We start from the raw sequence: 57,671 nt of genomic DNA on the forward strand, positions 1-57,671 counted from the left end.
AGCGGCGGACAAGATAGGCGACGGCATTTTGAAACTCGGCTTTTGTGGCAGCCGGGCAATAAAGCAGCATATCGCCGGACAAGTACTGGACAACGCGGCGCATATGGTCTGCCATTCCCTCCAACATTTCAAAGCAGACTTCTTTTTCTACCCCTTTTTCAGACCGCAGCAACATGGCATAAGCAATGTCGAATAAATTATGGCTTGCAATGCCTAAATGAGCGGCCTGGGCATGATCTTTTTCGCATCCGTACGTCACCATGCGCTTATAATTGGCATCAACATCCGCCTTGGAAGAATAAGGCGCCTGTGGCCAGAGGCGAAGAGCAGACTCGAATTGCTCCATTGCCAAATTTGCCCCTTTGACAATGCGGATCTTAATGGGAGCCCCCCCACGCGCCAAGCGCTGCATCGCCCAAATTGTCAATTCTTGCTGAATGAGGTAAGAATCAGGTAAATAGCTTTGTAGAACAATGCCTGCTTCATATTGATAAAATTCGGATTCGTCCAATACTTTGCGGAATAAAGCGACTGTCAAATTCAAATCGCGGTACTCCTCCATATCCAAATTTACAAACTTCGGAACGGCCTTTTCATCCGGACGGATATAGAGATGCCTCTTGGCCGCTCGATAAAGTTGCCGCAAACGGTCAGCTAGAATATCCAGCGTCTCTTCCCATGCCAATAAATTGATCTGGCTGTAAATGGTTGAAATCTTTACGGAGATATACTCGACTTCAGGCTTAGCCAAATCATCCAAATAGATTTGCAAGCGATGCTGCGCTTCTTCTTCTCCTAAGATCGCCTCTCCCAAGTGGTTGAGATTGATCCGGACTCCTTCTTGCCGGCGCTTCTGCATATGCTTGGCCAGCTGGTCTTCCTCGCCAGGTAGAATAACGCTGGTCGTTTCTTTGCGGATGAGCTGAATAGTCAGCGGGACAATCAAGCGCGAAAGCGAACGGCCTACCACTGTAAAAATTTTTAAGGCTAGCCGCTTATCAGTCGTCAAGTACTTGGGCACCCCATATTTTTTGATTACATAAGTCAGCTGATCCGCCACCCGATAGGGATTCTGGCTTCTGAAGCATTGATCCGTAATAGCCGTTGTGAACACTTTCCCAATGGGATCATTCATCATGCGCGCGAGCTGCTCTTGCTGGCGTCTTTCTGAAGCGGTTTGGATACGTTGAGCCTCCTCTAACATCAGGCCTGCCAAGGCAATCGCAGCCTCTTTTCTTTCTTCCAAAGAAAGTGTACGGCTTTTAACGGATTGAATTTGAGATTTAGCCTTTTGAAGGAGGGGAGACTCTTCCATATTTTAACCTTGCGTTAAAGAGTTTAAAATAAGCGCTCTGTTATAACAGACTATTCTCTTTTAAAAAAGCTTTTCCTAAATGGAATAAAGTCGGCTAATCGCCAATAAGAAAAGACTGGTGACTCTTATCCAAGAGAGGATGTATTAAAACGCCAATGATCGAGATTCGAGATAAGAATAAATTCGCCAGCAGTCTCTTATGACTATTTTTTTGAAATAAGCTATAATAGAAGTGACCATCGAAGAGATTACAAGCCCTTTCATATTGATAATCAGTCTTTTATTTATCTATTCATCGCAAAAGCAGTTGTTTTCTTTTTGAACTTTGCCCAACCAGCTATGAATTGGCAGCTATTTGCCAAGGGTTTAATTAAAAAATTTTATTGATAAGATTTAGTATTCTCTCTAGGGTGAAGGAAAGGCTCGCATCATTTGACCTAAGCCCTCTTATGCGTTTTCGAAACAGGGAAGCTTTTGCGAAATAGAGTCCGCCTTCCTTTTCTTTGCCATCTCCTTCTGTATGAACGAGCTGTTTATTACTATTAATATTTTTATAAGGATCCCATTCAATAGAAGGACTTATTCAAATTTTAACTTTAACCAGGAGATTATATGGCTTACCCCAAAATGACTGGAACTCAATACTCCAATTTAGATACGCCTGAAATGCATGCCATCATGGAATGCTTGAGCATTTGCAAGGCTTGCGCGAAGAAGTGCATTGAAGAAGGCCATCAGCGCATCGCCTGCCTGTGCAATGACTGCGCTGAACTGTGCGATTTGGCCGTTAAATTTAAAAGCTGCAATTCGGAATGGACCCAGCAGGTTCTGGATCTTTGCGGCAATATTTGCCGGCAATGCGCCAATGAATGCGGGCGCATGCAATCCCGCTATTGCCAAGAATGCGCGGAAGCCTGTAGACGCAGCGCGGAAGCTTGCTCGCTCCACCCTTCCTATCGCTAATTCCCATCGGCTCCTTTTGGAAAAAGCGGATTTCAAGCCTTCTTTTTCCGATTGGGGCAAGGAATTCTTTCAAAAAGGATGGATGACCATTGCTCATGCCTAGAGTCGAGGTTTTTCCCCTAGTAACCTGTGTTTAGAGTTTAATTCTTCTGCCGCTTTCAATTTCACTGGATTACTTAAGAAGAAATTGCTAAAAACCTGAGTTTGGAGTTTTTTCCCCATACTATTTTCATCAGGCATGCTTAAAAACATCTTCTTATCCTTACTCGCTTTTTTATCTTTGCTTCCCTCGCCTTTCCTCCTATTGGCCGACGTCAAATTAGGCATAGATAATCTTTTTACGCCCGCTTATTGCTCTCTTCTCAAAGGAAAGCGCATTGGGCTGATCACCAACCATACCGCCATCAACGCTGAGCGCCAATCCACGATTGAATTATTTAAGAGTCAACAACACAAGTACGGGTATACACTGGCCGCCTTATTCGCTCCCGAGCATGGCTTAACAGGCGTCCACTATGCCGATGAAAAGGTCAAGCACTCCCAGGATCCGTCTGGCATTCCCATTTATAGCCTTCATGGAAGCACGCGTCGTCCAACAACGGCCATGCTCAAAGAACTGGACTTACTGGTCTATGATATTCAAGACATCGGCTCTCGCTCTTATACCTATATTTCCACGCTATTTTATGCCATGGAAGAAGCGGCTAAGCAGCACATTCCCGTCCTTGTTCTAGACCGTCCCAATCCGCTGGGCGGCCTGGTCGTCGACGGTCCTCTTCTGGAAGAGAAATGGCGCTCTTTTGTTGGCTATATCAATGTTCCCTATTGCCATGGCTTGACCATTGGCGAGCTTGCCCTGTATTTCAATGGAGAGTATCAAATCGGCTGCTCTTTAACCGTTGTCCCCATGCAGGGATGGAAACGTCACATGACTTTTGCCGATACCAACCTCACCTGGATTCCCACCAGCCCGCATGTCCCGGAAGCCCAAACGGTTTTTTATTACCCAACAACAGGATTGCTAGGAGAGCTGCAAATCGTCAATATTGGAATCGGCTATACACTTCCTTTTAAAATCGTGGGCGCTCCCTGGATCGACGCTGCGCTTTTCTCTCAAAAGCTCAACGAGCAACGCTTTCCCGGGGTCCACTTTCAGCCCTTTCATTACCGCCCCTTTTTTGGCCGCTTCGCCCATCAAGACTGCCAAGGCGTCTTGATTGTCATCACAGATTTCAAAAGCTATCTACCCGTTACAACTCAATACCTCTTAATCGGCATGTTAAAAAGTCTTTATCCAGAGGAATTCAAGAAAGCCCTGGAAACAGCCCCCCAGCGCCAAGCTATGTTCAATAAAGTGAACGGAACAGATGAAGTCTATCGCATTATTAAAGAAGAACCGTATGTAACGTGGAAATTGCGGGCCCTGCATCAAAAAGAACGAGACGCTTATCTTGTTAAGCGGCGATCCTATCTCTTACCCCTCTATGATTAAATCTGGCACTTGAGGCAATTGTTTGCTAAAAAATAACGGTCTTACCTTGACATAAATAGAGTTCACTTCTAAAATACCTTGTGAAAGTTACGTTAATTCAAGAATTCAAAACAGGAGATTCAATCATGGCTACTAAGATTAAGCCCCTTGGGGATCGAGTTGTGGTTCAACGTGCAAAGGCTCAAACTTCTAAAGGCGGCATTTTGCTTCCTGATTCGGCACAAGAAAAGCCAAGAGAGGGAACAATCATTGCGGCCGGTCCTGGTAAAATGAATGAGAATGGACAAGTCGAGCCTATTTCCGTTAAAGTCGGCGACCGCGTTCTTTTTGGCGCCTATGCAGGAACAGAAGTTAAAGATAGCGAAGAAGATTATTTGATTTTATCTGAAAGCGATATTCTTGGAATTTTATCTTAACCCTTATCAAGGATTGACCTATGGCAAAGATGCTACAATTTAATGAAGAGGCTTTAAAGTCAATTTTAAAAGGGGTAAGAACCCTCGCGAAAGCCGTTAAAGTCACATTAGGTCCTAAAGGACGCAATGTCGTGATCAATAAAGGGTTTGGATCCCCTCTTTCGACAAAAGACGGGGTGACAGTGGCCAAAGAAGTCGCTCTTAAAGATAAGTTTGAAAATATGGGCGCCCAACTCGTCAATCAAGTGGCTGCCAAGACATCCGATGCTGCAGGCGATGGAACGACAACAGCGATTGTGTTGGCCGAAGCTATCTATACGGCAGGAGTCAAAAATGTGACGGCCGGCGCCAATCCAATGGGCATTAAGCGTGGAATCGAGCATGCAGTCGAAACGATGACAAAGGCATTGGATCAATTGGCCACTCCCGTCAATACAGCTCAAGAAGTCCAGCAAATTGCCACCATCTCAGCCAATAACGATGCAGAAATTGGCAAAATCATCGGCGAAGCCATGGAAAGAGTGGGCAAAGATGGCATTATTTCCGTTGCGGAGGCCAAAGGCATTGAGACGCATGTCGACTATGTCGAGGGCATGCAATTTGATAAAGGCTATGTGTCTCCTTATTTTATCACCAACGCCGAGCACATGACGGTCGAGCTGTCCAACGCCTTCATTTTAATTACGGACAAAAAGCTCTCTGCAGCGAAAGACCTCATTCCCGTTCTAGAAAAAATTATGGCTAAGGGTCCACGTCCTTTACTTATCATTGCCGAAGATATCGATGGCGAAGCATTGGCGACTTTAGTCGTCAATAAGCTCAAAGCCGGAATGGCTGTTTGCGCTGTTAAAGCGCCTGGATTCGGCGACCGACGCAAAGCTATGCTCCAAGATATTGCCATTTTGACCGGCGGCAAAGTCGTGTCGGAAGAAGTAGGCCTGCACTTAGACGAAGTCGGTCCTGAAGTATTGGGCCGCGCCAAAACAATTAAAGTTTCTAAGGAAGAGACGACCATTATTGACGGAGCGGGACAGTCCGAGGAAGTTAAGGAACGCATTGCTCAAATTAAAGCCGAGCTCAACAACCCATCGACTTCCAAATATGATAGGGAAAAATTGGAAGAGCGCTTAGCCAAAATGGTAGGCGGCGTTGCCGTTGTCAACGTCGGCGCAGCAACAGAGACGGAGCTTAAAGAAAAGAAAGCCCGTGTAGAAGATGCTTTGCATGCAACGCGCGCAGCTGTTGCTCAAGGGATCGTTCCGGGAGGCGGAGTCGCCCTTCTCCGAGCGGTAAAAAGCTTGGAGAATCTCAAATTATCGGGCGACGAGGCAATTGGCGTCTCCATTATTCAGCAAGCGGCTTTTGCTCCAGCAACAGCCATTGCCAATAACTGCGGCAAACAGGGCAACCTCATCGCTGAAAAGATCTACGAAGCGCGTGGAGCTTATGGCTATGATGGCTTAACTGATGAATTTAAAGACTTGCTCCAGGCAGGTGTAATCGATCCTGTTCTTGTTACCAAAAGTGCTTTAGTCAACGCAGCGTCTATCGCAGGACTGCTCTTGACAACAGCCGCTATGATCACCGATAAACCCAAGCCTAAATCCCAGCAAGCCGGCATGCCTGCTATGGATGGCATGGGCGGAATGGGTATGGGCGGCATGGGAGGCATGGGCGGTATGGGAATGGGCGGCATGATGTAGCCGTTTGCCAATTCGCGACCTGTAAGGCTGTCAACCAGCTTTACAGGTCTTCCTATTCATTGATGGGGAGTTTTACTCCCCTATCAATGGCAACCACTTAAACGCTTGGTTTAAAATAATGCCCAATTACGACTACTATTGTTCTAGCTGCGGCTGCGAACAGGAAATTTTGCAAAAAATCACAGATCCCGTCTTGACTATCTGTCCCTCCTGCAATCAGCAGACATGGAAAAGAAAAGTCGGCGGCGGCGCTGGGCTTCACTTTAAAGGCTCGGGATTTTACCTAACAGATTACCAAAATTCCTCCAGCAGCGAGAAACCACACAAGCACGACAACTGCTGTCCATGCGGCAAGCCGTCTTCTTGTTCAAATTAGTTTTACGGTTAGTGGGATTCGATCGCCAATACAGCCGATCCCACCAGCCGTCCCTCTCTCAAATCTGCTAAAGCCTGATTAGCCTGCTCCAAGTCATAAACAGTAATGGTCGTTTCAATCGGTTTTTCAAAGAGAAGCGTAAAAAACTCCTCGCCATCTTGGCGCGTCAAATTGGTGACCGAGCGCAGCACGCGCTCTCCATAGAGAAGCGAATAGGGAAAAGAGGGAATATCGCTCATATAAATGCCAGCGCATACAACGCTTCCTCCTTTGCGAACGGCCTGCAAAGCCAGAGGCACCAAATACCCCGCGGATGCAAAGATAAGTGCGGCATCCAACGGCTCCGGAGGAGGCTGCTCCGAGGCGCCTGCCCACACAGCTCCCAATTGCCGGGCAAAGGCCTGGGCTTTCTCATCCCCTTTTCTCGTAAACGCATAGACCTCTTTTCCTTGATGGCGGGCCACTTGGAGTAACAGATGAGCGGCAGCCCCAAATCCATAAAAGCCAAGCTTCCGTGCCTCTCCGGCGAGCCGCAGCGAGCGATAGCCGATCAAGCCGGCGCACAAAAGAGGAGCGGCATGTAAAGAGGAATAATGCTCGGGTATGGGAAAAACATAGTCTTCGTCCGCTAAACAATACTCGGCAAAGCCTCCATTGAGTTGGTAGCCGCGATAGAGAGCGTGGTCGCATAAATTCTCTTGACCGGCCAAGCAATAAGGACAGTGCTGGCAGCTGCGCGCTAGCCAGGGCGCTCCGACGCGCACGCCGTTCTCAAAACGGCGGGCTTGGGCTCCCTGCTTGACAATTGTCCCCACCACTTGGTGGCCTAAAATAAGCGGCAGATGGGGATGGGCCAGCTCCCCTTCCCATACATGCAAGTCGGTGCGGCAGACTCCGCACGCCTCTACTCGGATGAGTACTTCCTTATCCACCGGCTCCGGAATAGGGACATTTTCCAGCCGAAGCGCTTCTTTTGACTGATGAAGGATCATGGCACGCATGAGCTTAGTCCTTTTTCCGGATAATAGACGTTAAGTATAATTCATACAAGCCCGGAAAAAGAAACTAATTGCTGTAAATGATGTAGCAGCCATATCCCGTTTGTAGACCCAACATACTGGGCTGCAGCTGGCTGATAAAGCGGTTCCATTGCGTAAGGGGCCTTTCGGACACATAGACTGTATCGCCCGGCATCAAGAGCAGCTGATCATTGGGAATATGCCGAATGCAGTTCCAGGACAGAACGTAAATCTTAGGATGAGTCAAGTTCCCGCGAATGACCTGAATGCACCGCTCATCTCCCGTAAAGGGAATGCCATTGGCGGAGACGATCGCCTCTTTTAAGGAAATAAACCCATAAGGCAGGGCAACCAATTCCGCTCTGCCCACCTCTCCCATCATAGCCACGGTCGCATCGCCTCGATCCGCAATGAAGATCCTATCGCCGCCTTGCATGACGATATTTTGGGTCATGTCCCCTTGGTTCAATAATTTGTACAGGTCGACGGGAAGAAGGCGGTCCTCTCGCAAAACGTAGCTTTTAAATAAATTGGCTTTCGGCGTCAGCTGCGCTTTGGCCAATACTTCATAGAGGCGCATTTTACCATCGACGTCGATCACATGCTCTTTAGCTGCCCCGACGATCTCTACCCGTCTTTCACGGCGCTTTTTATAGCTGATAAACACTTGCATGTCCGACATTTGCGCGCGGCACATTCCTTGTATTTTTTCTTTTGCCTCTTGCAGAGTCAAACCGGCCACTTCTACCTGGTCAAGCTCCGGTAAACGAATGCAGCCTTCGCAAACGCAAAACCCCATTTGCTGATTGATGGCCTCCAATGCATTGACGCGGTCTTGCCTTTTGGGATGGAAGAATGCAACGGTCAAGACATCGCCGTCTATAATCTGCTCTTCGCAAACCTCCATGATCCCCTCTTCTAATCCCTCGTCTTTTTCTTCCATTTGCAAAATGGCTAGCTTGCCTTGCTGAATTCGGCAGGAGTCCTCTATAAATTCTTCTATTCCATAAAAGCAGCCGTCCGGAAGGGAAGGCGTGCAGCTGGATAGATAGGCTAAACCTGCTAAGCAGAAGCCTATGGGAAAAATCCCGCTCCTTTGAAAGGCTAACTTGCCTTGTTTGTAGAGACGCACAAAGACATTCAGGACAAGATCAATAAAGACAAAAACGGGCATGACGGCTACCTTTTTATGAACAAAGGATAGCCGTTTTAATCGATTTGCCTTTTAATGAGAAGAGCTTTGAGGGACGCTTGATGCAGAATCAGCTAAAAGGGAAAGCCCCCTTTGCAATTATTTCATTTAAAGGCTTGCGAGTCGAAGGCACCTCTCTTTTCCTCAGCTCTTCTGGAAGGCTGTCTGTATTTCCCGGCTTTCCAATGGCAATCATGGCCTCAACAGTGAAAGTATCGGGAATAGACAGGCTTTTTTTCAAAGCCTCATAGTCAAATCCTTCCATGGCATGCGCAATGATATTTCTCGCATGCGCTTCCAAGGCCAGGCTCATCCAAGCAGAGCCCGCATCAAAGTGAGAGGTTCGGGCCGGCTTATTGTTATGCTCAAACAAATTGTGCGAGACAACGGCAATGAGCGTATCTGCCTTGTTACACCAACTCTTATTGAATTCGATGAGAACATTAAATAGGATGTCCCATTCTTTTTCTCCCCTTCTACCGTATACAAAGCGCCAAGGCTGATTATTATAAGAAGAAGGCGCCCAGCGAGCGGCTTCGAACAAAGCCATCAATTCTTCTTCTGTTAAACGCTCTTCGCCAAAAGCACGATAGGATACCCGCGATAGAATAAGGGGAAGAATGGGGTAAGGACTTTCCCTATTTAAAAATGTGGTCATATTCATCCTCTCTTAAATTAAAACTTATCAATACTAGCTTCTTTATTTTCTCTTAACATTTTCTTTGAAAATTTTTAATTAATTTATTAGAATTTCATAACCATTAAATAACTAACGATTCAATTAGCATGATTTTCTCTTTATTACATCCTGGCCAAAATATTGGTCAATTTATTGTTCCTAATCAAAGAAGACTTCTTTCGCAAGAGGAAATTAGCCGGCACGAACATGAAGCCGCACAAATGGTTGCCGATTTTGAAGGAGAGCGAATTGAAGATGTACGCGTGGATGCAGGCGCGTTAGAAGCCTTTTATTTTTCAGGTCTCGATTCTCATACGCATCAAAAAGTGGACAGAGCGGGCGAAACGGTTATCCTCTTTGTCGGCCAAGGGGCCTATCATTATTGGTATAGTTATTTAGTGGATAAATATACGAAAAGAGGCATCAACGTCGTCTCTTTTAATTATCCAGGCGTTGCCCACAGTGAAGGCGAAGCGGCAAAAGAGAAAATGGTAAAAGCCGGTGAAGCGCTTGTCGATTATTTGGAACGCCATTTAGGTGTTCCTCGCCAAAAAATTGCCGTTCATGGGCATTCCTTGGGTGGAGGCCCCTCCGCTTTAACGGCAGTGAGCCGGCCTGGCATCCATGTCGTCAACAAGCGTTCATTTGCGAAACTATCTTTGGCGGCTGAAAACTTCGTACGAGGCGCTTTGCCTGCCAATAATTTAGCAAGATCGGTTTTTAATACACTGGGCCGCAATGCCACAAGGCTCGCTTTAACATCGACTAATTGGGAATTTGATACAGAAGCGGCTTGGCCTCGCATTCAAGGAAGAAAATGCGTGGTCTGCCATTTAAACGATCCTGTGATCCCAAAGGAAGCCAGCCTTTATCAAGCTATCCAAGGCAGAGATAACCAAACGCAATGCCTTGTGCTGGATGATGAATGCCAAGATCCGCATAGCCGCCAGCTATCGGATCAAGAAATCGATGCCGTCGTTCAAGCCATCGGCTTTCGCAATCTCTTATTAGCGCCCCCTGCAGTCAACAGGATTCGCGATTGGAAAGTCCTTTTTTGCGAGTGGATCGGGGGAATTAAAGCTCGCCTCATCTCTCTTGTTCAGTTTATTGCTAACCGTTTATTTAATTCCAACCGCCCGCTCGTTTCTCAAGGATAAGATAAATTTTACACGCTATAAAGGCAGATCGATGATTTTCATCTGTCAATCATCCCTATTTATTTAAAGAGATAAAATAAAAAAATTATTAACATTTTATTTAAAAACAGGAAATTATAAATGAATAAAGCAGTATCTTTTTCCGAAAGTACGCCTTTCGCCCAACTGGTTGAAGAGGCAAATTCAGGAATATTCTTTTTTCATAACCATCATCATATCGGCTCTTATCAAATCCTTGCCCAGTCCATGACGGGTTTTAAACAAGCAGGCGTTGCCCACTTATATTTAGAGATAGCTAAAGAGGCATTTTCAGAGATCCTTCAAATGCATTCTAAGCGGCAAGAGCCGATTTTCATGGATAAAATCATTCAGCATTTCAAAGATGAGACGGCTCAAACAGGCCTCAGGCAATTGATCGAAGCGGCCCATCAAGCAGGCATAAGAGTATTAGCCGTTGACAGCGATAAAAATATTTATACTGGCGAAAATTTAGCGGGAGACTCAAAAGAAAGCCAGAGAATTATAATGAAACGTCTTCAAAATAATACTGATATTGTTAAGAATATTTTAGCCAATAGAAGGCTATTAACCTCTCATGAAAAATTTATCGGCTTATTTGGAGGCAATCACATTGACATCTGTAAAGGCAAGCTCTCGGATGTGACCAAAGTCCTAGTCCATTCTCATCCTTTAACAGACAGTCAGTATCAACACTGCCTTCCCGATCATTTGTCCTCCGCCGATGAGCGAACAAACCTGCACTTAAAAAAATTTGATATAATCAGCTTGGTGAAGGAAGATCTGGAAAAAGATGAGCTCGATTTAAGCAGTCCTCTTAATGAAGAAAATAAAAACTTAAATTATCTCAATCGCTTATTGTCCTCTCTTTCCCTCCCCTCCGCTCATGCTTATAAAAGAAAAAAAAGCGGCAAAATTGATGGAGTCATTTTTGTTTCCGAGGAAAACTATCCAACCGTTTGGCAAAAAATGGTAGAGGAAATGGATCCTTTCCCTAAAAGATTCGAGCACGACGCTGCATCCTGCCGCATCATTATTTCTGATATCGGGCAGGAGGAATTTTTCCGAAAAGTCGTGTTGAGCTTAGTGCAGATTGCAAAGGTACAGATTGCAAAGCAAAATACGCTCCAGTAAAATGCCCCCCCCCTCTAATTAGCCCTTCCGATGCCTGCTTATCTTGCGTCTTTATGCCACGGATAGGCAGGCATGAACTTTTTTCCTTTGGTATTATTTTCCATTCTCGCTTGCCTATGCCATTTAATTGCTTTTGCTTGAAAACAGCATTCAATATTTATAAAAAATTATTTAAGGTATAATAAAAGATATGATGGGTAATTGTTTAGAAATAGACGCGGGCAAAAAATAGAGGGTCTTTTCGTTCATAAATTTAATGAAGATTTAAACAGATCTCTCTAGGATGTGTCGTCCATTAGCCCATATCCGAATTCGAATATAGGACTATTGGCGGCATGCCTTGAATAACTTAATTAAAGAGGAGGATTATATATGGGAATTGGAAGAATGGCCTTGCTATGGATACTAGGCGTTCCCCTGGGAGTCATTATTCTGCTCAAAATCCTGGGCCTTATATAAGCAATGATCCAAGCGCTTTTAGACTTCGAGTTCGAATTTTAATGCACCTAGCTAATCAGGCTAGGTGCTCTTTTTAACATACTCTCTTCCTTAATCAAATGGAGGCGGTCCTGTCATTTGCGGGAGCACTGTATCCATTTCCTTTCATATCTTATAAATCTTTATCGATTAAAAAATAAAGCCGCTATAGCAGATTAAATCTTAATTAATAAATTATAATTTAAAAATCTTAATAAAAAATAAATATTTAATTGTTATTATTTCTTATTTAAATTTAAATAGGATTGCTTTATGGCGATTGGCTTTTATCAACTTCCTTCTAATACGCAGTGGCCTGCTCTGAATATGCGTTTTTTATTCAAGGAAGGAGCAGCTAATATTCGATTCGCTTGTTCATCCGATCCGATTCGTCCAATTGCCGAGCAGCGGTTTGCCCATCAAGAGACGCAGCAGGCCGTAGCTCTTAATTTAAGCCGACGCATTACTCATTTAGCTGTGGGAATTCTTCTGTGTTTGCCTATTATCAATACGATTGCCTATCTCGCTCTTCAATATCTACAAACGAGAAAAGGACATGCTGAACTGCCTCAACAGACAGAGAATTCAGTAAATATTTTACCGAATTCTCAACTGCCGCCAATGGAGACGGAACATTCGCAAGAAACTCCTTTACCTGTTCAAGAGGAAGCAGTCCCCCCTTCTATCTCTGATCAAGCCGTTTATTTTCCTCCAGAGAGACTTTTTAAAATATCTTCTTCTCTTGATGAAAGAGATAATATTTTACCGAATTCCCAACTGCCGCCAATGGAGACGGAACATTCGCAAGAAGCTCCTTTACTTGTTCAGGAGGAAGCAGTCCCCCCTTCTATCTCTGATCAAGCCGTTTATTTTCCTCAAGAGATGCTTTTTGAAATATTTTCCTATCTCGATGAGACAGATCTTGAAGCGGCTAAACTCGTTTGCCAAGACTGGCAAGCGGTCGCTACCGATCCGCTGCTTGTCCCTCCGCTTAAAAAACAGATTCAGGCAGAAGTCCAGAAGGTGCGCTTGCACCTTTCCAATTGTATGATGTCCTCAGAAGGAAGAGTGGGAGGCTATTGGATGCAGCTATGGGTCGATGAACAAGGCAGCATACATGCTTTAGATGGGCATGACGCCAACACAGTTTGGTTAAATGCCGAGATAGAAAAAAAGCGGCCGATTCACGATATATGTGCTCCAGGACCACAAAATGGACTCTATCCACTAGAATTTTTAGTCCAGGCTTGCAACTGGGAGCCAAATAAAAATTCGGCTTTTCGCATTTGCGAATTCTCAAAGCAAAATGATTTTCCGGCTAAGATAAAAAATATTCAGCAATTGATTTTAGATGAGTTTAACCAGCTGGCAAAGGGAGCGCAGCAAATCGCTAAGGATAAGCAAATAAAAGCCGTCTTTAAAATCCAAGGCTGGGTTAAAGTGATCATTGATTCCGCGTATTCTCGTTCTCAACTCATCTTGGCAAGTAAAGAGTCCTTGCCCAACCAAAACTTGGATCCGTAAGATTGCTTAATACCAGCGCGATAATGGATGAAGGCTCTTGTTGAATTGCTTCGCTCTTTTGCGATCGCCAATTAACCAGCGTATTCCTATTCGAATTCCTTTCTCATAGGGAAAGGGGTTTAAATTCAGCAGTCTTAAGCATTAATAGAGGGGCGCGGGGTAGGAGGAGGAACAAACCGCGAATCGCGGCGGCGCAAAATGGAGATGACGAGAATGGCAATAAGAGACAAGCAACTAATCATTGCCAAAGTTTTCACATTAATTTGATTGGAAGAAGTCTCAATGTTGCGAAAGATATCATAACATTTAGAGAAAAAGGAGAGGGCGACTTCTTTGATGCGGCGAATTTGATCCGAATAGGCATGCTGTAATAAAGGGCTAGCGAATTGATTAAGTGCTAAAGAACGAGCAACATTGGAGTAATTAATCGGAATAAGCATTGTAACCACCTAAGATCATAAAAACCATAGCAAGCAAATTGATTTAATTCAATTCATTATATTTTATTGAATATAATCTTAAAATAGGCAAACAAAAGGCTTCTAAGTTAAGGGGATCCTCTTATTCTTCCCTTAAGTGCAAACCTTTTAGAGAAAAGCAAAAGCCCAACCAACCGTCTTTTTCTATTTCTTCTTTCAGCTCCCATCCCCAACGGGCGGCCAGCTCTAAATACGTTTGATGTTCTTCTATTCGAATTCCAGAGGTCAGACAAATTCCTTGCGCAGCATGAAGGCTAGGAAGAGACGCCCATGCGTCTTGCTGTTCGGATAAAATCATATTCATGACGATCAATAAGTCTTGATGAGAAGGGATAGAGAAGCCCTCGGGCAAGCTGAAATGGCATTGATTTTCTAAATGATTGAGAAGGGCATTTTGCTTGGAATGCTCAATTGCAGCTGGATCAATATCGATGCCATGGACGGCAGGAGCTCCCATCGCTGCAGCTGCTAAAGACAGGATTCCGCTGCCGCAGCCTATATCGATTACCGGCTGATCTTTAAGCAAGCGCGCCATGAGCTCCAATACCAGACGGGTAGTCGGATGGGACAAATCTCCAAAACCCGGCCCAGGCTGCAAGCGAATGGACTTTGCTTGTCTAGAATAATGCTCGAAGGAGACATGGACAAAACCATCGCGAAAGTCTTGTCCATGGGCGGCCCATTGGGCATCCCAATCGATGGCAGGAAGAGCCAAACTTTGAATAGTTTGAATCCAAGAATAAGGGGGCAGGCTTTGCCCGGAAGATAAATAAAGATAGAGATCGACATGCCCTTCCTCATCCGATCCATAAGCCATTTCAATACCCGCTTGTTCAAAAGCTTCCCAAGCCTCTTCTAATGACAGGGAATTGTCAATGCGCACGCAATATAAATCTTTCATCCATTTTCCTTCCAAAAAGCGGGTATCAAAAGGGCCAGCACAGCATAAAACTCTAAGCGGCCTAAAATCATCATAAAAATCGACCAATAAGTGGCAAAAGGCGACAGAAACGCCAATGTGCTTAGCGGCCCCGCAGCTCGGAATGCGATTCCCGTATTATTGATCATGCAAGCAGTCAACCCCAGGGCCGTTTCGGGATCAATTCCATCGACAATATAGCAAAACGTGCCAATGACTGAAAAGGCAATTGCCAAGGCAAAGAAGCATAGGACGGAAATGGCTGCTCCATTGTCGATCTCACGCTGCCCTAAACGGACGATGCGGATGGTCTTCGGCCTGAAAATGGCTTCGATCTTGGCTTTAATAATTTCATAAAGCATATAGAAACGGACAATTTTAATTCCACCGGAAGTTGAACCGGCCATCCCTCCTAAATACATGACAATCAGAGTTATAGTCAAAATGGAATAAGGCCAATTATCGTAATCGGTGGTAAAGAATCCAGAAGACGTTTGGGCTGAGACAAGTTGAAAAAAGCCGATTCTCAAAGCTTCGCAAAAAGAATAAGTCCCCCTATTCTCTCCTGAAAGCGCAATGATGGGCTGCCCGACCAAATTCCAGGTGACAAATCCCCCCAAAAGAAGGAGCAGGCTCAAATATAAGCCAAATTCAGGCTCAAATAAGCGATAGAATTTTCCTTTTAGGATATAGTAATAAAAGGAGAAGTTGAGGCTTCCCAAAATCATAAAAGCTAGAACGATCCATTCCACAGCCGCGCTGTGATAATAAGCGATATTATCGTTGTGAATGCTGAATCCGCCTGTTGAAAGGGTAGAAAAAGAAAGGGTCACCGCATCTAGCAAAGGCATGCGGACATCGAGCGTCAACAGCAGTAAAATTTGAATAATTGTCAGCCCGACATAAATTTTCCAAAGTTGAAAGGCCGTTTCCGTAATGCGCGGAGTGAGCGTTTCCTTAATCGGACCCGGGGATTCAGTCTGAAAAAGGAATTTGCCATTTACGCCCAGCTCAGGCAAAAAGGCGACGAATAAGACCAGAATGCCCATTCCTCCCAACCACTGCATGAGGCTGCGCCAAAAAAGAAGAGCCTTCCCAACAGCCTCAATCCCCTCTAAACGCTCGCCTGTAAGTGGATTGACCACGGGAGCAATGTTTCCGTAGAAGACATATGTTGTCTCTTGCATGCCGCAATAGGTGCGCCGAATAGGCGTCTCTTCCCCTTTCTGGTCGTATTGCTTAGCTTCTAAGACAGTCGCTCCAGTGGTTGTAAAACCGGATGCCGCTTCAAAAAAGGCCTGATCAAAGCGCTCCAGTGTGCCGGAGAAAAGAAAAGGCAACCCGCCAATTAAAGGAGTCACTATCCAGATGATGACAGCTGTTGCCAAAGACTCGCGCCTATAAAGCGTGCCTTTAGTTTTGCTCGATACTTTTGTGCATAAGCCGGCTAAAAATAAGCAGATCAGCATGGTATACGCAAAAGCCCACGTCGCATGCGGCTGCGGGTGCAAGGCAGGATCTAAGCCAAATTGATAATAAAGTGCCAGGGCAAATGGAACAGCCAAAATGCCTGTATAGAGAAGCAAGTAAGAACTTAGAATCCTAAAAATTTCGCGATAGAACACAGTCGGCTTTCCTTAAGAGCGTATTAAAAGAATTTTTCCAGATCTTGAAAATGCCTAGGATTCGACACAACGATCACCGTGTCTCCAGGGCAAATAATGCTGTCGCCTTTCGCAATGGAGATGCGTCCCCTGTTTTGAATCATGGCAATCAAGAAATCTTTAGGCAATTGCGGGCCAATTTCCGCCAATGGCACTCCAATAATCTTTGAATTCAAGGACACGGTAATCTCTAAAATTTCCGCTTCATTTTCATAGAGGGAAACCAAAGACATGACAGCCTTGGAGGTGGCAAGCGAAATGATCCGGTTGGCAACCGCTAGCTTAGGAGAGACAATATGCACAAAACCTAGACGGTTGACCAGCGGAACAAAACGATTATTGGACAAAACAATCGCCACTTTCTCGCAACCCGCCTCTTTAGCAACCAAGCCTCCGAGCACATTCACTTCATCGCTTTGCGTGCACATGACAAAATAATCGGACTGGCTCACTTTCTCTGACAAAAGGAAATCCAAATCCGTTCCATCTTGATGAATAATATGGCAATGGGGCAGCTCTTCCGCTAGTTTCAAGCACTTGCGTTGATCATGATCAATCAAGCGCACGTGAATTTGATGCTCCTGCAAAATTTTGGCTAAATTGAGCCCGACCAACGACCCTCCGACAATAACGGCGCTGTCCACTTTCTTAATAGAAAGGCCAAAAAAGCGGTGGATCGAAGCCATCTGTTCGCGCTCACCAATGAACGTCACTTCATCTCCCGGAAAAATATGGTCTGTTCCATGGGGAAAAATGATTTGCGGCTCTGCGCCCGCCCCACCGCTTATGTCAAAGCGGTAAATTAATCCGATCATCATTCCTTTGGGCAGGCGCAGCTCCGAAAGCTTTTTATGATAGAGTCCCCAATCCGGCGGAACCCGGATTGTGCGCATTTGCACATCGCCATGGGCAAAATTTTCAAAAGCCAATAAATCAGGACTAATAATATGTTTATAAATATCATAAGCCACGAGAAGCTCCGGCCCAATGAAATAATCGACATTGAAAAGACGGGCAAAATCCAAACGCATGCGATTGAGAAAACGATTATCCTTCACCCGCGCAATCGTGCGTGGATAGCCTAAATGCTTGGCTAGCGAGCAAGAGACCAGATTAACTTCATCCTCACTTGTTAAAGCCAAAAAAAGATCGGGCTTGATCTCCAATAAATCATCGAGAAGCTGCCAGTCTGTTCCCGATCCCTCCCTAATGGCCACATCCATCTGCCAAGACAATTCTTCTAGTTTGGCCCCATTTTTATCGATCAAAATCACATTGTGCTTTTGTTTAGATAACAAAGAGGCAATATAAAGGCCGATGTTTCCCGCTCCAATGATCACAATATTCATAGTCTATGCCTTTTTGATCCTTCCCTAATAGCCTGAGTGTGGCGTTTCTTTGCTCTTTCGACTGCGTCAAAGCTGCGGAGATGAACAAATGGCAAGGCAGCCAATATTAAAAATTGGGACCGTCTTGCCATTTTTCATCTGCAAGAGCTTTCACATCACTCCAAAGGGCAAAAAAACGCTACACTCAGGTTAATAAAATGCTTAAGAGGATGTATTAAAACTCATAATAGCCTATACTCGAGATTATTTTCTTCCTAACAGTCGATAGGATAGAGCGGGCAATAGTAAGTGAATATTGCCGCTCTATCCTATCGGCTCCTAGGGAAAAGAACTCAAACCTAGGTCATTAGCGATTTTAGGACAGCTTCTAGCAGTTTTTAATACGCTCTCTAAAAAACTATATTGATAAACCCACAATGAATTTTATTAGTTATTTTAAACACACTAAAATAAAGCATTTGATACATTTCATTTATTAAGACATTTTTAGTATAAAAATTACTTTAGAAAGTATTTTGGGCATTTTTTTGAAATTTGAAAAAAATACATTCTAAAAAGGAACGTTGCAAGACAAATATACCCCTTCTATAATCTTATCTCCTAAATAACAATTAGATTGATTATGTTTTATAAAATTATTCGATTTGTTCTTTGTAGTGCTTGTTTATTTATTAGTTTTATAAATGCCGATTCTTCTGTAGTTGTTCCAACGCCTTTCGTCAATTCTGTCAACGTTATAACTGGAAAATTAGACAATGTCTCTCCGTCGGGGATAATCTGCGAGTATTACAAAGCTGGAAAAAATCAGGTGGGAGAGCGCTCCGTTCAATTGGGGCAAGGCGATTTTCGGATTGGAAGAATAAAATCGCAAAAAGAGGCAAACAGTCAAGAAGCGTTCTACTTTTTTTATGCGCCGCAAGCAACCGAAGTGATCGACGCTCGGCAACGCAAAACAGTTTATCGCTACACCAAGTCCAATCTCATTCAAGCAATCGAGCATCATGAACGGCAGCCAAACGGAACATATGCCCTCTATCGTTCTGAAAAAATTTTTTGGAAACCTGCCTCACCCCATTCCCTCTTAAGCAGCCGTGTATTGGAAGATGGCCAAGGGCATGCCATTCTTTGCTATGCTTTTATCTATAATGATCAAGGCCAGGTCGTCAAAGAAATGCTAGCCGGAAATTTATCCGGAACTTGTTCTTCTCCTCTTCTCATTCAAGAAGACGGCCTTCCAGCACTCAATGGCATTGAGACCTATAGCACGGTCTATCGCTATGCGGCAAATGATCCAACGCTTATTACCAGTCAAAGAGAAGACAACGGGATGGCGACGACTTATCATTATCATCCCCTGACCAAGCAATGCATCGCCAAACTAAGAGGAAATACCAAGCGCTTGCTTTCGCGCACATTCTATCTCTATGATGATCAAGGCCTGTTAAGCCGTACAGTTGTCGATGACGGCCAAGGCCAGACAATCGATGATTTAACGGGTGTGACGAATCGCCAAATCATGCATATCCAAGCCTGTCAAAAAGGACTGGCATATGGGCAGCCCCTCTTAACAGAAAATCGCTATTTAGATCTGCAAACCGGACAAGAAGTTTTGCTCGAGCGGACAGCCTATACCTATTCGCCTCAAGGCTCTTTAGTTCAACAAGATTTCTACGATGCCAATGAAGCCCTGCGTTATTATGTCCATATGAATTACGATGAAGAGGGACGGCTGCTGGCAACTGTCGATAGCCGAGGGGAAGTGGCTCTTGCCCCAGAAGAGCCTTCGCAGAACCGCTTCGACGCTTTTAATCAATGCCTTGCTTCCATCGATGCTTATGGCAATGAAACGGAATATACCTATGATCATTTTGGTCGTTTGATCGAAACGCGCTTTCCTTATGTCTTAGATGAAAATGACACGCCCATTCGGCCTATTCTGCGCCAGGAATACAATATATGCGACCAAGTCGTGCGAATGCAGGACGCTCAAGGCCGCTCAACGGCCACTTCTTACAATGCGAGGGGAAAGCCGATCGAAGTCATCTATGCGGATGGGTCGCGCGAAACATACCATTATTTTCTCGATGGCGAATTAAAGGAGAAAACCGCTTCCAACGGCCTCCATTCTATTTGGGAAAGGGATGATTTAGGGCGCACGATTCGCATGCAAGAACTCTCTAGTACAGGCCGGCTGCTCCGCGAGCTTCTTTATTCCTATGAAGGCTCCCAGCTATCGACAGTCACTGATGGGCGAAGCTTTACCATCCATCTTACCTATGACGGCGCAGGACGTAAGATCGGCTCGCTTTACGAAACGAATGAAGGAACAAAAAGGCTGGAATGGGTCTATGATGCCTGCGGGCAAAAAATCCAAACACGCGAATGGTTTGGCCCCGGAGAAGAAGACTTCATATGCAAGAAAGAAGAAAAAGATGGCTGGCAAGAGACAAAGGCGATCAGTCTGGAAGATTCTCAAGGAAACGTACAACGCAGTCTCGATCACAAAGGCCCAACCGTCGAAAATGCCTTTTTCTCGCAAGAGCTAACGGTCTGCAACCAGCTGGGTCAGTTTGTCAAATGCGAAGAAATTGTGGACAGCCGTGGGATCAAGGAATTGAGAACTTATGATGCCCTTCAACGCCTAGAAAGTTGTATCAAATTGAGCCCTTTAGGAGAAAAAATTAGCGAAAAGCAAATCCGCTATGATGCGAGTGGACAAAAGGTCCTAGAACGCCACATGGCCATCTATCAAGGACAGCCTCTTCGCACGTATATCATCAAATGGGCTTATGACGACCTCAACCGTCTCACTGCCATTCATGAAGCTTTTGGTTCGCCTGATCAGAAAACAACGCGCTACATGTATAATGAAAAAGGGCAAATAACCGGCATTATTAAGCCTGATGGGACAGCTTTAACTTATACCTATGGGAGCAACGACCTTGTTTCATCTTTTAGCGCAAGCGATGGCTCTTTTGCCTATCAATATAGCTACGATGCCTTTCAACGTCTGATTCAAATTGACGAATTGACCCAAGGCCTGCAGCAAACGCGGCGCTACAATGCCTTTAATGAATTAATGGAAGAGACGCTCGCACCATCGATCCGCATCGCCAATCAATACGACCGCTCCGGCCGACGCACTCGCTTGACACTTCCCGATCAGTCCCATATCGCCTATCGCTATGCAGGTTTATTTCTAGAGACAATTGAAAGAGAAGGAATGGACTTCAGCTACCGGCATAGTTATTCGTATGACTTGTCCGGACGCATGTCCGAAAGCCGCTTGATTGATCAAGCGGGAATTCTCTCTTATGGCTATGATGAACAAGGACGCTTATTATCGATCCGCTCGCCAAGCTGGACTGAAACAATAGATTGCTTAGACTCCAATGGGCGCATCTTATCCCTCTCCATCCAAGATCCGGAAGGAACGACCCACTATGCCTATACCTACGGAGATGACAACCAGCTCACTGAAGAAGAAGGACCTTTTTCTCAACACTATGCCTATGATTCGCTCTATAATCGCTTAGCCGAAGGAGATCAAGAATGGACAGTCGATACGCTCAATCAGCTTGTGCAAACACCGCATTTGCATTTAAGCTACGATCTAAATGGTAATTTAATTGAAAAACAGGATGAAAAGGGTAAGACAGCCTACCAATACGATGCTCTCAATCGCCTCGTCCGCGTCACGAAAGACGACTCAGCCATTCAATATCTCTACGACGCCTTCGACCGGCGCATTGAGCAAAAATTGTATTGCAAAGATGCGAAAAATTCTGTCTGGAAGCTCGTAAAAACAGATTACTTTATCCATGACGGACAAAAAGAAATCGGTAAAATGAATGACTCCTTCGATTTGACCGAATTGCGCGTGCTTGGAGTAGGAAAAGGCGCTGAATTGAGCGCCGCCATTGCTCTAGAGATTGAAGGAAAAGTTTTCGCCCCCATTCATGACCATCAAGGCTCTGTCCGCTGCTTATTGGAAGCAGAGACAGGCCAAGTCGCAGAATTTTACCGCTATTCCGCTTTCGGACAAGAGCAGGTTTTTGACAAACATGCCCAGATTCAAGAGGGTTCTCTTATTGGAAACCCGTGGAGATTTAGCAGCAAGCGCATCGATGAGGAGACAGGACTGATTCTATTCGGCAAGCGCTACTATGCTCCGGAGACAGGCAGGTGGATTTCCCCCGATCCTCTTTTTTTCTATGATACGCCCAACCTTTATGCCTTTGTGAGAAATGACAGCGTCAATTGCTACGACCCTTACGGACTTTTTTCCATTAGCGATATTTGGGATACCACCGTCTCTTACTTTTTTGAATGTTTTCGCTATCTTCAGACGTCAGCCCATATTTTTAAAGTCAGGCTGACCTCCGAGCTTAAGCTCCCCGAGCTAATCGCAACGGCCTTTGAACGCATTGGCAAAACCCTGTTCGGAGAAGCGACCTATCTGCTCATGGGACACTCATATGAGAAGACGGAGGTCGGCGTCTATGGTCAAAAAGAGATCAATGACAAAGTGCGCGTGACCTTTATCAATGGCATCCTAACCACACGCGAAGGAATGCTGGAGAATCTTAACTTAATCTCGCGTTCGCACGGAGGGGTCAAGGTGCATTATATTTTCCGTCCAACAGAAGGATGGACATGGGATATTTCGCGGGCCATGTTGATCAAAATGGCTTTTTATCTCGGCTTCCGCTCCATCCACGCCCATCTGCTTGCCGCCCAATGGCGCAGCCTTATCCAAGAGATGGGTGGAGTCGATGGCGGAGGAACCATCATTCACTACGCTCACAGCTTGGGCGGATCGGAAACGGACCGCGCACGCGCGCTACTTACTCCAGAAGAGCAACGCTTGATCCGCGTCATCACGTTTGGATCTGCCACCCTGATACGCAATGAAGGCTTCCAAAAAGTCACCAACATGGTCTGTGTCAATGACGGCGTAAGCAGTGTCTTCCTCGAACCCTTAGGACATATCCGCAATTTTCTCGATCCCAATTCCAATGTCCAATTCCACGGAAGCTTCTTCGCCTTCCCCTGCTGGCCAGCCGATCACTTATTGGGCGGGCCTACGTATGCACCCATTTTAGAAGGGCTGGGCGAACAATTTCTCAAGGAATTCAGCCGGCTCTGACCTCTGTCGAAAGAATAAGGGACTCCCTTATTCTTTCGCATAAGGATATGTTTGATTTAAATCGAGTTACTTAATTTAATTCTTAAATTGAAGGAGACGCAATTAGTTGGGATCCAAATACAGCCGTCATTTTGTATCAACCTATTGATTTTTATGCACTTGCTGCGAAAAAAGTATCGAAATCAATAGTCGAAACAACGCTGAAAATTGATCAAATAGAAGGCGAGCTTAATGCTTATGCGCCTAAAGAGCAGAGTCTTTGGCTTGGGAGAAAAATAACAGTCATCCGCTCTGGAATTTCTGGCAGTGCCAATGCGAGGAATAAAGATAGCGCAGCAGACAAAATTGAAAAAATTCAAATCATTCAACGTTCTATCCAATCTTTAGCAGAAGAGTTTAAGCAATCTGTTAAAGGATTTCAGACAACATTAGCTGCAGAAATTCTGCCTGTGGACGAAAAAATAAAAAAATTGAATGCCCTTTGTGAAAGCCACTTGGCTAAGTATCATGAGATATTAAATTCTCAAAATAGATTTTCGTAGGCTATAGATTTTAATGGATAGGACGGTTGTTCTATCCATTATCTTTAGCCATCTCTTTCCTTTCCATCTGTTAATTTTTGCCAGGGGCGCTAGCGTGCGCCGTCTTTTCCCTTCAATTCTTTGAAGAGGAATTGCAAAATATCGGTCGATTCCAGGCATTTTTGTTCTACCGTTCTGCCAGCGCCATGGCCAACCTGGCGTGCAATGCGTAAGAGAACGGGGTGAGTCTTTTCTCGTCCCTCCTGGGCGTCTTGCAAAGCGGCGGCAAATTTAAAACTATGGGCGGGCGCGACTCTGTCGTCATGGTCTCCGGTTAAAATTAACGTGGAAGGATAGGCCACATTCCGCTTGACATTGTGGTAAGGAGAATAAGCCTGCAAGTAAGCGCGGTCCTGGGGATTGTCCGGCGATCCATACTCATAGATCCAGCTTCCCCCAATGGTAAAGCGGTGGAACTTCAACATATCCAAGACGCCCACTCCGACAATCGCTGCACGAAAGAGCTCCGGCCTTTGAATTAAACAAGCTCCAACCAATAATCCGCCATTGCTGCGTCCGATCATGGCCAACTTGCTCGGATTTGTATAGCCTTGCTTGATCAGCCATTCGGCAGCTGTGATAAAGTCATCAAAACATGTTTGCTTGCGATCAAGCCGACCAGCGGCATGCCATTCAGCACCATATTCGCCCCCGCCTCTAATATTTGCCAAAGCGAAGACGCCGCCCTTCTGCATCCAAGCCATATAAAGCGGATCGAAGAAAGGCGCAAGCGAAATGGAAAATCCTCCATATCCATACAGCAGAACAGGCGTTTGCGAGGTAGGAGCAAGGTCTTTGCGATGCGCAAGAAAGAGCGGAATAAGGGTGCCGTCCCGGCTTGGATAAAATACCTGCTTAATGGTGTAGTCAGTGGGCTCCCACTTTAATTCAGGCTTGAAAAATACGCTTTGCTGGCCGCTGGCCACTTCTACGCTCATGATGGCAAGCGGGGTTAGAAAATTCATATATCCGTAAAATAGCTCTGCTTCATTTAGGCTGCCGCGAAGAGCCAAGCTTCCCTTGCCCGGCAAGGAAATCTCACGTTCGAAAGTGCCTTTCAAATCAAATATCTTCAGGCATGCGCATACATCTTGCAAATAAGACACCGCAAGGTACTGCCCAGCAAGGCAAACATTCTCGATGCTATGGCGCGGATCTTCTTTTATAATATCAATCCACTTCTCAGGAGAGGTTTCCCCGTAAGCAAAGGCGATAATCTTGCCACGCGGAGCCTGATAATTCGTTTTAAAATAGAAATAGCCGTCCACTTCGCCTAGAAAATCAAAAGCGGCTAATCCCAAAGGAAGGAAGGCATCTATCGCCTGGAAATTCCATTGGTCCGATTGAAGCGCAAGGGCATAAATGCCGTTGCATATATCAATTCCTCGGCTTACGCGAAAAAGCATATAGCGTTCATCCGAAGTGATTTGAAAATCCCGCAAGACCCAATCTGGATGATCGGGAGATTCATAAATTAACCGATCTTCCGCCTGAGAAGTGCCCAATCGATGATAATAAAGCTGATTATGCGATAGTTTATCAAAAAAACCGCGCTCTTTTGCCGGCTCTAAATAGCGGCTATAAAATAATCCTTGCTGACCAGGCGACCAAACAGGCTTGGCAAATTTAATCCATTTCAAGGTTTCTTCTAAGGTTTTGCCCATTTCTACATTGTAAATAAACCATTCTTCCCAATCCGATCCTGCCTGCGATAAGCCATAAGCCACCCACAAGCCGTCTTGGCTGACTTCATACTGGGTCAAAGAATACGTCCCTTCTTCACTAAGGCGATTGGGATCTATAATCAAGCTCGGCTGCTGGCCTTTCTCTTGCACATAAAGCGATTTTTGCTTCTGTCCGCGTTCTTGCTTTGTAAAAAAAACTTTATTCCCTCGCTTGACAGGAAGTCCCCTCATCTCATAGCTGGATAGAGCGAGAAGCTCTTGATAAAGGGCCTCCCGTCCAGCTTCGCTATCGAAATAGGCAGAAGCTAGCTCGTCTTGCTTTTTTAACCATTCTAAGGTATGAGGCGCATCCTCATTTTCCAGCCATTCAAAAGGGTCGGACGATTGACTAGAAGAGGCAAAAGAGGTTTGCCATAATAATCCCGTTCCCACCTGCGCCATTGAAAGACCCATCACGCAAGCAAGCAGGACAGCGACGACTGTTTTTTTCATGATAAATAAACCTATTGGTAGGCAAAAGCATTCATTTCATATTGATAATCAGTAAGATAATAAGCGAGGAATTCATTTTTAAGGCAAGAGTTTTCTAGAAAGGCAGGTCCCCTTTTGTTCAAGGCGCTTTTGACTGTTTAAGTAGATAAAAAACAATAAATGTTTTATTTAACGGTAAAAAGCTTGCAAAAAAGAACGCTTCCTATTACAATTTCATCTTCTTTGCACTGGTAGCTCAATTGGATAGAGTACCCGGCTACGAACCGGGCGGTTAGAGGTTCGAATCCTCTCCGGTGCGTTTAACCGGAAACATTTCAGAAATGACAATGTTTCCGGTTTTTTATTTTCTGAAAGCAATTCCATTTCCCAAAAATAAAGGCAAAATTAAGCTCGCTGAGCATTTCTCGCGCGTGTTTGTGCAGCCTTTTTGGCAGCTCTCGATCGATCGGCAGGGCTTCGGCTTTTAGCGGCTTCATGGGCCTGACGAGAAATGGCCGAATGTGAAGCAGCCGAGCGAGGTTCTCTCGTCAGCGTTTTTTCACAGGCCGCTGAGCGCGTTTGCAAAACGGGTTCCTGTTTTTGCCCTTTCTCATAAGCCGAGCCGATTCCGCCCTCTTTTGGCTTTTTTCCGATAAGTGGCCTTTTACTGGAGGTTTTAAGAGAATTCCCGCCCGGCGGGCTTTAGAAAGTCCAATTGCAATGGCCTGTTTCGTAGAACGGGCTCCATGCTTTCCTTATCGGATATGCTCCATTTCCTCGCGGACAAATTCGCCCGCTTGCGTACTGGGCGATTTCCCTTCAAGCTTATCTTTTTTGTCCGTTCAATTGTTTTTTTCCTGGCATAACCCCCTTTCTTATCAGCTTTCCTTTAAATTTTTCCTTATATGGAAAACTATTTTTTTTGAAAGGCATTCATCTGTATTCCTGATGTAAAAGATAAACAATTTTCTAGGTTGCTTTTCATGCGATGAAATGTTAATCTCTTAAATATCAATGATTCCCCGTTAATTTTTCTAAATGATTTAAAAAATTACAATGCTCATTCAAGCTTTTCCATCAGGCCCTTTTTCAACTAATGCTTATGTCGCAGCCTGTCCTTTGACCAAAGCGGCCGCCATCATTGATCCGGCTCCCGAATCAGCGGCTGCTATCCAGACTTTTCTTAATCAGCAAGCGTTGACATGCAAGCATATTTTATTGACTCACTCCCATTGGGATCACATAGCGGATGTCGGTGCATTAAAATCTTTTTATCATGCACGCGTTTATATTCATTCATTGGATGCCCTCAATTTAGAGCATCCAGGATCAGATGGATTACCTTGTTGGATATCTATAGAAGGCGTTCAACCTGATGTATTGATTGAAGAAGGCTCTCTTATCCAAATAGGCCATTTATCTTTTACCGTTTTGCATACGCCTGGCCATACGCCCGGTGGCGTGTGTTTTTATGAAAGCAAGGAAGCGGTTTTATTTTCAGGAGATACCTTGTTTAAAGGGACGATTGGCAATTTATCTTTTCCCACGAGCCAGCCTGCTCTAATGTGGCCTTCTCTGGCTAAACTCGCCCAGCTTCCTCCGCAAACAAAAGTTTATCCAGGCCACGGCCCCGCCACTACGATTGGTGCCGAGACATGGCTGCCTCACGCTCAAGAATTATTTGAATAAAAATTTAAATTTAAAGGAGATACCATGGGAGTTTTAGTTGGTAAGCATGCACCGGATTTTAAAGCGCAAGCTATTGTAGGAGGAAAAATTGTCCAAGACTTTTCTCTTTTGCATTTTAGAGGAAAATATGTCGTCCTCTTTTTTTATCCTTTAGATTTTACCTTTGTTTGCCCGACAGAATTGCATGCCTTTCAAGAACGCTTAGAAGAATTTGAGAAGCGCCATGCGCAAGTCATTGGCTGCTCAGTTGACAGCTGTTATTCACACCTTGCCTGGCTCAATACGCCTAAAAATAAAGGCGGAATCGAAGGCATTGACTACCCATTGATTTCCGACTTGAATAAGACAATTGCCCGCGATTATGATGTCCTCATTCCTCATGAAGGCATTGCCTATCGCGGCCTATTCCTCATCGATAAAGAAGGCATCGTCCGCCATCAAGTCGTCAACGATCTTCCCTTGGGCCGCTCAGTCGACGAAGCGATCCGCATCCTCGATGCCCTTCTATATTTTGAAAAGCATGGCGAGGTCTGCCCAGCTAACTGGAGCCAAGGCAAGAAAGCGTTTAAGCCTTCGCATGAAGATTTGGCCAATTATTTCAATTCCAATTCCCCCTCCCATTCTGCTTCTTAGATAAAGAAAAGCCTGCGCACAAACAAGCGTGGGCTTTCTTCTCTTATATATCCCCATAATCAGCCCATCCGGACGGCCATGCATATAAAAATTATAAACCCGCGTTTGGAGCTTTTTGCTCTTTTGACTGAAGTTAAAGCTGTCCAAGATGCAAAATAGCAAGACAGTCCATAATTTTTTAATAATCTGAGTTTGAAATGCTTTAACCTATTAATATTAATAATTTAATTTATATCAATTGCTTTCGATTTAATTTTGATATAAAATAAATCAACAATTAAATAACAACAAACCAAACACTTAAACATCATAAGCATTGATTATTTATTATATTAAAATAAATTTTTAAAGTTCACATTGATGAATAAGCTTATCTTATTATATCTTATTTTTTTAACAGAGGTTTAACATTAATCATGAGTTTTCCTAATTATTCTGGTTATTTTTTTCATTCTTCTACAAATCAGGTTTATTATCTGCAAGGCTATTCCGCCCATCCTTATTATCCCTCTGTCCCTCAAGTTTCTGTCCCTCTCCAACCTCAGCTGGGATTTTTACCCCAACCCATGCAAACACATCCTCTTTCTGCTTCTTCCATTCCGCTGCAGGAGAGAAATTGGCAGCCTAATCCTTCCCAACCTAATGAAGAAAAGATGAAAAAAGTCAGCATCGAGGCGTTGCTAAACGACAGCGACACAACTCCTTGCTTAAACGAGCAAGCATGGATGACGTCCTTTCCCTCAGACTTGGTTGGAAAAACAAAAGATCAGCGCCCTTACTTGCGAGGAAAGTTTGTCTTACAGGGAAGTACGTTTGAAGGTGTGTTAATTGATCTAAAAAAGGAAGGGCATGGCAAATTGACCTATCCCAATGGAGACTGCTATGAAGGGGAATTTCGTGCTGACCAAAAAGAAGGGCATGGCAAATTAACGTATGCCGGTGGAGATTATTATGAAGGGCCATTCAAGAATGATCGCTTTGAAGGAAAAGGGCTATATGTTTTTGCAGATAATACAGCTTATGAGGGGAAATTTGTAGATGGCAAATTAGAAGGAGAAGTCCGCGTATGTGCGCATTTTAACCCATCTACGCCCAAAAGATTCTGGAGAAGGGTGTGGTTTAAAAATGGACAACCCCAAATGTTTTTTATGCCCTCTCCTAACCAGCCCTGCGATATTCAAAGATGGTATTTTCCCAATCAAAGCAAGTGATTTGGAGAAATTAAACGTCTTCCCATGCGCTGTCCCATTAGGCAGCGCATTTCAAAGCCCTGCTGGGTCGCCTCCAAAAGGTCGGCATCGAATTGAATGGCTCCTTTGGGGAAAAGTAGGATGAGTGAAGATCCTCCGAATTCAAAATACCCTTTTTCCTCTCCTTTAACATGCCACTTAAAAGGCGTATAGGTTTCTTGAATACTTCCTACATTGGTCGCTCCGATTTCTAAATAGAGGACACGGCCAAAAGCGCGGGTCTCTAATTCGCATAGCGTCCGCTTATTTTCCGTGAAAATGTGCAGATTTTTTTTCACAGCCAAGGGATTAACGGAGTAAAAATGGCCGTTGATCAAAGCGGTTTGGCCGGGCCTGCAATCGCAAGGAAAGTGGAAGCGATGATAATCGGACGGGCATAAACGGGCCATGACCATGCTTGCTCCAGAATAGGCCTGTGCAAGCGTTTCGCTTCCCAATAAAGCAGATAAATCAAATTTTTTGCCTTTGACGATAAACCCTTCGCACTGATCGATATCCTGGTAAAAATAATAGCGGCCATCTGCCGGCATCACCGCAATATCGTCGCCTGCCGCCAATGGACGCGCTTTGGGCTGAAGGCGCCGAATAAAAAAATCATTGAATGAGCGGAACTGGGAAACGGGCTCTAAAAACTCGGAGGCGTCCACTTCAAAAGTCTTAATAAAAGGATTAATTTTCTTTGCGCTGAACGGTCGTTTTTGCAAAAAGCCATATAAGGAAGAAAATAAAGACCTTTTTGCCACAAGCGGTAGAAGAGCACAGCCTAGTAGGCGGTTGTACCACTTATCTCCATAAAGGAGGCTTAAAGCTTTTCCTTTATAGACCTTTTCCACTTTTTTTTGACCTGTCAACCGATCAATATAGATAATATCTGTCATAATTTTTCAGGGGCTGCACTAGGGCGTGCTCTTAAGGGTGTAAGCTCATTCTATGTCATTTTAACTGCCGCTTTTTGAATGAAAGAACGCCTTAGAAAGGAATTTCAAACCAGTCTCTTAAAAGAGTTGATAATCAAAAAGATGCATCAAAAGATACTTTAGTGTATCATATTCTTATTTGATTCTTCAAGATGTGAATCGCATTCAAATATTCTTAAAATTTTAATTTATTCTCGCTTATTCTTGCCATTATGGAATTTATTCATCAGCCTTATTATCCAGGAGAAACCATTGCCGCTATTGCGACCCCGCCGGGAGAGGGAGGGGTAGCTATTATTCGCATTTCAGGCGATGAGGCCCTATCTGTCGCTTCCCGAGTCTTTTCCGGTCCCGTCACGACTTACCGCACCCATACCGCTCATTTCGGGCAAATCCGCAATGCAAAGGGAGAGCATGTAGATGACGTTTTACTGCTTGTTATGCTGGGCAAACGCTCTTATACGGGAGAGAGCACCGTCGAAATTCACTGCCATGGCGGCAGCTTGATTACAAGGCGCGTTTTGGAAGTCGTTTTAGAAGCGGGCGCCCGTGCAGCCCTTCCGGGAGAGTTCACCTTCAAAGCCTTCATGAACGGTAAATTAGACTTAGCTCAAGCTGAAGCTGTCCAAGAACTGATTTGCGCAAAAAATGAGCGGGCATTAGAAGCGGCCGAAAGCCAGCTCAAAGGCTCTTTATCTCAGAAAATAGAAGGCTTTCAACAGTCCTTGACGCAAACGGCCGCTATTCTAGAAGCCTGGGTAGATTTCCCGGAAGAAGGGCTCGAATTTGCCACCATGGATGAGATTTGCCAAGACATCGACGCCATTTGCCAGGAAATGCAAAAACTGGCCGATACGTTCCATAATGGAAAAATCCTTCACGATGGGCTTTCCCTGTGTTTGGTCGGCTGTCCGAATGTCGGCAAATCTTCTTTGATGAATGCCTTGCTGGACAAAGACCGCGCCATTGTTTCTCCCATTCCGGGGACGACGCGCGATGTATTGGAAGATCACATGCGTTTGAACGGTCTGCACCTTAAACTGAGCGATACAGCAGGCATTCGCGAAGCGCATGAAAGCATAGAACAAGAAGGAATTAGACGCTCTAAACAAGCCATGCAGCAATCCGATCTCATTTTATTAGTCCTCGATGCCCACAAAGGATTGGATGAAGAAGACCAACTGCTTTTAGAACAAGTCCCTAAAGATAAGACCATTGTCATTTGGAATAAAATCGATCTTCCGCATCCTGCGCTGCCCGCCCTAAACGTTCCGCATCTCATTCATCTATCCGCTAAGCAAAAAAAAGGATTAGATGAGCTGCATAAAGCCATCGATGCCGTCATCTGGCAAAACGGGCCGCCTTCAAAAGAAGAGATTTTAATTACAAATATCAGGCATAAAGAAGCCTTGATTGAATCCATCGCTGCCGCCCACCGCGTCAAGGACGGATTGCATTTAGGCGTTTCCCCTGAATTCTTGACAATGGATATGCGCTACTGCTTAAGCGAAATGGGAAAAATCATAGGGACCAATATTACGGAAGATATTCTATCGGCAATTTTTTCTAAATTTTGTATTGGAAAATGACAAAGCGCGAAATCGTTAAGAAAATTCAAAAGATTTTAAACACTCTTTATCCTGCGCCCCCCATTCCCTTGCAGCATCGGGATAGCTATACCTTATTGATCGCCGTGCTTTTGTCCGCCCATTGCACCGATGCCCGCGTCAACAAAGTGACGCCTATTCTATTTGCCAAAGCGTCTACTCCCCAAGAAATGGTCAAGCTGCCCGTAGATGAAATTGAACGCATTGTTCACTCTTGCGGCCTAGGTCCGCGCAAAGCCCAGGCCATTTGGGACCTTTCGCAGATCCTCCTGGATAAATACCAAGGGCAGGTTCCTGCAAGTTTTGAGGCATTGGAATCCTTACCAGGCGTAGGCCATAAAACAGCCTCGGTTGTCATGTCGCAGGCTTTTCATCATCCGGCTTTTCCCGTTGACACGCACATTCATCGTTGTGCAAAACGCTGGGGGCTAAGCAGCGGCAAAAGCGTTAAGCAAACAGAAAAGGACCTCAAGGCCCTTTTTCCAGAAAAAGATTGGAACCGCTTGCATTTGCAATTGATTTATTTTGGACGAGAATACTGCCAGGCGCGCAACCATCAAGCTTCGCTTTGCCCAATCTGTTCTTGGCTGCAGCCCGAACTAGAAAAATCAGTTTCCACATAAGCCATTAAATAGACAGAGCAAGGCAGACAAGAGCACGTTCTCTTAAATGAATTAAACATGTTTTAGAGCGACTCTGATCAACGTAGCCAAATCGCTATCTTCGGAAAGATCTTTTAAACTTTGCTTAACAGCTTTTTGGGCCGTTGTCTGGTTGTAGCCCAAATTGATTAGGGCAAGCATGGCGTCTTGGATATGCTTAGCCTTGGGATCTGCTTGATGATCGACGGCATATTCGCTAGGGTCCAAGGCGGCAAGAGAGGGTAGTTTATCTTTTAATTCAACAATTAAGCGCTCTGCCGTCTTTTTGCCGACGCCGGGAACCCGGCATAAAGTTGGCACATTCTGATTAATGACAGCCGATTGCAGTTCGGCAAAAGACAGATGACCGATAAGGCTTAAAGCCAACTTAGGCCCAACCCCGGAAATATTCATCAATACTTCAAAAATATCGCGTTCTTGACAGCTCAAGAAGCCATATAAGGCATGAGAAAACTCGCGTACAACAAAAGATGTATAAAATTGGACCGCTTGACCAAGCGGGGGAAGTTCTCCATAAACCCGGCTAGGAATAAAAAGAATATATCCCACTCCATTAACTTCCACCACAGCTTGCGAAGGCTGCGAAAGCGTCAAAACACCTTTTAAATAGGCAAACATGCTTGGGCACCTTTTATTTCAAATTTCATTGTCCAGCAAGCGAAAAGAAGCAGACTGAGCATGACAGAGAGCCAAAGCCAATGCATCGGCCGCATCTTCTGGCTGAGGGGGATCGGCAAGGTTAAGCAAACGCTGCACCATTCCTTGTACTTGATATTTGCTAGCTTTGCCTGTTCCGACAACAGCGCGTTTGGCTTGTGTGGGCGCATATTCAAAAATAGGCAGCCCTCTTTTTTTGGCCGCTACGATGGCCACGCCTCGAGCCATTCCCAATTTAATGGCGCTTTGCACATTTTTATGAACATATTGGGTTTCCACAACTAAAGCAGTCGGACGGTATCGCTCAATCAGCTGCTCTATACTATCATAAATGATCAAATAGCGCTCGGACAATTTAGCTTGCGAAGGGGGACGAATACAGCCGTAATCCACAGGGACAAATGCATGACCTTGCACGCGAATCAACCCATAGCCGCTTATTTTTGTACCGGGATCTATTCCTAAAATAACAGATGTCGATTGCGGAGGCTCTTGCTTCATGAAAACAAATTAGGCTTAAATTTATCTTGCGGCTGGCGCATGCCAAATAAATCGTACTTTTCATCGGACGGCTCGGATTTAGAAGGCGTGCTAGGATTAGCCTCTTGAACCATTTCAAAAAGAGAAGACCTGCTTGGCGCAGTCTTTTCAGTCGCCGCTTCTTGCCTGGAGTGGAATAAACCGCTCGAGGCCGGGAAAGATGTTCCCATAAAAGTGCCTAAATTGGCAAGCAGACTCTGCATTTGATGATGCTTTTCCTCGATCTTCCTCAATTCGCGCACGCGATTTTCACTTTCCTGCCACTTATCATACATGCGAAAGTACTTTTCTTCCCACTTCGTCACTTGAATTTCGGTTCCTTTTAAGGCGTCGTGCAATTGCTCTTGCAACCTCTTTTCTTGCTTCTGATAATTGTCTATGCTGGCTTGCAGCTGGCCGATTTGTGCCTTAAACCCCTCGACCGCCTGAAGGGATTCATTAAAGCTTGCCTGCTGCTCTTCGCACTTTTCCATCAGCATCGCAGCTTCTTTGACCTTTTTAGCTAAATGCTGCTGGGCAACTTTCAAGCGGGTTTCGCTCTCTTCTAATTGAAGACGCAACTGGTGAATATCGGCTTCCACTATGTCTTTTTCTTGACTAAGCTGGAAAATGTGCTCGCCCTTTTCAGCCAAATGGCAATCTTGCTCCTTGATAACGGCCTCAAGTTGCTCAAGCTGCTGCTCTGCGCGAACACGCGCTTCTAATGCCTCTTCTAGCTTAAAAGAGAGCTGGCTCCACTCTTCCTTCAATTGTTCATAATTTTCTTGAACGGCAAGTCGTTCTTGAAGCGCAGTTTCTAGATGCTGCAGCTGTTCATGCAATTCCTCCCGCTTCTTCTCGCTTTGCGCAAGCAAGCCTTCCTTCTCCAGGAGGGTTGCCTCCAAGCTCTTTCTCATCTGCTCAAGCTCCTGGATATTTTCTTGAAAAGCGCTGAGATTGGAAGATTGATGGTCCAGCTGAATTTGCAATTGCTTGACCTCGTGCTCTAAGTTAACTTTTTCCCTTAAAGCCTCTACATAGCGCGATTCAAGCTCCTTCGTCTCTTGCGAACCCTGAACCAGCGTGCGCTTGATAACTTCTAATTCTTGGCGGAGTTGATAAGAGGAGGTATGCGAAGCAATTATCTCCGGATTTTTTTCCTGCTGGGAAGCCAGCAATTGCTGCAATTGCTCAATGTCTTTTTGCGCCTGTTGTTTTTCGCGTGCCAATTCTGCTTCCAGTTCCTTGGATTTCTTTTGCGCTCTCTCCAATTCTTGTCGCAGCTGTTCGGTCTCTAAATGCGCCTCTTCGGTGCGCTCTCTCAAATAAGGAATGACGCGCTCTAGCTGTTCCATTCGTTGACGATTGGCAATAAGCTCGGGCTCAGGCTGGACGGGAGCTGAGGCCGCTTCACGCTGCTGCTTTAATTCATCCTGCGTTTTTTTAAGGAGATCTCGCAAGGCTATCTGTTGGTCTCTTAAGGCCTTGAGTTCATCTTCGTAATGATCTTTTAATTCCTTCCCCTGAAGATTTAACCGTTCGATTTCTTGCTTCAAAGCCATCTTCTGATCTTGCTCGGCCTGTAATTTTTCCTGCAAATCCTGCATGCCTTTTTCATATTGTTGTTTAAGCGTGACTAATAATCTTTTAAGGTGCAAAATTTGTTCGGCTGCACTGGAGATCTCTCCAGTATCAGACGGAAGGTGGGCTTGACTGCTTTCTTCTTGGGTATAAGTGAGTTTCGTCAAGGTCGTCTCTCCATTTAGGTGATTTTGGCTGCCAAAATAAAAGTTTAGCCATAGAAGATCAATGGTTTTCGTATTGATAAGGAATTAACATGGCTCCTTTAAAGTCTTTTTTTTCTTTTCCGCCGCACAATATTATCGTTAGAATGCCCAATTGGCTAGGCGATCTTGTCATGGCCACCCCAGTCTTAGCTGATCTGCGCCGCCATTGGCCGGAAACAAAAATAACGGCAATGTGCCAAGGAGCCTTAGGCAGCGTCCTTCAAGAAGACCCGCATCTAGACGAGATACTGAATTTTAAGCGGCCTAGCGGCTGGCTTCATCGCCAAGAGCATGGAGACATCCTTACACCTCTGCAGCAAGGCCATTACGACCTAGGCATTCTGCTCACCAACTCCCTCTCCTCTGCCTGGTGGTTTTGGAGAGGACATGTTCAAAACCGCATCGGCTATGCCACTCATTGGCGCAGCTGGCTGCTCGATTATCCCATTCCCCTTCCTCCGGAATTAGATCGGCAGCATCTTGTCCTGACCTATAAAAAATTGTTGGAACCGTTGGGAATTCCCCTGTCTTCTACGTCCCCTAAACTTTATATCACAAAGCAAGAACAATTATCCATTCAAGAATGGCTAGCCAAATACAATGTTCAAAAAGACGACATTCTCATCGGAATAAATCCCGGCGCTGCTTATGGATCCGCCAAATGCTGGCTACCTGATCGGTTTAAAAGCCTTAGTCAAAAATTATTAGAAAATCCGCACATTAAAATCTTATTTTTTGGGGATAAAGCAGGCGCTCCGCTTGTCAATGATATTTGCTTAGATCTACCCGAACGCGCTATCAATCTGGCCGGAAAAACCACGCTCCGAGAGCTCATGGCATTCATCCAAGCTTGCCATATTTTTCTGACTAATGACAGCGGCCCTATGCATATCGCCTCTGCTTTAGGAGTTCCTCTTTTGGCTCTATTTGGTTCGACAAGCGACGTCGCCACCGGACCTTATCAAGGAGGAAAAGTCCTTCACAAACGCGTTCCATGCTCTCCATGCTATCGCAGAGAATGCCCAATTGATTTTCGATGCATGACCCGCATTGAAGTGCAAGAAGTCTACGAAGAGCTACAGCAACTCATTTATGGCCACTCAGCTCGAGAGTGAATTCGATAATTTAAAATAGGATGCAACAAATTTTCTAGAATCTTCCTTAAAACTCAAGTGATAGCCTAGAGTTGAAATCTATTTTCTTCTAGCGAAAAAACTCAATTCTAGGCCATTAGTCGTTTTAACAAAAACTCTTAGAGAGAGTATTAAGAAAGTAATTATTAAAAGATTTAATTTCATTCATAGAAATTAAACAATTCAACTAAAATCTTGTAATTAATTTATTAAAATTATATTATCAAGCAAAATTTAACAAGGAAATCAATATGACTTATTTTCCAAACACTTATTATAATTTGAGCTTAATTGTTGAAAAGCCGGTACTAAGCATAGATGGCTATTCTCATGAAGCGGGTTCTTTAAAAGGGCGCGGAATTTGCTTATTTCATACATTGGCAACGCCTCTTAAGGCTTTATCAGGAGTTGGCCGGCTCATTCTTGCAACAGCTAGTATCGCGACGAGAACGTTTGCTGTTTTAACATTAAACGCCCATCCAAGAGAATTGATCAGAGCAGCTGCGGTAGTGATCGATGTTCCTGTCGGCACTGTCTTGCTTTGCGTGTCTCTAGCGACCAATATTATTCGCGGCGTTCTGGGAACGATATTCCATCCTGGAATCATGATAGAAGATGCAAGGCCTTTCACAAGCTGCGCGGATTTTCATTATTTTGCTGCTGAGCATAATCTTCTTGCCGGAACTTTCGTCAACTATTAAAAAAGTCCCTCTCTTCATTCAAGAAGAGGCTTACAGCCTCTTCTTGAATCTATTTGCCTTCTGTTTTCAATCAAATTCTTCATAACTCTTTTAAAAACTGGCATTCCGACCAGGCTTTTGACTTTAATTCCGATAAAAGACCTTGCGGCAAAAGCGCATTTTATCGAATAATGACAATTGTTTTTTTTGAAAAATAGCCAAATAAAGAAAAGTTTCTTAATTAGCTTCCCAATAAATTGACTCATAGGGGAACGCTTGATGGATTTTGGGCGATCTATGCCAATAGAGCTTGTTTATCATTTTTTGCCTCAAGAGAAAGAGACTCAGGTCTTGCGTTTTTGGTCTACTTTAACGCCCGAGGAACAACAACAGCTTATTTCGCAAATTGAGAAAATTGACTTTAATTTACTTCAACTGCAAAAACAGCTTTTACAGGCCTCGCCTTCCCGCTATTCTCCTATAGAACCCTTTATGGACTTTTCCTTTTCCGGTCAAACGGATAACTTTTTAGCGGGAAAGCAACTTATCCGGGAAGGGCGCATGGGATGCCTCGTTTTAGCAGGTGGACAAGGGACACGCCTGCGCGTAGATGGCCCTAAAGGGCGCTTTCCTGTTTCTTTAATAAAAAAGAAATCTCTTTTTCAGCTATGCGCAGAGAAGGTCTTAGCAGCGGGAAAGCAAGCCGGCAGGCCCTTGGCTTTAGCGGTTATGACTTCACCTGAAAATGATGCCATTACCAAAGGCTTTTTTGCCGAGAACCAGTTTTTCGGCCTCGATCCCGCCCAAGTCTCCTTTTTTTGCCAAGGCATGCTTCCTCTCTTAGATGCTCAGGGCCATCTTTTTTTAGAGTCGCGCAATCGAATTGCTGAAGGTCCTTATGGCAATGGAAAAGCTTTGCATGACTTTTTCCAATCGGGAATTTGGCAAAAATGGTCCCAACAGGGAATCCGCTACGTCAACACTGTCTTAATTGATAACCCTCTAGCAGACCCCTTTGATGCTGAATTGCTGGGATTTCATGCCGGACAAAATGCCGATGTTACTCTCAAATGCACGGAGAAGGGCAAACCGCAAGAAAAAGTTGGCGTCGTCGTCAAAGAAAACGGCCACTGTAGCGTCATCGAATATTCTGAATTATCGGAAGAAGATAAACATGCTTTACAGCCCAACGGGCGCCTTAAATATTGCTGCGCAAGCCTTAGCCTATTTTGCTTTTCAATGGATTTCATTCAGCGCCTGGCAGCCGAACAAACGCCTCTCCCCTTGCATAAGGCTTGGAAAGCGGCTAAATTTGTTAATGAAGAAGGCGTCACTCAACTGTCAGCTACTCCTATTGCTTGGAAATTTGAGATGTTCATTTTCGATGTACTGCGCTATGCAAATAAAGTGTCCGCCCTTCTATTTCCACGCGAGGAAATTTTTGCTCCACTGAAGAATTATACGGGTGAAGATTCAATCGAGACTGTTCAACAAGCGCTGCTAAAACGCGATCGGCAAATTCTTCGCGCTATAACAGGGGAAGAGCCTCCTTCGACGCCTTTCGAACTCGCCGCCGATTTTTATTATCCTACTCCCGAGCTAATTGCCAGATGGAAAGGACGAGTTCCCACAACTTCTTATGTAGAGGCAGACAATCCTTAGGGGATGGCTGCCCAAGCTCTCTTCAAGCTCTGTGATTATTAACATGAATTTTGATAGCCATCCACAGGCTCGACCTAGCGAAAAGAATAAACCATAGATTACAAAGATTGCGGAAATAAAATCATTTAAAGCCAATCTTGATTATTTTACTTCCCCTAGAGTGGATTTTAACCATTTTAGATTTGAAATGGGCACTTGATCCTGTTGCGGAAGACAGTGCTGGGTAAAGAACACTTGTAGCTTCTTATGCAGCCCAATCTCTCCGAAAAGGAGAAGGGAATCAGACATTTTTGCTAAACGCACGCCATAGCCCGTCCATTTTTGGCCGCTTACTTGAGGATTTGCCACAAGGATAGCCTGTTCGTTCTCTAAGTCCCATCCCCACGCCTGCACAACTAAAGCTACTCCTTCCCTATAGCTTTGCATGAAAGCCGGATCAGCCTTAAGAGCATTTACTTCTTCCCTGCCAACGGCATACGCCTCTCCTTGTTGAGCACTGGGCCTTTCAACGGGAAACATCCACCAATCATAGTGGGCATCGTGAATTTTCTGCCATTGATTCGCCAAGGCCCAGTTCTTAAAATCTTGCAGTTGCTTCGCCTGTCTTTGCTTAATTCGATCAACCTTAGCCTGGTCGGCAGCGACAAAGCGATCTCCTTTTACAGAGACAGAATCTGCAGAATTAAGCCTGAAAGGATCAACCATAGGAGAAACCGATAAGCTTGGTTGAGAAGAAGCCCCCAAAATAGGCGAGACACTATTCTGTACCCGCGGAGTCATGGCCGCCATTTTAATCTGACGGTCACGCCAATTGATAAAAGCAAAGGCCACTGCGAAAAGCCCGCCTGTCAGTACACTCAAGGCAATAATGGTTGCTACAGACAGCGCCCTCTGAGCCTGGGAATGCGCGCCTACCCAAGGATGAAAGAGAAAATTATGAATAGATTCGTTTCTCATATTAGCCGCTTATTAATATTTTCAACTAAGTTAATTATAAAGGAAATCAATTAAAAAAAGTCATCCCGTTAATAAAACCCTATCCTTGTAGGGATAGGCCTTGCCATTATTGACAAAATAATCTTATTTAGACTAAAATGTCTAAATCAAAACCAAAAGGCCATATGTCTGAAGAATTAAATGTGTATTTTCCAATTGCTGAGGCGATAGCCCAATTGCTTCATCCTTGGGCAGAAGTTGTCATTCACGATCTCAAAACGCGCACTATTGCCGCTCTCTTTAATAATTTTTCCAAGCGGGCGATCGGAGAGGACTCGCTTTTGGAAGAAGAGATTCAAATGGCTTTGCTGCCTGCTGTCTTTGAAACGTATTATAAAACGAATTGGGATGGCAGGAAGCTTAAATCAACGACCGCTGTTTTGCGCAGTAGTGGGGGGCAAGCGATCGGTCTGCTATGCATTAATTTAGACATTTCCAAAATGGAAGAATGTCAAAAGCTTATTCAACTTTTTATAGCTCCTACTGCTGTGACTTTGCCAAAAGAGCTCTTTAGCGAAGATTGGAAAGAGAAGATCAGCGTCTTTGTGCATGATTTTCTTCAGGTTCGCCATTTGACTTTACAAAGCCTATCAAAAGAACAAAAAAAAGAGCTGGTCCGTCTGCTTCATCAAGAAGGCGCTTTCCGTGCAAAAAATGCAGCCCATTATGTGGGAAGCGTCTTGGGCATTTCGCGTGCAACCGTCTATAAATATTTAGGAGAGCTTTCATCTACAGAGGTTCATCAATCATGAAATTGCCAATTTTCAAATTAGAAGATTACTTCTCCAGATGGGAGTTCAAGGCTCCTTTCCTTTTAGGACAATCCGATGCGGAAAGATGGGATTTATCCGATCTGCTGGCCTTAGCCGATAAAGAAAGCCGCAAGCTTTGGGATACCCTTCATTTAGGGTATACGGAAACACAAGGCCTTCCGCTTCTTAGGCAAGAAATCAGCGCGCTTTATTCTTCATTGAAGGACCAGCAAGTGCTTTGCTTTGCAGGGGCGGAAGAAGGCATTTTTTGCGCTATGAATGCTCTGATTCGGCCAGGAGATCATGTCATCGCGATTACGCCTTGTTACCAATCTTTGGAAACGCTTCCTCGCAGCTTGCAAGCAGATGTTTCTTTGGTTGCACTCAATCCTTCCGATTGGAGCTTAGATTTGGACGACATGCGCAGAGCTATGAAGCCTTCTACACGCTTGATCGTCGTCAATTTCCCTCATAATCCTACGGGAGCTATCATTCCTTATGAGATTTTAAAAGGGATTATTGAGTTAGCCCGTCAATGCGGGGCATATGTCTTCTCAGACGAGGTCTATCGCGACTTAGAGATAGAGGAAAAAGATCGCTTGCCAGCCGTTGCCGATCTTTACGAAAAAGGAATCAGTTTGGGCGTTATGTCCAAAGCTTTCGGCCTGGCCGGACTGCGCATCGGCTGGCTAGCCTGCCAAGATGCCGGCTTCCTTGAACAAGCGGCTCAATTCAAGCATTATCTATCCATTTGCAATAGCGGCCCGAGCGAGATTTTGGCTTTGATTGGCCTTCGAGCCAAGCAAGCCCTTCTTGCCCGCAATCGAAAGATCATGCGAGATAATTTAGCTCTATTGGATGCCTTCTTCGCACGCTACTCTCCTTTCTTCCATTGGGTACGCCCCAAAGGAGGATGTATTGGATTTCCGCGCCTTCTGACAGGCAAAAAAAATGTCGAGCAATTTTCCCAAGAATTGATCGAGCAAGAAGGTGTACTTATCCTTCCGGGAAGCGTATACAATGACACTCAAAATCATTTTCGAATTGGATTCGGCCGTCGCAATATGCCAGAGGCCTTAGTTAAATTAGAACGCTTCCTTGAGAACAATAGGCAGGCCCTTCATGGGTAGAAAAAATGCCTTGCCTTCCATATGGAACAGACAGCAGATCGAATCCGCTATCGATCTGCCTTATTGTCTGCAAAAAATCGAGGAGGGGCTGATAGCGGCAGCTCAAGGCAACGTTCTTTCTCCGCCTATGGGATTTTTACATTTCAATCAGCCTTCTGGAGATGTTCATATAAAATACGGATACCTAGAAGGGCAAAACTATTATGTCGTCAAAATTGCCTCGGGCTTCTACGGCAACCCGGGTTTAGGCCTGCCATCCAGCCAAGGAGTGATGATGCTATTCAAAAAGCAAACAGGGGAGCTGGAATCCATTTTACTAGATGAAGGATTGCTAACGGATATTCGAACGGGACTTGCAGGGGCCATCTGCGCTAAATATTTAGCTCCGCCCGTTGTCGACTGCATTGGGATCATAGGGACCGGCACGCAAGCTCTGCATCAGCTTCACGCCCTGCGGACTGTAATTTCTTGCCGTCAGGTTAAAGTATGGGGAAGGGATGCTTCAAAAGCCCGTCTTTTTGCCCAGCACCCCCTCCTACATTTCTTTGACATTGAACCTGTATCTGCGCTTGAAGAGATAACCAAAAGCTGCCACTTGATTGTCACCACCACGCCGTCCACTTCCCCGCTTTTATTCGATCATCAGCTGATGCCCGGTACACATATTACGGCCGTTGGATCCGACGCTGAAGGCAAGCAGGAACTCGATGCATCCGTTCTGCTGCAAGCCGATTTGGTCGCCGCCGATAATTTGGAGCAATGCAGAAAATATGGGGAATTGGCCTATGTTCCGCATTTGAATTCTCTCCGACGATTGGTTGAATTAGGCCAAGGCCTTGCTCATCCTCATTTATTGAAGAGGGAGCCGCATTGGTCGACAGTAGCGGATTTGACAGGAGTAGCTGTCGAAGACATTCAAATTGCAAGCGCTGTCTTTGAAAAGTTGAAAGGTTGGCATGTGCAATAAAAAGAATCCCTCTTCTTTTGCAGCCTGATGCCCAATTGATTCCTCCCTGAAAAAGCAAAATAGAATTTAAAATAAAAAGCTTAAACCCAAGCCTTTTTAGATCTTTATCATCCCATAATAACCTAGATTTGAGATGATTCTCTCTACGAAAAAAAATCAAATCTTGGCCATTAAATCCTCTCTGCATTTCCGCAAGGTGATAAAACGGGAAAGCCATAGGTTTTAATTTTTAAATATAATACAGTGAGGAGAAGAATATATTTACCTCTCCGATGAATTCTTATGCAAACTGTCTCATCTTGTATTATCCCTATTTATAGTCTTTTAGAATTACCGAAATGGGCATTCAAAGAGCAGAATGAAGAGGACATTCATCCTCACCATTTGAAGGTAATCGCTTTAGACTTTGATCAGACTTTAGCAAAGGCCTGTAGCTGTTTCGGATCCGAACATTGGTATCATTTTCTCGTCAAACATAATCAAGAAGCTAGCCTTCCTGCCGATATTCATTATCCCTGGTCAGTGAAAGTTCGCTATAGAGTGTCTTATACAGCGTGTGAAAATGCCGAAAAAATTAGAAGCCTTATCAAAAAATTTAGAGAGTCTAACTGGATGGTGGTGATCCTAACGTCCCGGGGACCGGATATGAAAGAAGTCACACTTAAACATATCCAAGAAGCCAATCTTCCTTTCGATGAACAAGATATCATTTTCAATTTAGAAGAAGGAGATGCTTTCCAAAGGAAAAAGCATAACCGCCTAATGGGTAAATTAGCCCAATCCCCCAGATGGGAATATGCCACTAAGCTGACCGTCCTATTTGCCGATGACCATTTTCCCCACTGTGAAGACCTAGTCAGCCTGCCAAGCCTTAAAATCACTCAAGAGAAATTTATTGAAACACATGTACATGCTTTCCATTATCTTAAAGAGCCCCCTTCCGCCCACCTTTCCTCAAAGCAAATGAAAAACCTAACTATTCAATTGCAAGCTTATAAAGAGCAGCGCACCTTACCAGAGGATGATGAAGAACCTAATATCGAACACGTCAAGAGGGCTCAGCACGCGCTCGAAATAGCCGATCTTACTGAAAAGAAGTTATTTGAAGCATTGGAAAAGATAGCCCAACTAGAAGGGATGCCATTTAAAGTTTTATAAAAAGCCCGATTATAATTGCCGGATTGACTTTTGCGTTCCCCAGCGCATATGGACAAAATTTTCTAATGAGGAAAAGATGAATTTATCGACAGACAATCCGATAATAATAATCACAATCATGACGCCTACAACGCCATCCATGGCATGCAGCTCTCTTCCATAATGAAGTAAATTTCCCAATCCAAATCCTGTCAATACCGTAATATAAATTTCAGCAGCCATCAGAGAACGCCAGGCAAAGGCCCACCCTTGCTTCATGCCAGTGATGATAAAGGGCAAAGAAGCTGGTAAAATCACTTTTAGCCACGTATGCAATCCTTTTGATCCCAATGTCCTTGCGGCTCTAATATAAATAGTTGGTACATTCCTTACGCCTGTATCGGTGGCCAGAGCAATTGACCAGACAGATCCCATAACGACAATAAAAAACATGGCTTTTTCCGTCTGCCCAAACCATAAAATGGCCAGAGGGGCCCAACAGACGCTTGGCAAGGTTTGCATTCCTAAAGCGATTGTGCCAATTGTGTCTTCAAATAGTTGAAAGCGGGCATTTAATAAGCCTATAGGAATGCCGACGATAAGACCGACCGCATACCCTTGCAATAAACGCCTCAACGTCACATAAGTGGCGGAAAGAAGAGTGCCGTCCTTAGTCGAGGCGATCAAATATTGAATAACTTCCACCGGAGAAGGAATCAAAACATGAGACCAGATATTGGCATAGATTAAAAACTGCCAAATCAAGATAAGGATCAAAAAGAAAGCACCGGCAAATAGTAAACGTTTCATGGCTGCTCAAAGGAAGAAAAACTGGATTTGAGAACATGGGTGATTTCACTGGCAAATTGAGCGACTTCCACACTGCGTATCTCCCTTAAGCGAGGAAGAGGGATGAGAAATTGCTCTTTTATCCTACCAGGGTTGGAAGCAAATAAGAAAACACGGTCTCCTAAGCAGACCGCTTCCGATACATTATGGGTCACAAAAATAATTGTTTTACGCTGTTTTTGCCAAATCTTTTGAATGTCATCATAAAGCTGCTCGCGAGTCAAGGCATCTAAAGCCGCAAAAGGCTCATCCATTAAAAGCAGATGCGGATCGGGAGCCAAAGCACGTGCAAGCGCCACACGCTGTTTCATCCCCCCTGATAGTTCATAAACTCTGGCATGCATAAATTTCTCCAGCCCGACAAGACGGAGATAAAATTTGGCCAATTCTAAACGTTGTGTGGAAGAGAGGTCTTTTTTTAGCTTTAGCCCAAATAAGACATTGTCTAAGACATCCAACCACGGAAAAAGAGCCGCCTCTTGGAACATCACCATGCGATCGCTGCTAGGTCCTGTAATCGGCCGGCCATTATCGTAAACCGCTCCCTTGTCCGGAAAATCCAGCCCGGCAATCAGATTCAGCAAAGTGGTTTTTCCGCATCCCGAAGGCCCGACTAGACAAACGAATTCCCCCTCTTGAATTTCCATATAAATATTTTCAAGCGCTTGAACATCATTGGTCTTTATCTTAAATTGCTTATAAACATGGTCTATGACGATTTTAGGAGGATTCATGGCGTCCGCTTAATTTGTAAAGGCAACATCTTCTTTTTAAAGGTTTCTTTTTCATCTAATACCTCTCTTAATAAATGCAAATCATAGATATGCTCAAGTTGAGGCTCCTGCTTAAGAAAGCCCAACTCATAAGCCCAATCTGCATAGCGGTATAAAGAGGCTTGAATAGGCGCATAGGTTAAATTGATCTGCTTCCAGGCGCGATCAAGAACAGCGGGAGACAAGGAAACAAACGTTTCCCTTTTTATCTCCTCATTAAATAAGGCCTTAGCCTTGGCCTCATAAGCTTCTATCCATTCTGTCAACTCAATATGAGCTAAAATCCATTTTTTAACTAAATCCGCCTGTTTTTTTAAAAAACTTTCATTGCAAACAAGGTGGGTGGTGATATACTTGCCTCCCGTTAAAGCCCACAGATCGCTTTCTTCCAAAAAGACTTTTCCTTTCGCTTCTATGACAAGGCGGCTAACCCAAGGTTCGACTGTCCATGCCGCATCTAAATCTCTTTGCTGAAATAAAGTCAATTGATCCACTCCATTCATGGGAAGCACCGTGACATCTCCTCCGAATAAATTAAATTGAAATCCTTTGGAGTACAACCATGCGCGTGCCATGACATCCTGTGTATTACCCAATTGAGGGGTGGCAATTTTTTTCCCCTTAAAATCTGCAACGGACTCAATTCTATCCGGCTGAACAACTAAAGCGGACCCTCCGCTGCAGGCTCCGCAAACAATGCGGATATGCTGCCCTTTCGCCCTTACATACGCATTAATGGTTGGACTAGGCCCTACATAAGTTAAATCGATCGAATCGGCAAAAAGGGCTTCCATGGCACTCGGCCCGTCCGAATAGACAAACCATTGCAATTCGATATCGGGGCCTAAATAATTTTCAAACCATCCTTTTGATTCCCTTGTCAATCCATGCCCAATTACGGCCTGAGCATGCGTGACCGTTGCAAAATGCCCAATCCGGATCACCGTCTTTTCCTTAGCGACAAGAAAAGAGCTGGTAAGCAAAAAAAATAAGATGTTTAAGAATATTTTTTTCTTCAGCATGGCTATCTAAATAATTTACTTGCATATACGGCTAAACTATGCATGCTTAGTTTTATTATGATAAGAAAAATTAGAATTTTTTTAATGGGCATTGAAATTTTTTATGAAACTCCACAAACGCATGCCATAAATGGCTATTCAAACCCGGGTTCTTTTTCCCTAAGAGGGTGTATTAAAGCTAAAATTTTTAGGCAATGATATTTAAATCATTTAAAATATTAAGGTTATAGTCATCTATTGACTTTAGGAATTCATTTCTTTTGCATATACAGAAGGAGAGGCTTAAGTGTCTATTATGATCAAAGTCAAGCCGGAAGAAGTCGGCCTATCTTCCGGGCGTTTAAGCCAAATCAATAAATTGGTGCAAAGCTATATTCAGGCAGAATTAGTACCGGGGGCTATTGCATTAGTTGCACGCCGTGGAAAAATCGCGCACTTTGGCACTTATGGCAAAATGGATGTGGAAAATGAAAAATTTATGCGGGAAGAGGCTATTTTTCGCCTTTATTCAATGACCAAGCCCATTATTGCCGTCGCTTTGCTTGTTCTGTATGAACAAGGCCATTTTCAGCTTTCAGATCCCGTATCAAAATTTATTCCGGAATTTCTCAGTCTAGGTGTATTTGAAGAGGGAACAGCTACCCAATTCTCAACAGTGCCTGCTGGAAGAGAGATGACTATCAGGGACCTTCTTCTGCATACTTCCGGACTTACCCATTATCTACTCAATCTTTCGCCCGTCGGAGACATGTACCGGTCTGCCGGCATAGTAGGCATGCACTCCGAAAGAGATTTGAAGCACATGATCCAACAGTTAAGCCAATTGCCTTTGGCCTTTCAACCCGGCAAGCAATGGCATTACAGCATTAGCTATGATGTCATTGCCTACTTAATTGAATACTTTTCCGGCATGCGCTTAGATGAATTTATCAATAAAAAAATTACAGCCCCGCTGAACATGCTGGATACCGCTTTCCATCTCCCTAAGCACAAGCAAAACCGCTTCACCACCCTCTATTCAAAAGATAGCAGTCAAATCGTAGCTAGCAAACTTGTCCGAGCCGATGAAGAACGCCATACAACGCATTTTTTTAATTCGCCATCTTTTTTATCCGGAGGAGGGGGAATGGTCTCTACAGGAATGGATTATCTGCGCTTCTGTCAGATGCTGCTAAATCGAGGAGAAATGGATGGAAATCGTATTTTAAGTCGCAAAACGATTGAGCTGATGACGACTAACCACTTGGCAGGAGATTTGGGACAGTTCAGCCAGGAAGGAATATCCCATGAAATTAGTCCGGAAGGCATTGGATTTGGCTTAGGAGTCGCCGTCATGCTAGACCCAGCCAAAGCGCAAATTCTTGGAACACCCGGCGAATATTCCTGGAACGGAATGGCGAGTACCAGCTTTTTTATCGATCCTAAAGAAGAATTGATCGGTATTTTTCTCACTCAAGTCATGCCTTCCCATCATTACTCTTTTCAGCGAGATTTTCGAGTCGCCGTTTATCAATCGCTTTTAAATTAATAGAAATAATGAAATACTCTTTCATTAAACAAATTAATTAATTTAAAAAAATATTTCCAATTATTAATTCTTAAAATGAAAACTAATTTTAGTCCATTTTATCCTGAAATAAATTCTTTTGCTGTCTTTGAAGACGACCTTAACTCAGCGGATATCGGCCTGCAGCCGGCCGTTCCCTGGCAAGGGCTATGCTTGGATGTGATCAGCCATCTTGCCTGCTTTTTCGATTTTCAAGATTTATTGCATTTCGAACAAGTGGAGAAGCGCCATTTATTGGCGACGCATGTGGCTTGGAAAGAGCTTAGAAAGAAGGATCATTTTCAATTTGATTGGTCGGAATGTCAAAGCCTTCCGAATAAAGAAAAATGGAATTATCTATTTGGCGCCATGCTCGTTCAAATACTGAGCATGCGGATTTTGTTTAGAGATCACGTTTGCCTGCCTTTAATGCGAGATACGTTGATGGCAATCAGAATGAGAGAACAATTTTCCTATATCATTAAGAATTCTACGCTATTAGGGACTTATTTATCGCAGAATCTGAAAGAGCTAAGCCATTCTTCATCCATTCAGAAGGACATTCTAGGAAAGCTAGATCTCAATGTGACTTCCCATCAGGAAGCAAAAATACCAGTCAATCGACTTTTTGGAGGAGACGTGTGCCTAGAAGGGCTGCAAGCCTTTATCAAATGGACAGCTTGTTTGAAACAACCCAATTCCCCTCCCTTAGTCTCTTTTGATATCGTCAAACAAACCCTGACTGAAGCAAGCGAGAAAGGCGCCACCTTCCCAAGCACCATTCTAGCTCGTTTTCAGCTGCCCTTGTCCACTCCTATTTTTGCTTCCGTTTATCTTGAGCTGCAGCAGGGGCTTGCCATACAAGCCGAGCGGCAAGGCGACTGCCGCGCTTTAATAGAGTTGGCCTCCCATTCTTCTCTGCCAAATTTAGAGAAACTGCATCAGCATAGCCAGCATCCTTGGCTTTTATTCCAATTAGCTTGCCACTATAGAGCAACAGATATCAAAAAAGCTGATACCTTTTTCTCCCAATCCATCCTTGGATATGGCAAAAATAGTCCTCCACAGCTGTTATATAAAGCCGGCTTAAATAAATGCCACCTAAATAAAAAAGAGGAGGCCGCAGCCCTTTTCGAACAAGCTATTAAAGCGTATGGCCAAAATATTCCTCTAGACTTGCGATGCTGGGCTGCCCATGTCAATCACCTTCTCAAAAACTATCAAAAGGCCATTACTCTTTTAGAGGGCGTCCCGTTTCCTACGTTAAAGCCTAGATTTATTTGCTTAATCGGATTCTGTTATTTTCATCTTGGCAAATATGGGAAGGCTGAAGAGGCTTTTGAACTCTCTTTATCCATTTATGGCCCAAACGCTCCTATAGAAGCTTTGTGGGCAATATCACGCAATTTATACAAGCTCAAAAGATATAAGAAGGTTATCCTTTTGCTTAAAAAAGCAATAGGCATCTACAAGTCCCAAAACCAGCCTGTTTCCCCTAAAATATATTCCAAGCTGGCCGGTTGTTTATTTGAATTGCGCCAATACCGAAAAGCCTGCCCTTATTTCGAGAAAGCTGTTCAAGGCTATAAGTTCCAAGCGCCTTTTACTACTAATATTAGATTACTCGAAAGGCAAGCGGCTAATCTGCTAAAGCTAAAGCGCTATCAGAAGGCTCTCCTTGTCTTTGAAAAAATCCTTGCGGTTCGCGGCACTCAAGTTTCTTATAGCGTGCTCTTAGATACATTAACAACCCTTTTAAATTTGAAAAAGGAAGCGGAAGCTGAACTCTTATTCAACCAAATCTTAGTCAGGCACGGAACAGAAACTGCCGATGCATTGTGGCAAATGGCTCAGGAAAGGAAAGAATCCCAAAAAGGATGGCTTTGCTTTAAATAGCAAAGCTTAAATGAAAGCCATCACATACCCACGCTTCATTAGCCCCTTCTTGCAGCCCTTCGGCCTGCAAGAAAGGGTAAAAAAACTCAAAAATCAATTTTTGATCTTTTTCTGCGGGCCTGCGGCGCGAATAATGACGCGCGCCATTTGATTGGGCAAATAAGGATAAGGTAAAATGTGCTGATCAATCAATCGCACCTTATCTGGATCTGCTCCTTGCTCAATGGCTTGCCGCACAGCCTGGCTTTTTAAAGACTCCAATGTAGCTTCTCGCTGGCTTAAGCTCACAACAGTATCAATGGTTGCAGCTATTTCAGATAATGTCGCTCCATAAGCGTTGGCGACATCAAAATAAGAAGGCAAGAAGCAATTGTCAGGCATTTGTACACAGGAAAATAAGGTTGCTCCTCCTCCTACGATAATCATTGGCAGATAATCATGCCCGCCCCGCATTGCGCAAGCAAGCTCGCTGACCTTGGCAAAGGCCTGCGAAAGGATGCGATTGGCTTGATCTCTTGTGAGGCCACTTCGCTCAGGATCTGCTTGATCGATGCAGAGACATCCGGTAACCAATGCAGCATCTGTCAAAGTCAGTTGATCGCCTCCAAAGGCTTTTGCCTTTTCCATCAATTCCCTTGCTACACTCCGCGGCCCAATTTGAAAAGCTTCCGCTTCCATCGATATGCAGCTTCCCCCTCCTAGCCCAATGGACAATACATCGGGCATGGAAAAATTGAGGCGGACGCCGCCAATCAATGAGGTATTCAGGCTTCTTCTTGGGAATCCTTTTGAGACTAAGCCGACATCCGTTGAGGTTCCACCAATATCGATCACAATAGCATTCGTTTGCTTGGCCAGCAAGGCGCCCCCTCTAAATGAATTGGTCGGACCGGCCGACATCGTCAAGACCGGATATTCAATAGCCTGCTGAAGGGTCATCAAGCTTCCGTCATTTTGAGTAATAAACAAAGGGCTGTTCAATCCCAGATCCCGGCAAGCCGTTTGCAGAGAGCGGAAACCTTGCGCCATGACTTTTTTTAAAGCAGCATTGAGAATGGTCGAATTCTCTCTTTCAATGAATCCGACTCCTCCAATTTCGCAAGAAAGAGAAATAGGCATTTCTCCTTTTACATAATTTGCAACGCCTATTTCTTGCTCGCGGCTGAGAGGAGAAAAAACTCCAATAATTGCCAAACTTTCCGCTCCAAGCTTTCTCAGCTCTTCGATAGCGTTTGCTATTTGATCGGGCTTTAAATCTTTAATCGCCCTTCCATCGCACTCAAACCCGCCATCAATCGTTCGTGCTCCCGCCAAAACAGCCTGCTTAAGCTCTTTGGGCCACTGATAGCAAGAAGGAAGCGTTTGCGGCTGATGGCCTGCTAGGCGGATGACGCCCACGCGATAGAGTCCTTGACGCTGTAAAATAGCATTGATCGCATGCGTTGTCCCCAAAAAAACCCCTTGAACGGCAGAGGGATGGACAGCAGCTTGTTTCAATAAGGAAGCGACTGCCGTTTTGAATCCCTGGCTAATCTCCCGAGTGGTGGTCACTTTAACGCTTGCTATGATGGTTTGCTGATCGTTTACCAAAACAGCGTCAGTATTTGTCCCACCAATATCAATTCCAATAGAAAATCTTTGGACTTTCATCGCTTTGCCTCATTTTGAATAGGTTGATAGCCGAATGAATAGCCAAAAGCGCGCGGCCCCACTAATTCTAGTCCGTGCGCCGACAGCCATGGAAGAGGAGAGGGAAAAGCCATGAGAACCACTTGCAGGCCATAGCGCAATCCTTCACTTGTAATAGGAGTAAAGCTCGTTTTCTCCAGCAGCACTAAAATATCCGGCGTCATGGCCAAAGGCCGGTCCTGCTGCAGGGCTACTAGATACTCATTCTGAAAAGAAATTCGAATTTTTCCTTCTTTCGCCAGCATTGTGGCGGTCCCCTTTAAGAATCCGCCTTCAACGGTCTGATCAACGTCAATTAAATTCCCCTCTGCCAACAGGCGGGCATCCCACTGTTTTTCCAAAAGAGGAAATAAGTCGTTAGATCGATTATTAGCAATGGTTCTTCCCAATTGCATGGCTCGAGAAATGGAACTAGCTAGTGTTCCTTGCTTAGCCGCCAATCCATCCATTAGATAGAAAGCAGCCGCGCTGCTCGATCCCATCGCAACCGTCGCTGCGCGCGCAATCCGTTCTAATGACTCCGGACTGTCTGCGTGGATCATCAAGGAATTGCCCAAACTGTCGGCTTGAAAGGCAGGGCCTAAAGGCAAGCCGGCAAGATAGCACGTGCTCATTTGCAAAGCCGGAAAAGCCCGCCCGATCATATCGGCATCCAAAACGGGGATGCCCAACTGGCTGGCTGCAAAAAAAGGCGTCAAGGCGTTTGCTCCGCCGATTTCGGCAGCCATCAGCGCTGCCGGGGTTTTCCCTAAATTTTTTTTGATGGCATCTACAATGGCAAACAGCTCACGGCCGCTTGGAATTTTTTCTAGGCTGATTAAAGGGGCTCCCATGAATGTCACAGGAACGACAAGGTCCTCTTCATTTAGCTCTTCTAACGAGATTAAGTCGGGCAACCCATATTGTTCCACTTGATAGTCAATCATTGGCAAGACGTTGAAAGGATCCCCCCCTCCGCCAGACCCCAACACAGCACTACCTAGGGCCAAATTTGCCAAATCTTCTTTAGTCAATCGCTGCATATACTTTTCCTTTATTAAAATTTAAAAGCATCATATTTACAATCAAGGCCAGGAAGAAGGCATCCAAAAAAGCAATGGAAGATAGCTCCCACAGCTTAAGAAGCGAGCCGATCCCTCCCAGCAATCCTCCTGCCCATGCCAATAGGCAGTTTTTTTCGCTGACGGCCTTTCCTTGCCAGCTTTCCCACAGATAGCTTGATAACAAAATGGCGCCGATGCTGCCTATCCCCAATCCCACAAGATTTAAAGACAGCTCTAAGTGCTCGGCAGGATTCAAGCAAGCAAGAAGCGTTCCTCCTATTCCCAGCATCAGTACCCTTGCTTTAAACGTGAAAGAAGGAAAAACTATCTGCGAGCTGGCGACAGCTGAATAGAGATTGGCATTATTCGTCGTCCATCCAGCCAACAGAATAAATAGAGCCGTCCACATACTCCACCAAACACCCTGCCCGGCTTGCAGCACTTCAACGATTGTCTTAGCTTGGCCTTGGCAAGCCAAATAAACACCTGCCATTTCAATTACGGGTACGATAAGCCCATATAGAACAAGAATGCTGATATAGGCATCTTTAGGCGATTTAGCATGCCGAAAAAATGTCGGCAAATCGATAACGGCCCCTAATTCAATCCCAAGGATAATTGCAAGCCCTTCCCAAATGGAAAAAGAAGGATTGTTTTCTTGAGGCTCGAATTCAACGCTCCAAAGCGCATATCCTACAGTTAAAATGAGCAAAGGCAGGCTAATGTCAGCTAGCCGATTAACAGCTTTGATCCCCTTGAGCATGAGCAAAGATAAAACCAATCCCAGCAAAGCATTTAGCAAATAGGAAGGACATTTTAGGCCCGCCTTAAGAGTAAAATGTTCCAATCCAAGGCTCATGAGATTGAGCTGAATGGCAAACCAGCCCATCATAGATCCCATCAACGCTAACGCAAAAAGCTGGCTCCCTCTCTTGCCGAAATAACGCTTGGCTTGCTCAGCAGTGCTATTGCGATACGTGACGCTCATGCGAGCCGAAATCAGTCCTAAAATAAGCAAAAGCGCATTGCCTATACCGATAATAGAGAAAGAAGCCCTCCACCCATATTTTTCGCATAGCAAGCTTCCAATGAAGATGACAGGCAGGCAGATGACTCCGCCGGCCTGAATGCTGAGCAGCTGCCTCCAGGATTGCAAGGTTTGTAAAGATTTCATCGTCTCTTCCCCTTTAAATATTATTTTTACTAAAGATGGAGCAGAAAACGTGCTGGATCAAAAATAGCTTTGGATTGCCTATCAAGCATCCCCATGCCTCTCCTCGTTCCTTATAGGTTTGCCAAAAGGCTGTTGAAGGAAGCGCTTTGTCTTGCAGTTCGTTTGGATATTGCCTGTGAACAGCGGCATTGGCCAAAATGATCGCCACGGGATCTTTTTTCAGGATCTTTTTCTTCCATTCTTGAGCAGCTAATGCCTCATCTGCGCGAACACAAATGCCTTCTATGGCAATAATGGCTTTATCCTCCTTCAAATCCTCTACCGGCAAATAGCAGCCGGCTTCTGCATTGGGCTGAAATAACACGGACGTTTGCTGGGCGATTTTGACGATTTCCTGGCTTGCAGCCGCTAACTTGGCCGTAAATTGCAAGCAGATGCCTTGGTTAAAGGCAAAGTTCATTAATGCCTCATAACTCCAAAACATGGGCAGTGTCGGCCAGCAAGTATTGTGTGCATAAATAAATGAAGAAGACAGCAAAGCTTCTATTTCTTCTTTGCGCGAAAGGACCGAAAATGAGGGAACGACTGTTTGCATTAGCCAACTAACGGATTGTTTAGCTAATTCTTGCCGTAGCTTGCTTTCTAAATTTGTTGCAAAGCAGGTCGTAATGGCCAAAGAGCCAAAAGCCTTGAGCTTCTTGGGATTGCCGCGTTCGTTAGAAAGAAAGGGCGAACTCTCCTTGGCTTCTTTGATTTCCTTGGTTTGAGTAAGAAGATAGGACTCTAAAATAAAAAATAGTGTCTCTTCACAAGAAAAATTCCAGTTTTCACACTTCAAGACTTCGCTCAACGATTTTCGCTCTCTCATCCATTGTTGCAGAGCTTTAGATTCTTTAATCGTCTCTATCTCTTTCCAAATGACTCGAACCCTTTCCATTTCCTCTAAGTAGATCTTAGCTAGACGGGGTTCATTCAAAATTGATTGAGCCAAGCAAGCAATTCGCACAGCTCGAATCTGACAGGCATTTTCGCCAACTAAAGCATCAAACGCGCTCCAACGGCTTTGGCACAGTGCTTCTAGCGCTTTTTCTGTGGCGTAGAGCAAGAGTTGATACTCACTCAGCCCTTTCTTTAAATCGCCTCCAATCTTTTCTTCTGCTTTATAAGGCAGTAAATTGCTCAAATAATTTGTATTGATCGTAGATATAGCGTTAACCATCATAAAATCCTCAAAATAAAACTATTAAAATATAATAAACACAAACACCTGATAATCAAGTATTTAAAACTCAAAAAAGTATAAGCGGAAGCTAAGGTTTTAAGACCTTAAACGACCGACCAATCAAGGCGTACTCAGGAAAAAATTAAGAATGATGGGAATGGCGATGGTGCCAAAAAGAAGGGAAGGAACAAGAAGGGAAGAAAAATGAAAAGGATAAAGCAGTCCTATCGCCTGCCTTTATAGAAGAGGGATTAGCTATCATAATAAAATTCCATTAACTAAACATTTAGATAAACCATGTCTTTAACTAGGCAATAGCAACTAAAAGGGTCGCTAGCATAATTAAAGAGAACGAAAAACTATTTTAATACAGACTAAAACGGAGAAATTAAGCGTGAAGATGGCAATGATGATGCCCAAAAGAAAGGAAAGAACGAATGAAAAGGAAAGATGCAAAAAGGGGACGTGTGCCGATTAAGCTGCAATCATCAAGCCAAGCTTGTTGAGTCAACTTTTCAGTAAAATTGATAAAATTAGACATAAAAACCTCTTTTTCAGGGTATCGATTATATTAAAGCAAGCGAAAATTAAGTGGCAAGATTTTTTAACTTTTCATAAAATTCTTTAAAAATCAGATATTCTATATTATTAAAAATATCTTAATAATTTATTAACACAATTATCATTTAATATAATTAGGTTTATTTTAAATTTGAGTTTTTATGAATCTCCCTATTTCACATTTAATTCCTCCCCCTAAAGACCCGCTAGATTCTTCGTCCTCGGGTGTAAAAGGAAAATGGGTTTATACAAACAAGCAAGTTTTTTATTCCACATCTCACAAACCTATCTCGGGACAAGGAAAAAAAATTGAAGTCTCGCTGCAGAAAGTTAAAAAGCTTTTACAAGAAGTAGATCCGCTTTCTTTAAAAGAAGGGGATATCGAATCTTTATCCGCATTAAAGGCTTTAGTTGGGGTTAAAGTTGAAAAATATAACCAAAGCCATGGACGTATTTATAAATTCTTCTCCAGGTTGATTTACGGAGATGTCAACGCGTATAAAAATCAAATCATCAAATCTGTGGACAGCCTTTTGGAAAGGAACGCGTTAGAGAAAGAGGCGAGTTCAAAAATCTCAGAAGCGGAAAAAGATGCCTCAAAAATTGCGGAGGAAGTTGTCAAAAGCCCAATAGAGAAGGAAGAATTGCCTCCTCTTTCAAGTTCTTTGCAAACACCTGAAAAGGCAGAATTTAAATCTCTTTATCAAGAATTTGCGCCTCAATTCGTTAAAGATTTTTTGCTTCCTTATATTACAGGGAAAATTCGCCCCGAGACAGAATCTAAAGACCGTCTTCCCATGATGGATAGATTGCTGAGCGAGCTAGAAAGGCAAAAGCAGGCGCCTTTATCGATTAACGAGAGAAAAGACATTGAACAACTGGCTTTAGACACTTATCTGCATGTGGCAATTGGCGGATTGTATGCCCATTTAAATAGAAACCATTCTCAAAAACCGATTGAAATCTACGCATATGGAAAGGAATTTACGAAAGAATTTCAAATGCTGCTTGATAGCTTGAAACCCTCTCTTATAAAGGACTTTCCCGCTCAAAATATCACCGATCAATACCTGGAAGAAATCGTAAAAAAAGCCTTAGTAAAATTTAATCAAGATGTTGAAGTCGATACAGCTATCGGAAATCCCGATGATCGATTTATAAAAGCTAAAGAAATTTTATCCGAAGAGAATATAACGAAATTAAGGCAGTTATATAAACAATATGCAGAAAACTTAGAAGAATTAATCTTATTGGAAGAGAAAACTCCACGTGCCCGTATAGCATATGAGGAAGCTAAAAAATCTAAAAATTTGTTTTTAAATAGTAAAGAAAATCGCTTGGAATATGAGCGCTTATACTCAAAAATTAAAAATAATTATTTTAATTTATTATCCAAAAAACAAGAATCTCTAGAAAATCTAAATAAAATAAAAGAAGAAATAAATAAAATAGAAAGCAAAAAATTGTTTTTAGATCCCAAACAAAGTGAACAAGAAATCAAAACAATAGCAGACGCCGAATTGGCAAAAGCGCAAGAGTATAAAAGCAAGCGATTAAAGAAAAATGCCGAGCTCGGAGAATAAGAAGATGTCCTACAAAACTGCTAAGATTGTTTCTTGAATAGAAGGGATTTAACATTCTCTGTAATCGCCATAAGCTATGCCACTCGCATGGCTTCTTTAGTCTAACAAGCCTTTTCTTATCTATACCATCCAAATTTGGGTTTAAAAAACCTTCCAAGAAAAGAGATTAAAAGCTTAATAACTTGAGTTTAGCGTTTTTTTGCCCTTTGGACTGACGTGAAAGCTCGTGCAGATGAAAAATGGCAAACTCAGGTTAATCCCCCATTCCGTTTAATAAATAAGAAAACAAGAGCCGCGGCCAATTGCATTGAAATAGAGAAGCCGATAAGCAAAGGCAAATGAAAATCATAGAGCATGCCCATTAAAGCGCTTC

General features: G+C 44.1%; 48 protein-coding genes, 1 tRNA gene and 1 pseudogene (2 of these 50 running past the window's edge). 26 read left to right on the forward strand and 24 right to left on the reverse strand.

Going from position 1 to position 57,671, the window contains the following annotated elements; genetic code table 11:
• A protein-coding gene (locus BN3769_RS13810; RefSeq protein ID WP_068471415.1) for a bifunctional proline dehydrogenase/L-glutamate gamma-semialdehyde dehydrogenase crosses the window boundary here: on the reverse strand, positions 1–1,315 show its 5' portion. 2,351 nt of this gene lie to the left of the window's left edge; 1,315 of the gene's 3,666 nt are visible here — the first part of the coding sequence; the start codon lies at positions 1,313–1,315; the stop codon falls past the left edge of the window.
• Positions 1,316–1,927: 612 nt separating this feature from the next.
• Between BN3769_RS13810 and BN3769_RS13815 the strand changes: the two genes are divergently transcribed.
• From BN3769_RS13815 to BN3769_RS13835, 5 genes are all read left to right on the forward strand, one after another.
• Positions 1,928–2,278, forward strand: a complete 351-nt coding sequence (locus BN3769_RS13815; RefSeq protein WP_068471416.1) for a four-helix bundle copper-binding protein — start codon at positions 1,928–1,930, stop codon at positions 2,276–2,278.
• 238 nt (positions 2,279–2,516) lie between these two features.
• The gene (locus BN3769_RS13820) at positions 2,517–3,770 is read left to right on the forward strand and encodes an exo-beta-N-acetylmuramidase NamZ family protein (protein WP_079989577.1); all 1,254 of its coding nucleotides are present in this window, start codon (positions 2,517–2,519) and stop codon (positions 3,768–3,770) included.
• Positions 3,771–3,895: 125 nt separating this feature from the next.
• Complete coding sequence (locus BN3769_RS13825; RefSeq protein WP_068471417.1) at positions 3,896–4,186, forward strand: co-chaperone GroES; 291 nt, start codon at positions 3,896–3,898, stop codon at positions 4,184–4,186.
• Positions 4,187–4,206: 20 nt separating this feature from the next.
• Complete coding sequence (gene groL, locus BN3769_RS13830) at positions 4,207–5,889, forward strand: chaperonin GroEL (RefSeq protein ID WP_068471418.1); 1,683 nt, start codon at positions 4,207–4,209, stop codon at positions 5,887–5,889.
• A 118-nt stretch (positions 5,890–6,007) separates the two neighbouring features.
• Complete coding sequence (locus BN3769_RS13835; RefSeq protein ID WP_068471419.1) at positions 6,008–6,265, forward strand: FmdB family zinc ribbon protein; 258 nt, start codon at positions 6,008–6,010, stop codon at positions 6,263–6,265.
• Between the two features lie 8 nt (positions 6,266–6,273).
• Here BN3769_RS13835 and BN3769_RS13840 read toward each other — a convergent pair whose 3' ends face one another.
• From BN3769_RS13840 to BN3769_RS13850, 3 genes are all read right to left on the reverse strand, one after another.
• On the reverse strand, positions 6,274–7,266 hold the full coding sequence (locus tag BN3769_RS13840) for a zinc-dependent alcohol dehydrogenase family protein (protein WP_068471420.1): 993 nt from the start codon (positions 7,264–7,266) through the stop codon (positions 6,274–6,276).
• Between the two features lie 64 nt (positions 7,267–7,330).
• Positions 7,331–8,458, reverse strand: a complete 1,128-nt coding sequence (locus tag BN3769_RS13845; RefSeq protein ID WP_154017938.1) for a polysaccharide biosynthesis/export family protein — start codon at positions 8,456–8,458, stop codon at positions 7,331–7,333.
• An 88-nt stretch (positions 8,459–8,546) separates the two neighbouring features.
• Entirely contained in the window at positions 8,547–9,134 is a 588-nt protein-coding gene (locus tag BN3769_RS13850; RefSeq protein ID WP_068471515.1) for a nitroreductase family protein, read from the reverse strand.
• 128 nt (positions 9,135–9,262) lie between these two features.
• Here BN3769_RS13850 and BN3769_RS13855 point away from each other — a divergent pair, with 128 nt between their 5' ends.
• The 3 genes from BN3769_RS13855 to BN3769_RS13865 all read left to right on the forward strand — a co-directional run bounded on the left by BN3769_RS13855 (position 9,263) and on the right by BN3769_RS13865 (position 13,465).
• Complete coding sequence (locus BN3769_RS13855) at positions 9,263–10,312, forward strand: alpha/beta hydrolase family protein (protein ID WP_068471421.1); 1,050 nt, start codon at positions 9,263–9,265, stop codon at positions 10,310–10,312.
• 120 nt (positions 10,313–10,432) lie between these two features.
• A complete protein-coding gene (locus tag BN3769_RS13860) occupies positions 10,433–11,464 on the forward strand; it encodes a TraB/GumN family protein (protein WP_068471422.1) in 1,032 nt (343 codons plus the stop codon).
• Between the two features lie 750 nt (positions 11,465–12,214).
• Positions 12,215–13,465, forward strand: coding sequence for an F-box protein (locus BN3769_RS13865; protein ID WP_068471423.1), 1,251 nt, complete (start codon positions 12,215–12,217; stop codon positions 13,463–13,465).
• A gap of 134 nt (positions 13,466–13,599) precedes the next feature.
• Here BN3769_RS13865 and BN3769_RS13870 read toward each other — a convergent pair whose 3' ends face one another.
• The 4 genes from BN3769_RS13870 to trkA form a co-directional block, all read right to left on the reverse strand.
• Positions 13,600–13,905: a hypothetical protein gene (locus BN3769_RS13870; RefSeq protein ID WP_068471424.1), complete on the reverse strand. Its 306-nt coding sequence runs from the start codon at positions 13,903–13,905 to the stop codon at positions 13,600–13,602.
• Between the two features lie 121 nt (positions 13,906–14,026).
• A complete protein-coding gene (locus tag BN3769_RS13875) occupies positions 14,027–14,845 on the reverse strand; it encodes a 50S ribosomal protein L11 methyltransferase (protein ID WP_068471425.1) in 819 nt (272 codons plus the stop codon).
• A complete protein-coding gene (locus tag BN3769_RS13880) occupies positions 14,842–16,488 on the reverse strand; it encodes a TrkH family potassium uptake protein (protein WP_068471426.1) in 1,647 nt (548 codons plus the stop codon). The genes BN3769_RS13875 and BN3769_RS13880 overlap by 4 nt, the downstream gene beginning before the upstream one ends.
• 23 nt (positions 16,489–16,511) lie before the next feature.
• Positions 16,512–17,876: a Trk system potassium transporter TrkA gene (gene trkA / locus BN3769_RS13885; RefSeq protein WP_068471427.1), complete on the reverse strand. Its 1,365-nt coding sequence runs from the start codon at positions 17,874–17,876 to the stop codon at positions 16,512–16,514.
• Positions 17,877–18,498: 622 nt separating this feature from the next.
• Here trkA and BN3769_RS13890 point away from each other — a divergent pair.
• Positions 18,499–23,025 carry an RHS repeat-associated core domain-containing protein gene (locus tag BN3769_RS13890; RefSeq protein ID WP_068471428.1) on the forward strand — a complete coding sequence of 1,509 codons (4,527 nt, stop codon included), beginning with the start codon at positions 18,499–18,501 and terminating at the stop codon, positions 23,023–23,025.
• A gap of 131 nt (positions 23,026–23,156) precedes the next feature.
• Positions 23,157–23,567, forward strand: coding sequence for a hypothetical protein (locus BN3769_RS13895; protein WP_068471429.1), 411 nt, complete (start codon positions 23,157–23,159; stop codon positions 23,565–23,567).
• A gap of 89 nt (positions 23,568–23,656) precedes the next feature.
• Here the strand turns inward: BN3769_RS13895 and BN3769_RS13900 are convergent, their stop codons facing one another.
• Positions 23,657–25,783 carry a prolyl oligopeptidase family serine peptidase gene (locus BN3769_RS13900; protein ID WP_068471430.1) on the reverse strand — a complete coding sequence of 709 codons (2,127 nt, stop codon included), beginning with the start codon at positions 25,781–25,783 and terminating at the stop codon, positions 23,657–23,659.
• 224 nt (positions 25,784–26,007) lie between these two features.
• On the opposite strand from BN3769_RS13900, the gene BN3769_RS13905 reads away from it, so the two are divergent.
• A tRNA-Arg gene (locus tag BN3769_RS13905) sits at positions 26,008–26,081 on the forward strand.
• An 86-nt stretch (positions 26,082–26,167) separates the two neighbouring features.
• Here BN3769_RS13905 and BN3769_RS15325 read toward each other — a convergent pair.
• Positions 26,168–26,609, reverse strand: a pseudogene (locus tag BN3769_RS15325) (DNA-binding protein).
• A 209-nt stretch (positions 26,610–26,818) separates the two neighbouring features.
• Between BN3769_RS15325 and BN3769_RS13915 the strand changes: the two are divergent.
• From BN3769_RS13915 to BN3769_RS13925, 3 genes are all read left to right on the forward strand, one after another.
• Complete coding sequence (locus BN3769_RS13915) at positions 26,819–27,451, forward strand: MBL fold metallo-hydrolase (protein WP_068471432.1); 633 nt, start codon at positions 26,819–26,821, stop codon at positions 27,449–27,451.
• A gap of 24 nt (positions 27,452–27,475) precedes the next feature.
• The gene (locus tag BN3769_RS13920; protein ID WP_068471433.1) at positions 27,476–28,084 is read left to right on the forward strand and encodes a peroxiredoxin; all 609 of its coding nucleotides are present in this window, start codon (positions 27,476–27,478) and stop codon (positions 28,082–28,084) included.
• 416 nt (positions 28,085–28,500) lie between these two features.
• Entirely contained in the window at positions 28,501–29,295 is a 795-nt protein-coding gene (locus tag BN3769_RS13925) for an MORN repeat-containing protein (protein ID WP_068471434.1), read from the forward strand.
• Here BN3769_RS13925 and asd read toward each other — a convergent pair.
• Complete coding sequence (gene asd / locus BN3769_RS13930) at positions 29,283–30,212, reverse strand: archaetidylserine decarboxylase (RefSeq protein WP_068471435.1); 930 nt, start codon at positions 30,210–30,212, stop codon at positions 29,283–29,285. The two genes, BN3769_RS13925 and asd, sit on opposite strands and share 13 nt — an antisense overlap.
• 251 nt (positions 30,213–30,463) lie before the next feature.
• Between asd and mnmE the strand changes: the two genes are divergently transcribed.
• Positions 30,464–31,840, forward strand: a complete 1,377-nt coding sequence (mnmE, locus tag BN3769_RS13935) for a tRNA uridine-5-carboxymethylaminomethyl(34) synthesis GTPase MnmE (RefSeq protein ID WP_068471436.1) — start codon at positions 30,464–30,466, stop codon at positions 31,838–31,840.
• Positions 31,837–32,481: an endonuclease III gene (nth, locus tag BN3769_RS13940; RefSeq protein WP_068471437.1), complete on the forward strand. Its 645-nt coding sequence runs from the start codon at positions 31,837–31,839 to the stop codon at positions 32,479–32,481. Before mnmE ends, nth begins: the two co-directional genes overlap by 4 nt.
• A 51-nt stretch (positions 32,482–32,532) precedes the next feature.
• Here the strand turns inward: nth and ruvA are convergent, their stop codons facing one another.
• Genes ruvA through BN3769_RS13955 form a run of 3 tightly spaced genes read right to left on the reverse strand, consistent with a single transcriptional unit; the run spans position 32,533 to position 35,444 of the window.
• On the reverse strand, positions 32,533–33,138 hold the full coding sequence (gene ruvA / locus BN3769_RS13945) for a Holliday junction branch migration protein RuvA (RefSeq protein ID WP_068471438.1): 606 nt from the start codon (positions 33,136–33,138) through the stop codon (positions 32,533–32,535).
• 18 nt (positions 33,139–33,156) lie between these two features.
• Positions 33,157–33,678, reverse strand: a complete 522-nt coding sequence (ruvC, locus tag BN3769_RS13950; RefSeq protein WP_068471439.1) for a crossover junction endodeoxyribonuclease RuvC — start codon at positions 33,676–33,678, stop codon at positions 33,157–33,159.
• A complete protein-coding gene (locus BN3769_RS13955; protein ID WP_068471440.1) occupies positions 33,675–35,444 on the reverse strand; it encodes a coiled-coil domain-containing protein in 1,770 nt (589 codons plus the stop codon). Before BN3769_RS13955 ends, ruvC begins: the two co-directional genes overlap by 4 nt.
• An 89-nt stretch (positions 35,445–35,533) precedes the next feature.
• On the opposite strand from BN3769_RS13955, the gene waaF reads away from it, so the two are divergent.
• From waaF to BN3769_RS13975, 3 genes are all read left to right on the forward strand, one after another.
• Positions 35,534–36,598, forward strand: a complete 1,065-nt coding sequence (waaF, locus tag BN3769_RS13960) for a lipopolysaccharide heptosyltransferase II (RefSeq protein ID WP_068471441.1) — start codon at positions 35,534–35,536, stop codon at positions 36,596–36,598.
• A 269-nt stretch (positions 36,599–36,867) separates the two neighbouring features.
• Positions 36,868–37,317, forward strand: a complete 450-nt coding sequence (locus tag BN3769_RS13965; protein WP_068471442.1) for a hypothetical protein — start codon at positions 36,868–36,870, stop codon at positions 37,315–37,317.
• 276 nt (positions 37,318–37,593) lie between these two features.
• Positions 37,594–38,958 (forward strand): UTP--glucose-1-phosphate uridylyltransferase, encoded by a 1,365-nt coding sequence (locus BN3769_RS13975; RefSeq protein WP_068471516.1) that lies wholly within the window; start codon positions 37,594–37,596, stop codon positions 38,956–38,958.
• Positions 38,959–39,099: 141 nt separating this feature from the next.
• On the opposite strand, the gene BN3769_RS13980 is transcribed toward BN3769_RS13975, so the two are convergent.
• A complete protein-coding gene (locus tag BN3769_RS13980) occupies positions 39,100–39,915 on the reverse strand; it encodes a hypothetical protein (protein ID WP_068471444.1) in 816 nt (271 codons plus the stop codon).
• Positions 39,916–40,079: 164 nt separating this feature from the next.
• Here BN3769_RS13980 and BN3769_RS13985 point away from each other — a divergent pair, with 164 nt between their 5' ends.
• From BN3769_RS13985 to BN3769_RS14000, 4 genes are all read left to right on the forward strand, one after another.
• Positions 40,080–40,706, forward strand: a complete 627-nt coding sequence (locus BN3769_RS13985) for a helix-turn-helix transcriptional regulator (RefSeq protein ID WP_068471445.1) — start codon at positions 40,080–40,082, stop codon at positions 40,704–40,706.
• A complete protein-coding gene (locus tag BN3769_RS13990) occupies positions 40,703–41,836 on the forward strand; it encodes an aminotransferase class I/II-fold pyridoxal phosphate-dependent enzyme (RefSeq protein WP_068471446.1) in 1,134 nt (377 codons plus the stop codon). Before BN3769_RS13985 ends, BN3769_RS13990 begins: the two co-directional genes overlap by 4 nt.
• Positions 41,829–42,803 carry a Rossmann-fold NAD(P)-binding domain-containing protein gene (locus BN3769_RS13995; RefSeq protein ID WP_068471447.1) on the forward strand — a complete coding sequence of 325 codons (975 nt, stop codon included), beginning with the start codon at positions 41,829–41,831 and terminating at the stop codon, positions 42,801–42,803. Before BN3769_RS13990 ends, BN3769_RS13995 begins: the two co-directional genes overlap by 8 nt.
• 282 nt (positions 42,804–43,085) lie before the next feature.
• Positions 43,086–43,961 carry a DUF2608 domain-containing protein gene (locus BN3769_RS14000; protein WP_068471448.1) on the forward strand — a complete coding sequence of 292 codons (876 nt, stop codon included), beginning with the start codon at positions 43,086–43,088 and terminating at the stop codon, positions 43,959–43,961.
• 9 nt (positions 43,962–43,970) lie between these two features.
• Here the strand turns inward: BN3769_RS14000 and BN3769_RS14005 are convergent, their stop codons facing one another.
• Genes BN3769_RS14005 through BN3769_RS14015 form a run of 3 tightly spaced genes read right to left on the reverse strand, consistent with a single transcriptional unit; the run spans position 43,971 to position 46,584 of the window.
• Positions 43,971–44,750 (reverse strand): ABC transporter permease, encoded by a 780-nt coding sequence (locus tag BN3769_RS14005; RefSeq protein ID WP_068471449.1) that lies wholly within the window; start codon positions 44,748–44,750, stop codon positions 43,971–43,973.
• Complete coding sequence (locus BN3769_RS14010) at positions 44,747–45,523, reverse strand: ABC transporter ATP-binding protein (RefSeq protein ID WP_068471450.1); 777 nt, start codon at positions 45,521–45,523, stop codon at positions 44,747–44,749. Before BN3769_RS14010 ends, BN3769_RS14005 begins: the two co-directional genes overlap by 4 nt.
• Complete coding sequence (locus BN3769_RS14015; RefSeq protein WP_068471451.1) at positions 45,520–46,584, reverse strand: ABC transporter substrate-binding protein; 1,065 nt, start codon at positions 46,582–46,584, stop codon at positions 45,520–45,522. The genes BN3769_RS14010 and BN3769_RS14015 overlap by 4 nt, the downstream gene beginning before the upstream one ends.
• 295 nt (positions 46,585–46,879) lie before the next feature.
• On the opposite strand from BN3769_RS14015, the gene BN3769_RS14020 reads away from it, so the two are divergent.
• Positions 46,880–48,112, forward strand: a complete 1,233-nt coding sequence (locus tag BN3769_RS14020) for a serine hydrolase domain-containing protein (RefSeq protein WP_068471452.1) — start codon at positions 46,880–46,882, stop codon at positions 48,110–48,112.
• Positions 48,113–48,187: 75 nt separating this feature from the next.
• Positions 48,188–50,026, forward strand: a complete 1,839-nt coding sequence (locus tag BN3769_RS14025; RefSeq protein ID WP_068471453.1) for a tetratricopeptide repeat protein — start codon at positions 48,188–48,190, stop codon at positions 50,024–50,026.
• Positions 50,027–50,119: 93 nt separating this feature from the next.
• Here the strand turns inward: BN3769_RS14025 and BN3769_RS14030 are convergent, their stop codons facing one another.
• The 5 genes from BN3769_RS14030 to BN3769_RS14875 all read right to left on the reverse strand — a co-directional run bounded on the left by BN3769_RS14030 (position 50,120) and on the right by BN3769_RS14875 (position 55,695).
• Entirely contained in the window at positions 50,120–51,676 is a 1,557-nt protein-coding gene (locus BN3769_RS14030) for an ROK family protein (RefSeq protein ID WP_068471454.1), read from the reverse strand.
• Positions 51,673–52,737, reverse strand: coding sequence for a DUF917 domain-containing protein (locus tag BN3769_RS14035; protein ID WP_068471455.1), 1,065 nt, complete (start codon positions 52,735–52,737; stop codon positions 51,673–51,675). Before BN3769_RS14035 ends, BN3769_RS14030 begins: the two co-directional genes overlap by 4 nt.
• A complete protein-coding gene (locus BN3769_RS14040) occupies positions 52,721–53,932 on the reverse strand; it encodes a cytosine permease (protein ID WP_068471456.1) in 1,212 nt (403 codons plus the stop codon). Before BN3769_RS14040 ends, BN3769_RS14035 begins: the two co-directional genes overlap by 17 nt.
• 13 nt (positions 53,933–53,945) lie before the next feature.
• A complete protein-coding gene (locus tag BN3769_RS14045; RefSeq protein WP_154017940.1) occupies positions 53,946–55,154 on the reverse strand; it encodes a hypothetical protein in 1,209 nt (402 codons plus the stop codon).
• Between the two features lie 388 nt (positions 55,155–55,542).
• Positions 55,543–55,695: a hypothetical protein gene (locus BN3769_RS14875; protein ID WP_154017941.1), complete on the reverse strand. Its 153-nt coding sequence runs from the start codon at positions 55,693–55,695 to the stop codon at positions 55,543–55,545.
• A gap of 181 nt (positions 55,696–55,876) precedes the next feature.
• Here BN3769_RS14875 and BN3769_RS14050 point away from each other — a divergent pair, with 181 nt between their 5' ends.
• The gene (locus BN3769_RS14050; RefSeq protein ID WP_068471458.1) at positions 55,877–57,298 is read left to right on the forward strand and encodes a PspC-like choline-binding domain-containing protein; all 1,422 of its coding nucleotides are present in this window, start codon (positions 55,877–55,879) and stop codon (positions 57,296–57,298) included.
• A 248-nt stretch (positions 57,299–57,546) separates the two neighbouring features.
• Here the strand turns inward: BN3769_RS14050 and BN3769_RS14055 are convergent, their stop codons facing one another.
• Positions 57,547–57,671, reverse strand: partial view of an MFS transporter gene (locus tag BN3769_RS14055; protein WP_068471459.1) — the 3' portion only. The gene runs 1,069 nt beyond the window's last position; 125 of the gene's 1,194 nt are visible here — the last part of the coding sequence; its start codon lies beyond the right edge, outside the window — the gene reads right to left on this strand; the stop codon is at positions 57,547–57,549.

Origin of the sequence: Candidatus Protochlamydia phocaeensis (assembly GCF_001545115.1) — a bacterium.
Taxonomy (GTDB): Bacteria; Chlamydiota; Chlamydiia; order Chlamydiales; family Parachlamydiaceae; genus Protochlamydia_A; species Protochlamydia_A phocaeensis.

What these genes read in the sequence shown, in the direction of transcription:
- BN3769_RS13815 (WP_068471416.1), top strand. Translation starts at nt 1,928, where the DNA reads ATGGCTTACCCCAAAATGACTGGAACTCAATACTCCAATTTAGATACG.
- BN3769_RS13820 (WP_079989577.1), top strand. Translation starts at nt 2,517, where the DNA reads ATGCTTAAAAACATCTTCTTATCCTTACTCGCTTTTTTATCTTTGCTT.
- BN3769_RS13825 (WP_068471417.1), top strand. Translation starts at nt 3,896, where the DNA reads ATGGCTACTAAGATTAAGCCCCTTGGGGATCGAGTTGTGGTTCAACGT.
- groL (WP_068471418.1), top strand. Translation starts at nt 4,207, where the DNA reads ATGGCAAAGATGCTACAATTTAATGAAGAGGCTTTAAAGTCAATTTTA.
- BN3769_RS13835 (WP_068471419.1), top strand. Translation starts at nt 6,008, where the DNA reads ATGCCCAATTACGACTACTATTGTTCTAGCTGCGGCTGCGAACAGGAA.
- BN3769_RS13840 (WP_068471420.1), bottom strand. Translation starts at nt 7,266, where the DNA reads ATGCGTGCCATGATCCTTCATCAGTCAAAAGAAGCGCTTCGGCTGGAA.
- BN3769_RS13845 (WP_154017938.1), bottom strand. Translation starts at nt 8,458, where the DNA reads ATGCCCGTTTTTGTCTTTATTGATCTTGTCCTGAATGTCTTTGTGCGT.
- BN3769_RS13850 (WP_068471515.1), bottom strand. Translation starts at nt 9,134, where the DNA reads ATGACCACATTTTTAAATAGGGAAAGTCCTTACCCCATTCTTCCCCTT.
- BN3769_RS13855 (WP_068471421.1), top strand. Translation starts at nt 9,263, where the DNA reads ATGATTTTCTCTTTATTACATCCTGGCCAAAATATTGGTCAATTTATT.
- BN3769_RS13860 (WP_068471422.1), top strand. Translation starts at nt 10,433, where the DNA reads ATGAATAAAGCAGTATCTTTTTCCGAAAGTACGCCTTTCGCCCAACTG.
- BN3769_RS13865 (WP_068471423.1), top strand. Translation starts at nt 12,215, where the DNA reads ATGGCGATTGGCTTTTATCAACTTCCTTCTAATACGCAGTGGCCTGCT.
- BN3769_RS13870 (WP_068471424.1), bottom strand. Translation starts at nt 13,905, where the DNA reads ATGCTTATTCCGATTAATTACTCCAATGTTGCTCGTTCTTTAGCACTT.
- BN3769_RS13875 (WP_068471425.1), bottom strand. Translation starts at nt 14,845, where the DNA reads ATGAAAGATTTATATTGCGTGCGCATTGACAATTCCCTGTCATTAGAA.
- trkA (WP_068471427.1), bottom strand. Translation starts at nt 17,876, where the DNA reads ATGAATATTGTGATCATTGGAGCGGGAAACATCGGCCTTTATATTGCC.
- BN3769_RS13890 (WP_068471428.1), top strand. Translation starts at nt 18,499, where the DNA reads ATGTTTTATAAAATTATTCGATTTGTTCTTTGTAGTGCTTGTTTATTT.
- BN3769_RS13900 (WP_068471430.1), bottom strand. Translation starts at nt 25,783, where the DNA reads ATGAAAAAAACAGTCGTCGCTGTCCTGCTTGCTTGCGTGATGGGTCTT.
- BN3769_RS13915 (WP_068471432.1), top strand. Translation starts at nt 26,819, where the DNA reads ATGCTCATTCAAGCTTTTCCATCAGGCCCTTTTTCAACTAATGCTTAT.
- BN3769_RS13920 (WP_068471433.1), top strand. Translation starts at nt 27,476, where the DNA reads ATGGGAGTTTTAGTTGGTAAGCATGCACCGGATTTTAAAGCGCAAGCT.
- BN3769_RS13925 (WP_068471434.1), top strand. Translation starts at nt 28,501, where the DNA reads ATGAGTTTTCCTAATTATTCTGGTTATTTTTTTCATTCTTCTACAAAT.
- asd (WP_068471435.1), bottom strand. Translation starts at nt 30,212, where the DNA reads ATGACAGATATTATCTATATTGATCGGTTGACAGGTCAAAAAAAAGTG.
- mnmE (WP_068471436.1), top strand. Translation starts at nt 30,464, where the DNA reads ATGGAATTTATTCATCAGCCTTATTATCCAGGAGAAACCATTGCCGCT.
- nth (WP_068471437.1), top strand. Translation starts at nt 31,837, where the DNA reads ATGACAAAGCGCGAAATCGTTAAGAAAATTCAAAAGATTTTAAACACT.
- ruvA (WP_068471438.1), bottom strand. Translation starts at nt 33,138, where the DNA reads ATGTTTGCCTATTTAAAAGGTGTTTTGACGCTTTCGCAGCCTTCGCAA.
- ruvC (WP_068471439.1), bottom strand. Translation starts at nt 33,678, where the DNA reads ATGAAGCAAGAGCCTCCGCAATCGACATCTGTTATTTTAGGAATAGAT.
- waaF (WP_068471441.1), top strand. Translation starts at nt 35,534, where the DNA reads ATGGCTCCTTTAAAGTCTTTTTTTTCTTTTCCGCCGCACAATATTATC.
- BN3769_RS13965 (WP_068471442.1), top strand. Translation starts at nt 36,868, where the DNA reads ATGACTTATTTTCCAAACACTTATTATAATTTGAGCTTAATTGTTGAA.
- BN3769_RS13975 (WP_068471516.1), top strand. Translation starts at nt 37,594, where the DNA reads ATGCCAATAGAGCTTGTTTATCATTTTTTGCCTCAAGAGAAAGAGACT.
- BN3769_RS13980 (WP_068471444.1), bottom strand. Translation starts at nt 39,915, where the DNA reads ATGAGAAACGAATCTATTCATAATTTTCTCTTTCATCCTTGGGTAGGC.
- BN3769_RS13985 (WP_068471445.1), top strand. Translation starts at nt 40,080, where the DNA reads ATGTCTGAAGAATTAAATGTGTATTTTCCAATTGCTGAGGCGATAGCC.
- BN3769_RS13990 (WP_068471446.1), top strand. Translation starts at nt 40,703, where the DNA reads ATGAAATTGCCAATTTTCAAATTAGAAGATTACTTCTCCAGATGGGAG.
- BN3769_RS13995 (WP_068471447.1), top strand. Translation starts at nt 41,829, where the DNA reads ATGGGTAGAAAAAATGCCTTGCCTTCCATATGGAACAGACAGCAGATC.
- BN3769_RS14000 (WP_068471448.1), top strand. Translation starts at nt 43,086, where the DNA reads ATGCAAACTGTCTCATCTTGTATTATCCCTATTTATAGTCTTTTAGAA.
- BN3769_RS14005 (WP_068471449.1), bottom strand. Translation starts at nt 44,750, where the DNA reads ATGAAACGTTTACTATTTGCCGGTGCTTTCTTTTTGATCCTTATCTTG.
- BN3769_RS14010 (WP_068471450.1), bottom strand. Translation starts at nt 45,523, where the DNA reads ATGAATCCTCCTAAAATCGTCATAGACCATGTTTATAAGCAATTTAAG.
- BN3769_RS14015 (WP_068471451.1), bottom strand. Translation starts at nt 46,584, where the DNA reads ATGCTGAAGAAAAAAATATTCTTAAACATCTTATTTTTTTTGCTTACC.
- BN3769_RS14020 (WP_068471452.1), top strand. Translation starts at nt 46,880, where the DNA reads ATGATCAAAGTCAAGCCGGAAGAAGTCGGCCTATCTTCCGGGCGTTTA.
- BN3769_RS14025 (WP_068471453.1), top strand. Translation starts at nt 48,188, where the DNA reads ATGAAAACTAATTTTAGTCCATTTTATCCTGAAATAAATTCTTTTGCT.
- BN3769_RS14030 (WP_068471454.1), bottom strand. Translation starts at nt 51,676, where the DNA reads ATGAAAGTCCAAAGATTTTCTATTGGAATTGATATTGGTGGGACAAAT.
- BN3769_RS14035 (WP_068471455.1), bottom strand. Translation starts at nt 52,737, where the DNA reads ATGCAGCGATTGACTAAAGAAGATTTGGCAAATTTGGCCCTAGGTAGT.
- BN3769_RS14040 (WP_068471456.1), bottom strand. Translation starts at nt 53,932, where the DNA reads ATGAAATCTTTACAAACCTTGCAATCCTGGAGGCAGCTGCTCAGCATT.
- BN3769_RS14045 (WP_154017940.1), bottom strand. Translation starts at nt 55,154, where the DNA reads ATGATGGTTAACGCTATATCTACGATCAATACAAATTATTTGAGCAAT.
- BN3769_RS14875 (WP_154017941.1), bottom strand. Translation starts at nt 55,695, where the DNA reads ATGTCTAATTTTATCAATTTTACTGAAAAGTTGACTCAACAAGCTTGG.
- BN3769_RS14050 (WP_068471458.1), top strand. Translation starts at nt 55,877, where the DNA reads ATGAATCTCCCTATTTCACATTTAATTCCTCCCCCTAAAGACCCGCTA.